We start from the raw sequence: 54,900 nt of genomic DNA on the forward strand, positions 1-54,900 counted from the left end.
TTACCGCCCGTGATCGGTGAATCGACCCGACCCCATCGCGAGAGGATTCAGGCGGTCGCTGGGGTATCAGCGGGGGGAAGCCGCCTCGAGCGCTGTCGGCCGGGGCGCTCTCGAGCGCTCGCCGAAAAGGTAGATTATTGACGGGCGGCCGCCGAGAATCCACTACACCATGAACTACGATACCGTCCGGGAAGTGGACCCGGAGATCGCCGACGCGCTCGAGGCCGAGGTCGAGCGCCAGGGCGACACGCTGGCGATGATCGCCAGCGAGAATCACGTGAGCGAGGCAGTGCTGGAGGCGCAGAGTTCGGTCCTGACGAACAAGTACGCCGAGGGCTATCCCGGCTCGCGCTACTACGGCGGCTGCGAGCACGCCGACACGGTCGAGCAGCTGGCCATCGACCGCGCGAAGGAGCTGTGGGGCGCCGAGTACGTCAACGTCCAGCCCCACTCGGGCTCGCAGGCCAACATGGCCGTCTACACCGCGATGCTGGAGCCCGGCGACAAGATCCTCTCGCTGGACCTGACCCACGGCGGTCACCTCAGCCACGGCCACCCGAAGAACTTCGCCGGGCAGGTCTACGAGGTCGAGAACTACGAGGTCGACGAAGAGACGGGGCGGATCGACTTCGACGAGGTCCGCGCCCACGCCGAGGAGTTCGACCCCGACATGATCGTCTCGGGCTTCTCCGCGTACCCGCGCGAGGTCCAGTGGGACGAGTTCCAGGCCATCGCCGACGACGTCGACGCCTACCACATGGCCGACATCGCCCACATCACGGGCCTCGTCGCCGCCGGGGTCCACGACTCGCCGGTCGGCGTCGCCGACTTCGTGACGGGCTCGACGCACAAAACGATCCGCGCCGGCCGCGGCGGCATCATCATGGCCGACGAGGAGTACGGCGACGCCATCGACTCGGCGATCATCCCCGGGACTCAGGGCGGCCCGCTCATGCACAACATCGCCGGCAAGGCGGTCGGCTTCCAGGAGGCCCTGCAGCCGCACTTCGAGGAGTACGCCGAGCAGACCGTCAAGAACGCCGAGGCGCTGGCCGACCACCTGCAGGAGCACGGCTTCTCGCTCGTTTCGGGAGGGACCGACAACCACCTCGTGCTCGTCGACCTGCGCGACTCCCATCCCGACGTGACGGGCAAGGAAGCCGAAGAAGCGCTCGAAGACGTGGGGATCGTCCTCAACGCCAACACCGTCCCCGGCGAGACGCGCTCGCCGTTCGTGGCCTCGGGCATCCGCGCCGGCACCCCCGCGCTGACGACCCGCGGGTTCGACGAGGACGCCTGCGAGACCGTCGGCCACTGCATCGCCGAGGTCATCGACAACCCCGACGACGAGGACGTCAAGGCCGAGGTGGCCGAGATCGTGCAGGGGCTCACCGAGGAGTACCCGCTCTACGACGACGACAGCGAAGGCCTCGTCTTCGAGTAAGCGCCGCGAGTTCCGGTTCCGCGCCGACTCCGGTTTCGGACCGGGTTCGTTCTCGCGCCGACTCCGTTTTCGGACGAATCGCGTTCGTGCCGACTCCGTGCCCGTCGTGACCGCTATCTGGACTTCTTCGACCGGACCGCCTCGCTCTCGGGGACGGTCTCGCCGTCGATCCGGATCTCGCCGGCGCCGTCGACGGTGACCGTGTGGTCGGGGATCTCGAACGTGAGTTTCCAGTCCTCTGTGTCCGCTTCGACCAGCTCGCGGATGGCGTCAGTTGCGACGTAGTCGTGAAGCGAGTAGTCGAGGTCGTGGGCTTCGATCCCCTCTACGGCGGCGATCGCTCCGACGAGATCCAGCGTGACGTCGTCGAACGCAGTCACGATTGCCTCGCGTGTTCTTCGAGTCGCTGACACTCCTGGACGAGCTGCGGCGGGATCTCGCCGGCGTACGACTGCAGCGCTTCGAATACCGTTGCGACTTCCTCGAAGGCGGGGCCGCGCTTGACGGCGAGCGGTTCGCGCTCCCACTCGACGAATCCGGGTTCGGCGAGCACCGGCAGGTGCGTGTGCACGAGGTCGACGGCCAGCTTCTCCGGATCGCGGAGCTGGTACGGCGGGTTCGCCGCTTCGGGCAGCGAGAGCTGGCGCTCGGGCGGCGCCTCCATGAGCGCGACGACGATCTGCCTGCGTGGTTCCGCCATAAGCGCGTGGAACACCCGGTTCCAGCGCTCGATCATGGCTGACGCCCGACGGTCTCTGTCAGTCGGCATATCGTGTGGCAGGGTCTCAGGTAGCATAGCGTTTCCGCGCCGCGAGGGTGCGGCCGTGAACCCGGATACCCGGCCCGGGACGCGTTTTTGACGGACAGATGGAATCTTCCGCGTTCCTGATTCCTCGCTGGCGACCGACGAACGGGCGTCCGAGGCCACGGGGATCGCCGTCCGTAGGGAGCGAGGCGCCACCACCGGAGGCCTGCCGTAGACGGGCCGTTTATGCCGGCTCGTTCCCGAGTGGCGGGTATGACCGACCTCGACGACGTCGACCGGGCGATTCTCAACGCCTACCAGGGCGGGTTCCCGGTCGTCGCGGACCCGTACGAACCGGCGGCCGCGGCCCTCCGGGACCACGGCGTGGACGTGACCGCCGACGAACTACACGAGCGACTCGCTGCACTCGACGAGGAGAGCGTGCTCACGCGGTTCGGCGCGCTGATCAACGCCGAGGCCATCGGCGGCACGGCGACGCTCGTCGCGATGCACGCGCCGGAGGAGCGCTTCGACGAGGTGGCCGAGCAGGTCAACGCCCACACCGAAGTCGCACACAACTACGAGCGCGAACACCCCCACCTCAACATGTGGTTCGTCGTCTCGGTGGCCGACGAGGACCGCGTCGAGGAGGTGCTCGGCGAGATCGAGGAGGAGACCGGTCAGGAGACATACAATCTCCCGAAACAGCGGGAGTTCCACGTCGGCGCGAAGTTCCCCGTCGAGGGACCGCTCGAAGACGTCGACGGCGGGATCGACCGCTCCGACCTGGGGCCGGACGTCGAGCCGGAGAAACGGGACGGCCTGACCGCGCGGGAACGCGATCTCGTCGTGGAGATACAGGGTGGTCTTCCCACCACACGGACCCCCTACCGCGACGTGGCCGACGCGCTCGACGAAGATATCGAGTGGGTTCTGGAGACGATCAAGCGCTTCGACGCGGAAGGGAAGGTCCGTCGCGTTGGCGTCATCCCGAACCACTACTCGCTGGGCTACTCGGAGAACGGGATGACCGTTTGGAACGTCCCCGACGAGGTCGTCGACGAGGTCGGCCCAGAGATCGCCGCGTTCGACTTCGTGACCCACTGCTACCGCCGGCCCCGCCACGAAGGCGTCTGGCCGTACAACTTCTTCGCGATGACCCACGGCCGCAGCGAGGAGGAGAGCGAGGCCCGCGTCGAGCAGGTCCGCGAGAAGATGGCCGAGTACTGGGACGTCACCGACGACGACTGGGACACGCTGTTCTCGACGGGCATCCTCAAGAAGACGGGCATCCGCATCGAGGAGCGCGCGGACGCGAACGTCAGTTCCTGACTCGGCTTATCTTCAGGCCATCCGCTCGCTGCCGTACTCGTGGGGACATATCCAGAAGAACGCTTACCTGGGGGTAAGACGATGCTCAAGGTATGATCCCCCTGCTCCACGACTTCGAGGGCGAGACGGTCCTCGTGTTCGGGGGCGGACGCGTCGGCGCCCGGAAGGCCCGACGCTTCGCCCGGGAGGCCCGCGTCGTCGTGGTGAGCCCCGAGTTCGCCGACGCCGAGTTCGGCGACGCTGAACTGGTCCGGGAGGCCCCCGGACCGGACGACGCCGCCGACTGGTTCGACCGGACCGACCCGGCGCTCGCGGTCGCGGCGACGAGCGACGCCGACCTGAACGAACGCGTCGAGGAAATCGCTCGCGAGCGGGGCGTCCTCGTGAACCGGGCCGACCAGCACGGCGAGTGGGACCCGGGCAGCGTCGTCGTGCCGGCGACGGTCCGCGACGATCCCGTGGTAGCCGCCGTCGCAACGGGCGGTGCGAGTCCCGCGTTGAGCCGCCACCTTCGCCAGCGGATCGAGTCGGAGATCACCGACGCGGGCGCGATGGCGGAGTTGACGGGTGAGATCCGCGAAGCCCTCCAGCGGGAGGGCGTGGATCCGGACGTCCGCCGGGACGCCGTGCGGGCGGTTGTCAGGTCGGACGCAGTTTGGAAGGCTTTAGATAGTGGGATACCCAACGCTCGACAAGTGGCAGCGGACGTAATCGCGGACGTGACGGGTGAGACAGCGTGACGGTCGGAACCGGCGTCATCTCCGGCGCGAGCGTCGACATCGGCCGCGCGACGGTCGACGAGCTCGAGACCGCGACCGTCGACGGCCAGCGGGAGGCCGTCGAGCGCCTGCTCTCGGTCCCGGGGGTCGAGGAGGCGTACGTCCTCCAGACCTGCAACCGGGTCGAGGCATACGTCGTCACGAGCGACGAACCGGAGGGGCGCGCCGCGCTCGACGCCTTCTTCGACCCCGTCCCGGACGACGTGATTACCGAATTCGAACACGAGGAGAGCCTGCGGCACCTGATGCGCGTCGCCGCCGGGCTCGAATCCATCGTCGTCGGCGAGGACCAGATCCTCGGCCAGGTCGGCGACGCCTACGAGGACGCCCTCGCCGCGGGCGGCATCGGGCGAATTCTCGAAGCCGGCGTGACGAAGGCCGTCCACGTCGGCGAGCGCGCCCGGACCGAGACGGCCATCAACGAGGGGTCGGTCTCGATCGCCAGCGCCGCGGTCAAACTGGTCGACGAGGAGGTCGGCGTCGACGGTGAGGACGCGCTCGTCGTCGGCGCCGGCGAGATGGGGCGGCTCGCCGCTCAGTCGCTCGCCTCCCACGTCGACCACATCTACCTCGCCAACCGGACGGTCGAACGCGCCGAGCACCTCGCCGACACCGTCGACGCGGAGGCGACCGTCGTCGGGATGGACGAGGTGACCGACGCCGTCGCGGAGGCGGCCGTCGTCGTCACGGCGACCGGCAGCCCGGACTACGTCTTCGAGAGGTCCACCGTCGCCGACGCCGGCGAGACGTTCGTCGTCGACATCGCCCAGCCCCGCGACGTGCCGCCCGCGGTGACCGAACTCCCGGACGTGACCGTCCGCGACCTCGACGCGCTGCAGACGGTCACCGACGAGAACCGCGCCCAGCGCGCGGAGGCGGCTACGATCGTCGATGAGATGATCGACGTCGAGTTCGACAACCTGCTCGCCCAGTACAAGCGAAAGCGGGCCGACCGCGTCATCTCCGCGATGTACGAGAGCGCCGAGCGCGTCAAGGCCCAGGAGGTCGAGCGCGCCGTCAGCGAGGGCGATTTCGACGACGACCAGCGCGAGGTCATCGAGGCGATGGCCGACGCCGTCGTCAACCAGCTGCTCGCCGCGCCGACCAAGAGCCTGCGCGACGCCGCCGAGGAAGACGACTGGTCGACCATCAACACCGCGCTCCAGCTGTTCGACCCCGAGTTCGGCGGCGAGAGCGAGGAGGAGGTCTCGGACGAGGAAATCCCCGAACACATCCGCGACCAGATGCCCGACGCCGTCTTCGACCAGCTGAGCGACGACTAGCAGCAGTCTGATTTGAAACTGAGTCTGTCTGCGAGTGACGGTTCACGACTTGAGTGATTGCAGACTCGAACGTGACCACGAACGGCGTGAAAGCCCCGACGCGTTCGGCTCGGGGGTCTCGCTGTGCTCCTCGGTCGTTACACTCCCTGCGGTGCTTACGTCGCCCGCCTTCGCCGAACGCGTCGCCCCTTTCATTCTCACCCGTTTCTGCTGGTCACCAGTCTGTGCGTGCGGGGGCTTTCACGCTGTTCGCTGTTCCAGTTCGAGTAGCGGCCGTCTCTGTCGCAAGGAGCGTACTCGCTCCAACACATCGGCCGAACTTTCATGCGGGTACCGCTCCACCGTCCGATCATGGCACACCTGCTTTCAGACGAGGAGATCGAGGAGCGACTACCCGGAGAGTGGGAGCGCGACGGCGACGAGATCGTCCGGACCTACGAGTTCGACGCGTACCTCGACGGCGTCGGCTTCGCGGCCGGCGCGGGCGGGGTCGCGCAGGATGCCTTCCACCACCCCGAGATGACCATCGGCTGGCGCGAGGTCGAGGTCCGGCTGACGACCCACGACGAGGGCGGTATCACGGACAAGGACATCGAACTCGCCGAGCGGTTCGACGACCTGCGGTAGATGGCGCCGGGTGCCGACGAGGGGCAGAGCGGCGACGGATCCGCCGCGGGCGACGCGAACGCGGCGTACGTGTTCCGAGTGACGGTTCGGCTCGACCCCGACGTCGAGGGGGTCTGGGCGACGCCGGACACCGTCGAGACGACGGTCTTCCGCCGGGCGGACCCACCGGGCCAGCCCGGGTGGCTGTACTTCCGGGACAACCTGTGGCGCGGGGAGTGCGGCGACGAGGCGTACATGCGCGAGGTCACCGAGGACGCGCTGGGCACGGCGGTCGCGAGCGTCTCCTTCAGCGAACTCCGGACGACGCAGGGGTATCTCGACGACCTCCGCGAGGCGATCGCCGAAAACCTGGACCTGTTCAACGCGTCGACCGTGGACGAAGTGCTGTCGAAATACCTCGGAAGCTCGATCCACGTGACCGACGAGGTGTAGGGCGGCGTTCGACGCTTTCGTCGGCAGTTCGACTCAGACCAGTCCGAACATCTGCGCGAGGAACCCGACGTAGGTTCCGATAGCGTTCAGCACCGCGATCACGCCGGGGAGCGCAATGCAGAGCAGGGCCTGCCGCTGAGTGAGGTCGCGACCGTACTCGGCGGCCAGCGTCCACAGGTAGACGACCCAGAGGCTGAACAGCGGCCGGACGAAGTCGACGCCCACCCGGGCCGGATGGTCCACGACGCTCGATCGAACCCACTGGCTGAGCGCGGCCTCGGACGCGAACGCGGGCGCGTCGAGGAAGATCGCGGTCATCGCGACCGCCGACGCGGCCGCCGGGATCAGCGTGGGCGCGAGCGCCCATCCGACGAACGCGAGTACGCGCCGGAAGGGACCCTCGCCGTCGAAGACCAGAGAGACGAGGTAGATCACCGCGGCGACCGCGAGCCAGATCGCGAAGTACGCAACGCCGTTGACCCACAGCACGAGGACGAACGACCCCGGCGCGCTGACCCGCTCACTCGCGGTGGCGTAGACGAGCGTGCCCAGATCGATCTCGGTCAGCAGGTGACCGAAGGTCCGGAGGAGCAGCACCGTCGGGGCGATCACGAGGAGGGCGTGCGCGGCGACGACGAGCGCGGGGCCGACGAGCGAGGGATCTCCCTGCCGCCGTTCGAAGAACGTCCGCGGGTCGGTGACCAGCGTCGACAGGCCCATGGTGTCCGCACGCTGGACCGTCCGTGTCATAAATTTGCCCGGTCCCGACCGTCGGATCGCGGCGAACGAGCGAGAGACGGCCGGATATCCTCTCGACGAACGGGCGACGGCGCGGTGGTGCTCGCCAGAAGGTACTTACAGCGCAGACTCCTACAGTATCGATCCAATGGCCGGCGACGCGTACGATTTCTGGCTGTTCGACCTCGACGGGACGGTCGTCGACGTCGACCCCGACTACCCCCGAAAAGTGATCGGCGAAGTGGGGGACAGACTCGGGTGCTCGTTCACCGACCGGGAGGCCGACCTGATCTGGTACGGCGTCGGTGGCGCGCGAGGCGGCGTCTTCTCGCAACGCGACGTCGACCCCGACGAGTTCTGGGAGACGTTCCACGAGGTCGAAGACCCCGTGGCCCGCGCCGAGTCGTCGTTCATCTACGAGGACGCCGCGGCGTTCATCAGCGAACTCGACCGACCGACGGGCGTCGTCACCCACTGCCAGTCGTACCTGACCGAGCCGCTGCTCGAACACCACGACATCGCCGACTGGTTCGACGCCGTCGTCTGCTGCGACGACGACATCGGCTGGAAGCCCGACCCGAAGCCGGTCGAACTGGCGATGAACCGCCTCGGCGTGGGGTACAACGGCCACGAGGGCGCCCTCGTCGGCGACGACCCCGACGATACCGGCGCCGCGTGGAACGCCGGCATCGACGCGATCCACGTCAACCGGGTCGACGCGGTCGACCGCGGCCAGTGCGTCCTCGGCGACGTCCGTATCGACGGCCTCGACGACCTCACGTCGCTGGACGCCTGACGGCTACGCCGCCTCGAACCCGTCGAGCGCCGAGACGACGTCCTCACCGTCGTCGAGAACCTCCCGCAGTCGCTGCACACTGGTCTTCTCCATCCGGTCGGGGTTCGCGAGCACGCGAACCGACTGCGTGCCCACGGGGACGAACCCGAGTCCGAGTTTCGACGCCGTCGATCGCAGCCCGAGACCGGCGTCGGCGTCGCCTGCTGCGACCGACCGTGCGGGACTCTCGAAGGCTCGCGCGGCCAAGTCGAACCCGGAGACGGCGTCGGTGACGTCGCGGCGGTCGACGCCGCGGTCGTCGGCCAGGTCGGCCAGCGACTCGGAGAGGCTGGTGCGGAGGCCGGACTCGGTCCCGCGGTTGACGAACGAGAGGTCGCGGTCGACGAGGTCGGCGAGCCCGTCGATCCCTTCGGGGTTTCCGTCGGGGACGACGAGTCCCCACTCGCGCGTCCAGCCGCCGAGTTCGACGGCGTCGGCGACATCCTCGCGCTCGGCGTCGAACGGACCGGCGACGACGGCTACGTCGGGCAGTCCGTCCCGGAGTTCCCGCAGACCGCCGCGCGACCCGCGAGCGAGGTATCGGGGTCGGTCGACCCGGTCGAGTAGGCGCGAGAGCGCCGGATCGTCCTCGCCCACGCCGAGCAGCGTCGGCGCTCGCACGTCCGGCGAGAACAGGTCGACGGTCACCGAGTCGCCGGCGGCGAGGACGTTGGTGTCGGCGGGGACGTCGACCACGCCGTCCGCCGCGGTCAGCGTCGTCGTCGCGCCGCTCCCCTTGTCGACGGGGTAGACGAGCGTCTGGCCATCCTCGTCCTCGACTAGCCCGACCGCGAGCAGGCGGCGTCGACCCTCCTCGGAGCGCTCGGAGACGGCCATCCGCCCGTCGACGCGGGCCGTCTGCGGGTCGGGGACTCCCGCGGCCGACCGGATCGCCGGCGCGACGAACGTCCGGAAGATGGTGAGCGCGGAAACCGGATAGCCGGGGAGGCCGACGTAGGCGGCGCCCGCGTCGCTCTCGTCGGAGTCGCTCTCCGAGCCACCGATCCGGCCGACCAGCATCGGCTTGCCGGGTTTGATCGCGACGCCGTGGAGCAGGAGTTCGCCACGCTCCTCGATGACCCGGTACACCACGTCGACGGCGCTGGCGCTCGTCGACCCGGAGGTGAGCACCAGGTCGCAGTCGGCGGCGGCCTCGACCAGCGTCTCCTCCATCGCGTCCATGTCGTCGCCGACGTGGGGGTAGACGACCGGCTCGCCGCCGGCCTCCTCGACCGCGGCGGCGACGGCGTAGCTGTTCACGTCGTAGATCTGGCCGGCGCGGCTGTCCAGGTCCCCGCCCGGTCGGACGAGTTCGTCGCCGGTCGAGACGATGGCGACGCGCGGTTTCGCGCGGACCGGCACCTCCTCGACGCCGAGCGCCGAGAGCAGGCCGATCTCCCGGGGCGTAAGTCGGGTTCCCGGACCGAGCGCTCGCTCGCCGGCGGCGATGTCCGCGCCCGCGAGCATGACGTTCTCACCCGGCGCGACGGCGGTCTCGATCCGGACGGCGCGGTCCGCGTCGCCGTCGATGCTCTCAGGTCCCGCTTCCTCGGTCCGCTCGACGATCACCACGGCGTCGGCGCCCTCGGGCATGACCGCGCCCGTCGAAATCTCGGCCGCCTCGCCGGGTTCGAGCGAGACCTCCGGTGCTTCGCCGGCGTGGACGCTCCCGACGACGGGGACCGTCACGGGCGAGTCGTCCGCGCCGTAGGTGTCCGGGGCGCGGACGGCGTAGCCGTCCATCGCGGCGCGGTCGAAGCCCGGGACGTCGAGGCCGGCGTCGACCCGCTCGGCGAGGACGCGCCCGCGGGCGTCGTCGAGGGGGACCGACTCGCGCCCGGCGGTCAGGTCGAGGGAATCGACGACCTCGTGTGCCCGTTCGGGGTCGGCGAGGTCGCGGAACTCCTTGCGGTCGCTCATATCGAGGCCTCCCAGCGCTCGACGGAAACCGTTTCGCCCGCGGGCAGTCCGCCGCGATCCGAGCCAGCGGCTACCCACCCGTCGGCACGGGCGATCGTTGATAGCGGTTCGCCAGTGATCGGGCGAGCCGTCCGCGCTCCGGCGACCGCCGCACCATCGTCCTCGAACGCGACGGGGACAATCGAGGTCCGCCCGGCCGCGCTCTCGATATCGGCGGCGAGTTCCGCCTCGAGGGTCGTCGGCGCAGGTGGTTCGCGCCCGGCGAGGCGGGCGACGGCGGGGGCGACCAGTTGCGTCGTCGCGACGAACGCGGCGACGGGGTCGCCGGGGATCGACAGGACCGGTCGCTCGTCCACGACGCTCAGCGCCGTCGTCCCGCCGGGGTCGAGGCCAACGCAGTCGACTTCGACCTCCCCGAGGTCGGCGATCACGTCGACGATCCGGTCCGATTCCCCGGCCCCCGTCCCGCCGATAGTGACGAGGAGATCCCTCGTCAGGTCCCGCTGGACGGCCGCCCGGAGCGCGTGTGGGTCGGGGTCGACAGGATCGCGATAGGTCACCTTGGCGCCGAAGCGCTCGGCGAACTCCGCGACCGTCGTGCCGGTCGTCTCGACCGTCTCTCCCGGTTCCGGGTCGCCGTCCACGACCCCTCCGCCGGTCGGAACGATCCCGGCCGTGGGCCGCTGGACGACTTCGACGCGGGTGCGGCCGGCCGCGGCGCAGAGCGCTGGGTCGGACGGACGAATCCGGTGCCCTGCCGGTCGGACTGTCTCGTCGGCGGCGATGTCCGAGCCAGCACCGCGGACGCCCGTACCCGGCTCGACCGATCGAACAACGGTGAATTCGCCGTCGGATCCGCCTTCGCTCTCCGACGACCCGCTCGGCGAGCCCGAAGCGAGCCCGCCGACGCCGACGACCGCGTCGGCACCATCCGGGAGTTCGTCGCCGGCTTCGACGGCGACCCCCGTCCCTGATTCGACGGGGCCGGAGCCGGCGTCGAGGTCCACTGGCTCGTCACCGTTCGCGCCGGCAGTGTCGGCGGCGCGGAGGGCGACTCCGTCGCGGGCGGCCTGGTCGTATCCGGGGACGGCGCGGCGGGCGGTGACGGGTTCGGCGAGCGTTCGGCCGACGGCAGTGCTCACGGGCAACCGCTCGGTCCGGTCGATCGGTGCGACGACTTGCCGGAGGCGGTCGAGCGCCTCCGGGAGCGGGGGCCGGTCGGCGGCGGCCCGGCGTGGGTCGGTCATACCGGCGCTTCCGCCGCCCGGCCAATAAGCGGTGCGTCGCAGTCGTTCGCCCCGCGGCGGGTTGCGGACACCGCGGCCTTTTTCGCCGTCGCATCCTAAGCCCCGCCCATGACATCGTTGCGCGACGCGCTCCGGGACTTGCCCGACGCCGTCTTCGCCGACGTGCTGGAGAGCGACGACGCGTACCTGCTCGTGCTCGACCTGCCGGGCGCGACCGACGCGACGGTCGACGCCGCGGTCGACGGCAGCCGCCTGCGCGTCGAGGCGCGCCGTGAGAAGGACGTACCCGCCGACTTCGACTACGTCGAGGAGGAGCGCTCGCTGTTCCTCGACGTCGAGCTTCCGCTGCCCCCGGGGGTCACCGGCGCGGGCGCCTCCGGGTCCATCGACCGGGGCGTCCTCGAACTCGAACTCCCCAAGGCCGAGGCCGCGCCGGAGACGCAGATCCCCATCGACGACTGAGTTCACGTGAACATACGCGCCTACTGGCGGTTCGTCGTCGTCGCGTGGCAGTTCCTGCCGCTGGGCCTCGCGTATCTCCGCGACCGCAACCGGTTCCTCCTCTTCGGCAGCAGCCGGTCGGTCTCGCCCGACGTTCAGCGCGAGCGTGCCCGCCGGCTCCTCGATACGCTCCTGACGCTCGGGCCGACGTTCATCAAGCTCGGCCAGCTGCTGTCGACCCGTCCGGACGTGCTCCCGCCGGCGTACATCGAGGAACTCGAGGAGCTACAGGACCGCGTGCCCCCGGCCGACTGGGAGCGCGCCCGCGTCGTCCTCGAAGAGGAACTGGGCTCCATCGACCACCGGTTTGCCGAGTTCGAGACCGAGGCCATCAGCGGCGCGAGCCTCGGGCAGGTCTACCGCGCGCGGACCGAGGACGGCGAAGTCGCGGTCAAAGTCCGACGACCGGGTGTCGAGGACCTAGTCGAGGCGGACCTGCACGTGGTCAAGTGGTCGCTGCCGCTCCTGCTGTACTTCGTCGACGAGTCGCGGTCGTTCTCGCTGGAGACGCTCGCCGACGAGTTCGACCGGACGATCCGCCAGGAGATGGACTACGAGCGCGAGGCGCGGATGCTCGAGGAGATCCGCTCGAACTTCACCGGCGATCGGCGCATCCGGATCCCCGCGGTCGACGAATCCCGCTCGACCGACCGCGTGCTGACGATGGAGTACGTCCCCGGGACGAAGATCACGGACATCGAGGACCTCGACGAGCGCGGCCTCGACCGGACGGAACTCGCCCGAACCCTCCAGGAGGCGTACCTCCAGATGATCATCGAGGACGGCGTCTTCCACGCCGATCCCCACCCAGGCAACCTCGCCGTGCAGGACGACGGGACGCTCGTGTTCTACGACTTCGGGATGAGCGGCTACGTCGACCCGTTCATCCAGGACCGGATCGTCGACTTCTACGTCGCGGTCGCCGACCAGGACATCCAGGGCATCCTCGACACGCTGATCGAGATGGGGACGCTCTCGCCGGAGGCCGACCGGCAGGTGATGGCGGACGTGCTCGAACTCGCCATCGCCGACGCCCGCGGTGAGGACATCGAGCAGTACCGCGTCCAGCAGATCGTCCAGCAGGTCGAGGACACCATCTACGACTTCCCGTTCCGCCTGCCCGCGAACCTCGCGCTCGTCCTCCGCGTCGCAACCGTCGTCGAGGGAGTCTGCGTCACGCTCGACCCCGACTTCGACTTCATCGAGGTCGCGACCGACTATCTCCGCCAGCAGGGCTTCCTCGCCGACACCGCCCGCGAGTACGTCGAGGACCGCGTCGACGAGGTTCAGGAGGCGACGAAGTCGGCAATCAGGACCCCGCCGAAGGTCGAGGAGGTGCTCGATCTAGCCATCCACGAGGACCTGCAGGTCGAGGTCGACTTCCGCGATTCGCAGAACCTCCTCGGGCAGGTGACCCGCCGGCTCATCTACGGGATGGTGCTCGCGAGCGCGGTCTTCTCCTCGGCCGTGCTGTTCGCGTTCGAGCAGCTGATCGCCGCGGCGACGACCGTCGTACTGGCCGTCGTCGTCGCCGTCCTGCTGTACTACTCGTTCCGCAAGCGGCGGGGGATCCGCGCCCAGCCGCAGTTCACGCGCCAGAGCATGCGCGAGCGCGACCAAGAGCGGTGAGCGTTCGCAAGCGGTTTATACCGTGACTCGACTACCTGCAACCGAACGACGCCGACCGCTCGCGGGTCCGGCCTCGGTTCTTCTCTCCGTCCGGGAGGATCTCTCGACGAGGGCGGCCGAGACGGTGACTCGCGGCCGGTTCCGTTTGGAACGACTGCCCCGAGCCGTCCCTCCGACGGGCGTCGTCGGACGGCCGCGACGGGCGGCGACCACACAGACGCTACTACATGAATGAGTACTGACGACAGCACGAACCCGATCGAGTCGATGCGGGAGACGATAGAGGCGGAGATACCCGACGAACTGGAGATTTCGCGGGTCACCTTCGAGGGCCCGGAACTGGTCATCTACACGGAGACGCCCCGGAAGTTCGCTGAGCGCGACGGGCTGGTGCCGCGGCTGGCCAGCTCCGTCCGCAAGCGGATCACCGTCCGGCCGGCGGCGGGCACACAGGTCCGCGAGCGCGACGCCGAGGCCGAGATCCGCAACCTGATCCCCGAGGAGGCCGGCATCCAGAACCTCCGGTTCTACCCGGGAACCGGCGAGGTCGTGATCGAGGCCGAGAAGCCGGGCATGGTCATCGGCAACCGGGGGAGCACCCTCCGGGAGATCCAGCGGGAGGTCGGCTGGACCGCGGAGGTCCTGCGGACGCCGCCCATGGAGTCCTCGACCGTCGACAACGTCCGCAACTATCTCATCCAGGAACGCGAGGAGCGCCGCGAGTTCCTCGAACGCGTCGGCGAGCGGATCCACCGCGAACAGCGCGAGGAGACCGACTGGGTCCGCGTGACGACGCTGGGCTGCTGCCGCGAGGTCGGCCGCGCGAGCTTCATCCTCTCGACGCCCGAGACCCGGATCCTGATCGACTGCGGCGACAAACCCGGCGCGGAGGGAGAAGTCCCCTACCTGCAGGTCCCCGAGGCGAACCCCATCCCCGACCTCGACGCGGTCGTGCTGACCCACGCCCACCTCGACCACTCCGCGCTACTCCCCCTCCTCTTCAAGTACGGCTTCGACGGCCCCATCTACACGACGCAGGCCACGCGGGACCTGATGGGCCTGCTCCAGCTGGACTACCTCGACGTCGCCGCCAAGGAGGGACGCTCGCCGCCCTACGAGTCCGAGATGGTTCGCAAGGAACTCAAACACACCATCCCGGTCGAGTACGGCAACGTGACCGACATCGCCCCGGACGTCAAGCTCACGATGCACAATGCCGGGCACATACTCGGGAGCGCCGTCTGTCACTTCCACGTCGGCAACGGCTTCCACAACGTCGTCTTCTCCGGAGACGTTCACTACGAGGACACGCGGCTGTTCAACGGCGCCTCGAACGACTTCCCGCGGGCGGAGACGCTCGTCATGGAGTCGACCTACGGGAAACGCGACGACTACCAGACCGACCAGGAAGACAGCGAGCGGAAACTCGTCGAACTCGTCAACGAGACCTACGAGCGGGGCGGCAAGGTCGTCATCCCGGCGTTCGCCGTCGGGCGCTCGCAGGAGTTGATGCTCGTGCTCGAAGAAGCGATGCGCGAGGGGCGGATCCCGACGATGCCGGTCTACCTCGACGGGATGATCCGCGAGGCGACGGCCATCCACACGGCCTACCCCGAGTTCCTCCGCGACGGGCTCCGCGAGCGGATCCTCCACGAGGACGAGAACCCGTTCCTCGCCGACCAGTTCCAGCAGGTCGACGGCGGCGACGAGATGCGCGAGGACATCGTCGACGAGGGTCCCTGCATCATCCTCTCGACGTCGGGGATGGTGACCGGCGGCCCCATCATGTCGTGGCTCAAACTCCTCGGCGGCGAGGAGGAGAACATGCTGCTGTTCGTCGGCTACCAGGCCCAGGGGACGCTCGGCCGCCGTATCCAGAGCGGCCGGCGGGAGATCCCCTTCAGCGACCGCGGGAGCCGCGGCGAGCAGATGACGCTCCGATTCGACGTCGAGTCCGTCAGCGGGTTCTCCGGCCACGCCGACCGGCAGGGCCTGGAGAACTTCGTCAAGACGATGAACCCCCGTCCCGAGGAAGTCCTCTGCGTCCACGGCGACGAGACGGCGACCGACCAGCTCTCCTCCGCCCTCTACCAGGAACTCAACGTCCGAACCCACGCGCCCCGCAATCTCGAGACGTTCCGCTTCGACTGATCGACGGCGCTTCGACGCTCGAAGTCCTCGTTTTCGATCTACACGAACTGCAGAAATGCGGTTCCCGGACGCCAGCCGGATCGTGACGAGTCAGGCGTGTTCGAGCCGGTAAGGCCAGTAATCGGCCTCGCGCAGCGCGGCCCCGACCGCCTTGTGGAAGTCCGGGAAGTCCTCGTACTCTTCCTGGTCGACGTACTCGAAGATCTCGGCGACGCTGACCACGGTCTCGTAGTCGATCCGGATCGGATCGTCGCCGAATTCGGAGACGAACTCCGACTGGGTCAGCGGGAAGTCCTCCGCTTCGTCGATCTTCTTCGCGAGCACCGCCTGTCCGTACTTGCGGCGCCCCTCGCTCCCCTCGTCGCCGTCGGGGTCGTGCGGCCAGTCCATACCCGTACCTGTGGACGAATCACGCAAAAGGATTACTCTCTCCCGCCGCGACCGCCGCGACCGCCGGTTCGAATCTGTTGTGATTATCTAATAACATAGGCATCAGGTACTTACCTGAAGATCACTGCGTGTTAACGTCGGCACGGCGCGGACTACGTCGCCTCCAACCCACCAATGATCGAACAGAGACCCTGGACCGACAGCGCTCGGACGTACGAGGTCGACGTCGAGTCGGTCGCGTCCGAGTCAGCGAGCGCTGCAGTCTACAGAGCCGTCGCGGCAGTCGCCGACCGCAAGCCGGAGAACCTCGAACCGCTCGGCAGAACCATCGACGTCGACGCCCTCGACGCGCTCCTCGACGGGCCCGGCGCCGAGACCGCGTGCCGAGTCACGTTCCGCTATCAGGGATACGCCGTCGAGGTCGTCGCAGACGAGACGATCCGCCTCACTCCGCTGTCCGACGAGGCCTGACGGCGTCGGCCGCTGACGAGGCTAGTGGCGGCCGCTGGCGGACCACCGGCCGCGCTCCGTCGGTTCGACCGCGCTCGCCGCCTCGCCGGAGGCTGCGGGCGCTCCACCCCACCCCTCAGCCGACCGGAAAACAGATACCGGAGGCGCGGCCTCGTGCGCTTCATGCCCGGTCCACGCATCGCCAGCGGCGACCGCGTCACGCTCCGATCGGTCGAACAGGAAGACGTACCGTTCCTCCAGCGGGCCAGCGCGAACCCCGAGATCCGCCACCCGCTCGGCAGCTATCTGCGGAACCAAGAGGCCATGGACGTCTCTGAGGAACAGGGAACCGACCGATTCCTCGTCTGTCTCGACAACGAGGACGCCGGCCCCGGCCAGCCCGACGAGGACGAGACGCGGCGCATCGGCGCCGTAAACGTCGAGGAGATGCATTATCGCCGTCCGGAACTGGGCTACTGGCTGATCCCCGAGGTCCACGGCCAGGGCTACGGGAAAGAGGCCGTCGGCCTGGTGATCGACTACGTGTTCCGCTCGTACGACAAGCCAGCCGTCGGCGCGGGCGCCTTCGACCACAACGACGCCTCGCGGGGCCTGCTGGAATCGCTCGGCTTCGTCGAGGAAGGGCGCCGCCGGAAGTTCATGTTCATCGACGGCGAGCACCGCGACATGGTCCAGTACGGCCTGCTTCGTGAGGAGTGGCTCGATCGGGAGTGAGTTCTCGTGAAGCAGCAGGACTCGCAGTGATCGCAACCGAGGGGATGGTTGGGCGTTGAAAGCCCTCGACCCGCTCGCTAGTTGTCGGATCGGCCGCGGGAGTCAGCAATCGATGAAAGCCCTCGACGCGCTCGCGGTCGCTGAGCGACATACCTTCGCGGCCGAGGGCCGCTTCGGGTAGGGGTCGCTCAGGCGACTGAACTGCACGCGAGCTCGCCTCGCCCTTTCAGTCCGCCAGGGACAGCAGAACCGTACAGCACCGCAGACGGCCACACGCCTCCCCAGCCGATTCGCTCAGTCGCTACGCTCCATCGCTCATCCCTCGCGCGACTATTTCGAGCGGCCCGCCAAGCGGCGGGCACGCTCGACAGCACGCGCCACAGCGGAGATCGACCGTCAGCAGAAAATCGATACCGGGCGAATCAGACCATGCCCTTGCCGAGGAGTTCGCGGGCGACGATGTTCTTCTGGATCTCGGTGGTCCCCTCGTAGATCTGGGTGATCTTGGCGTCGCGGTAGAACCGCTCGACGTCGAAGTCGTTGACGTAGCCGGCGCCGCCGTGGATCTGGACGGCCTCGTCGGCGACGTCGACGGCGACCCGCGAGGCGTACTCCTTGGCCATCGAGGCCAGCTGGGTGAGGTCGTCCTCGGCGTGGTCGACGCTCCAGGCGGACTTGTAGGTGAGCTGGCGGGCGGCTTCGGTCCGGGTGTGCATGTCCGCGAGCTTGTGCTGGATGGCCTGAAACTCGCTGATGGGACGGCCGAACTGCTCGCGCTCCTGTGCATAATCGAGGGCGCGTTCGGCGGCCCCGCGGGCGATACCGACTCCCTGTGCGGCCACCGCGGTCCGGGTCTCGTCGAAAAACTGCATCAACTGGAGGAAGCCCGCGCCGCGGGTGCCGACGAGGTTCTCCTCGGGGACACGCACGCCGTCGAACAGCAACTCGGCGGTGTCCGAGGCGCGGATCCCCAGTTTGCCGGTGATCTTCTCGGCCTCGAAGCCGTCGCGGTCCGACTCGACAAGGATCTGCGAGAAACCGTTGTACCGCCCTTCGGCGTCGGGGTCCGTCTCGCAGAGGACGACGAAGTAGTCGCCGACGGAGCCGTTGGTGATCCACATCTTGTTGCCGTCGATGACCCACTCGTCGCCCTCCTTGCGGGCGGTCGTCGAAACCGAGGAGACGTCCGACCCCACGTCCGGTTCGCTGATTGCCGAGCCCATGATCGCCTCGCCCTCGGCGACCGGCCGGAGGAACTCCTCTTTCTGCTCCTCGGTACCGAACTCGACCAGCGCGTCGGCCCCGAACGCCGCCGAGGAGATGGAAAGCCCGATCCCCGGATCGGCGGCGAACAGTTCCTCGACGATGATGATGTTCGTCAGGTAGTCGTAGCCGACGCCGCCGTATTCCAGCGGGACGTTCGATCCGACCAGTCCCAGTTCCGCGGCCTCCTCGACCAGATCGTGCGGGAACTTCTCCTCGGTGTCGTACTCCGTCGCGACCGGAACGATCTCGTTCTCGGCGAACCGCCGGACCTCGTCGCGAACCTGTTTCTGCTCGTCTGATAGGGCGAAGTCCATGTGTAAAATGTCATCGTCTACCACACATAACGTTTCGTAATCAACGATCAACGCACGAGTAGTTTACAGATGAGAGAAACCTTGAAACGGCAGCCGAGAGAGGGTACACACGCTATGAACTTCGAGGATATCGAACAGGTCGCAGTCCTGGGTGCCGGCAACATGGGCCACGGCATCGCAGAGGTCGCGGCGCTTGCGGGCTACGACGTGGCGATGCGCGATATAAAGGAAGAGTTCGTCGAGGACGGCTACGAGAACATCGAGTGGTCGCTCGGCAAGCTCGCCGAGAACGGCCAGATCACCGAGGAGGAGGCCGACGAAGTCCTCCACCGGATCGAACCGCTCGTCGACTTCGAGGCGGCCGTCGAGGACGCCGACGTGGTCATCGAGGCCGTCCCCGAGCGGATGGACATCAAGAAAGACGTGTACTCGGAACTGGAGGAGTACGCCCCCGGCGAAGCCATCTTCGCGACGAACACCTCCAGCCTCTCGGTCACCGAACTCTCCGAGGTGACCGAGCGACCCGAGCAGTTCTGCGGGATGCACTTCTTCAACCCGCCGGTCCGGATGGCGCTGGTCGAGGTCATCCGCGGCGAGCACACCGCCGACGAGACGCTCGACGCCATCGAGCAACTGGCGGAGGCCTTCGACAAGACGCCCGTCCGCGTCCGCAAGGACTCGCCGGGCTTCATCGTCAACCGCGTGCTCGTCCCGCAGATGAACGAGGCCTGCTGGCTCGTCCACGACGACGTCGCGACCGTTGCGGAGGTCGACTCCACGACGTCCTTCGACATGGGGCTCCCGATGGGCGCGTTCGAACTCGGCGACCAGGTCGGCCACGACGTGACCCTGCACGTCCTCGAGTACCTCAACGAGGTCCTCGGCGAGGCCTACGAACCCTGTCCGCTCCTCGAAGCGAAAGTCGAGTCCGAGGAACTCGGCAAGAAGACCGGGAAGGGGTTCTACGACTACGAGAACGGCGGCGTCGACATCCCCGCCGACGCCGGCCGTGAGGACGTGGAGGCGCGCCTGCTCGGCGTGATGGCCAACGAGGTCGGCAAGCTCGTCCAGAACGACGTCGCGCCCGTCTCCGACATCGACGAGGCGATGCTGCTCGGCGCGGGCTTCCCCGAAGGCCCCGGCAAGCGCGCCGACGCCTACGGCCTCGACGAGCTGGTCGAGGCCCTCGAAGACCTCCACGAGGAGACCGGCGCCGCTCGCTACGAGGTGTCCGACGGCCTCCGGAACGCGGCAGCGGAAGGCGGCTTCTACGGCGGCGACGAGGAGAGCGAGACCGTCTCCTTCGAACAGATCGAGGTCGGGGTGGACGAGCGGGTCGGACGCATCGAACTCGACCGCCCGGCGCGGATGAACACCATCACCACCCAGATGCTGGACGAGATCGACGCGGCGATCGACCAGTTCGACGAGGACGAAGCCGTCCGCGCCATCGTCGTCGAGGGCGCCGGCGACCGTGCGTTCTCCGCTGGATTCGACGCGGCGAGCGCAGCCCCGGGTAGCGGTCTCGAAGCCAGCGAGATGTCCCGGAAGGGCCAGCGCGTGTTCGGCCGCCTCGAAGAGGTCGGTATGCCGGTCGTCGCCGCCATCGACGGTTACTGCCTCGGCGGCGGCATGGAACTCGCCACAGCCGCTGACATGCGCATCGCCAGCGAGGGCGCCCAGTTCGGCCAGCCCGAGCACAACCTCGGCCTCCTGCCCGGCTGGGGCGGCACCCAGCGACTCAAGCACATCGTCGGCGAGGGCCGCGCCAAGGAGATCATCTTCACAGCGCGCAACGACTACGACCCCGAGACGATGGCCGACTACGGCTTCGTCAACGAGGTTCTCGCCCCCGACGAGTTCGACGACCGCAAGTGGGAACTCGCCCGCGACCTCGCCGCCGGCCCACCCATCGCCCAGAAGCTCACCAAGCGCGCGATGCTCGCCGGCCGCGACGACACCGACGCCGGTCTCGAACTCGAAGCCTCGGCGTTCGGCCACCTGTTCACGACCGACGACGTCTGGGAGGGGCTCGCGGCCTTCCAGCAGGACCGCGAACCCGAGTTCGAAGGGAAGTAACGGAGAACCGCGTTTCCGCCCTTTTCAGTCGTCTTCCGCCGCGTCGAGCGCCTGCTGAGCGACCCGTTCGCTCGCCTGCTCGACGAAGTCGTCGGGGAGTTCCTCGATCTCGCCGGCCTGTACCCGCCAGAGGTTGGCGTAGAGGCCGTCTTCGTCGAGGAGGTCTTCGTGGGAGCCGCGCTCGACGATCTTCCCCTGCTCGAGGACGAGGATCTTGTCCGCGTCGCGGACCGTCGAGAGGCGGTGAGCGATGATGAACGTCGTCCGGTCGGCGGCCAGCTCGTCGATGGAGCGCTGGATGAGCATCTCCGTCTCGGTGTCGACCGCCGAGGTCGCCTCGTCGAAGATCATGATCGCCGGCGACTGGAGGATGGTCCGCGCGACGGCGACGCGCTGGCGCTGGCCGCCCGAGAGCTTGACGCCGCGCTCGCCGATGTCGGTGTCGTAGCCCTCGGGGAGATTCTGGATGAACTCGTGGGCCTCGGCGCGCTTGCACGCCTCGACGACCTGCTCGCGGCCCGCGTCGAACTGCCCGTACTTGACGTTCTCCGCGATGGTGCCGTCGAACAGGAAGTTGTCCTGGCCGACGTAGCCCATCGACCCCCGCAGACTGGCCAGCGTCACGTCGCGCACGTCGTGGTCGTCGACGCGGACAGCCCCCTCGTTCACGTCGTAGAGGCGCAGCAGGAGCTTGACGATGGTGGTCTTCCCGGCGCCGGTCGGGCCGACGAGGCCGACGGTCTCGCCGGGTTCGACGTCGATGTCGATGTCTTCGAGGACGGTCTCGTCCCCGTCGTAGGCGAAGGTCACGTCGTCGTACTCGACGTGGCCCTCGACGTCTTCGAGGGCGACAGCGTCGGGCTTGTCCTGGATCCGGACGGGCAGGCTCATCAGGCCGAGGATGCGCTTGGTCGAGGCCTTGGCGTCCTCGTAGCGCTCGATGATGTTGCCCATCTGCGCGAGCGGGTTGACCAGCCGCTGGGTGAGCAGAAGGAAGGTGACGAGGGTCCCGGCGGTGAGCTCCCCGTAGTTGCGACCGAAGAGGGTGAAGTCGTTGGTTATCGGTCCCGGTGGCCCCTGGAGGAGCCAGATACCGCCGACGATGAACGTCGCGATGAAGGACAGCGACGTGAGCACGCGCAGGCCCGGTCGATAAACGAAGGAGAGCCGGAGCGCCAGCCAGTCGAGTTTGAAGTACCGATAGGAGTGGTCCTCGACGCGCTGGTCCTCGTACTCCTCGGTGTTCGAGGACTTGATCACCTGAATGCCGCCGAGGTTGTTCTCCAGCCGGCTGTTGAGGTCGCCGACGGACTCGCGGATGTCCGCGTAGCGCTCCTCGGCGAGGCGCATGTACCAGAGGGTGAACACGGCAGACAGCGGGATCACCAGCAGCGTCACCGCCGCGAGCTGGGGGTTGAGCCAGAGGAGGATGACGGCGGTCCCGCCCATCAGCACGATGAGCTGGATCAGCTCGCCCATCATCGAGTCGAGGAACTGCTCCAGCCGGTTGGTGTCGTTCGAGAGGATGGAGATGAGTTCGCCCGTCTGCACCTCGTTGAAGAAGTCCATGTCGAGGCGCTGCATCTGCTGATACGTGGCGGTCCGGGCCTCGTGTTTCACGCGGTGAGAGAAGAGGTTCAGCGACGACGCCCTGACGAAGATCAGGACCGCTTGCCCGACCATCGCGACCCCCATGGCGACGATGGCGAACCAGAACTGCTCCATCTCGGTCTTCGGGAGCCACGCGGTGGGGACGAACGGGAGCGTGAAGGGGGCGCTGTCGTGGAACAGCGCGTCGATGGCCACGCCGAGGAGGACGGGCGGGACCAAGGAGAGAAAGCGAGAACCGATGCTCGCCAGAACCCCCACGACGAACCACCGGCGGTTCCCCTCCCCGAACTGCATGAACAGCTGCCACAGCGGATGCTCGATATCCTCTCGATGCTGGCGTATGTACTCAGAATCTATCGCCTGATCTGTGCTCACGGGTTAGACTGTCACGCGTGTTAGCCACCGGGTCGCAAAAAGGGGGCGGTCGTCCACAGTCTTTCCGGTAGTTTCGCCGCTCCGTCCGGCGCTCGGCGCCGTCGCCGTCACCGAGTGGCTGTAGATCAGCACATCTCACCCAGATCCCGCCAGTCTTCGGTGTGGAGGCCGATTTCGAGTTCTCGGCCGCACCGTTCGCAGTAGAAGCTCCCGCTGCGTCGGTCGGGCGGGAACTCCGTCGACTCGTCGTGTTCGTCGCAGGACACACGGATCCCGCGTTCTGCGCCGTCCAGGAGTTCGACCGAGTAGCTTGTCATTCGAGCACACACCCTCCGGGACGGGCGAAGATAAATCCGCGGCCGGCAAGCCCGCGCTGTCGGTCGGCAGTCGGACGACCGCCGAGGCCGTCCGAGTCAGTCCCAGAAGCTCCGCGTCCGGGCGTACTCGCGCTCGCGGCGGAGGATGTCCCGGTAGAACTCGTCTTCGTCTTCGCGGAGCTTGTTGATGATCCGCGCCGCGTTGCGCGGGCCGACGCCGCGGGCGGCGAGCGCGACGATCGCCTGCTTGCCGTGGGTCTGGACGAGGCTCGCCGACGTGTAGGCGCGCTCGGTCATCTTCTCCTGCTCGTCGTCTTTCTCCGCCGCCTTCACCGCCGAGACGACCTCGTCGGCCCACGGATTCAGCGCGGCGATGCGGGTCGACCCGCACTCGGGACACTCCGGCTGGTCGCGGATCCGCTTGACCGGCTTCTTGCGCTCCCAGTCCTGGCAGTGCAGGCAAAAGAGTATCATCCGGTCGTTCTGGATGCGCTCGCGGACGGTCTGGATGACGCTCGCGTCGGCGTGGTCCGGCGAGAGCAGTTCCTGCCCGGCGCTGCGCCCGCCGAGGCCGATGGGCGTCCGCTCGCCGAGGAGTTCGACCGAGAGGTCGCCGGACTGGACCCGTTCGAGGATGTCTGCGGCCCCCGCCACGTCGAGTTCCTCGTGGAGCATCTCGCGGACCGCCTCGTCGTAGACCGGCGTCCCTTCCAGCGCGTCCATGAGCCGGTCGCGGCCGAAGCGGTTGCTGCTCCCGCGACCGCGCCAGCGCTTGAGCGCGCCGAACTTCGTCGCGACCTGCGCGACCTTGAACTTCAGCGAGTCGGCGTTCTTCAGGCTCAACTCGATGAGTTCCGGCAGGTGATCGGGGTCGGTCTCTTCGAGCACTTCCAGCACGTCGGTCGCCGACACGTTCCGCGGGACCTCCAGCTCGATCCGGTATGGGTCGATCTCCATCCCGACCGACGACCCGGTACGCTGGCCGAGCAGTGCCGACAGCAGGCGACCGAGCGTCTCGTTTATCTTGTGGCCGAACGCGGCGTTGACGACGAGTTCCCGGCCGCGGAACTCCACGAGGAGGTCGCGGTCGGTCGGGATCGCGTGTTCGTGATTCGCGACCTGTTCGAGACCGCCGGCGATCGTGTCGGCGTCGCCGTCGTAGCGGCTGGTGAACTCCCGGGCGACCGACTCGACCGGCGCGCCCGACTGGAGCTGTCGCCCGGCGATCCCGCGCATCTCGCCGACTTCCTGCGCGACGGCGTAGGGGACGGGGATCTCCTGGCCGGTCCACGACGGCACCTCGCCGCCGGGGTCCTCGACGGGCGAGACGGTGACGGTCTCCTCCTCCTCGTCGATCTCGGTGATGCGCCACATCTCGCCGCGCTGGATGAACACCTCGCCGGGGGTGGCGAAGTTCACGACGAACTGCTCGTCGAGCGTCCCCACGTCGCGGCCGCTGGCAACGTCCTGAACGCTGTAGGTCGCCTCGTCGGGGATCATCGAGAGGTTGTGGTAGAAGTACTGCCACGTCCCCCGACGCTTCTGGAGCTCGTCGGTGTCCTCTTCCAACCAGACGACCTTGTTGCCCGCGAGCTCCCGGACGACGGATTTGAACTCCCGCTCGGACAGGTCGCGGAACGGGTACGCTCGCGTCATGATATCGTAGGCCCGCATCGCCCGAATGTCCCCGAAGTCCATGACGAGCCCGGCGATCTGGTTGGCGACGGTGTCGAGGCTGCCGTCGTGGATCTGGGCCGACTCGACCTCGCCGGCGCGGGCCTTCCGCGCGATGGCGAGCGCTTCGAGCGTGTCGTCGGGGTGTGAGGTGACGATGGTGCCGCGCGAGACCAGATCACGGCGGTGGCCCGCCCGGCCGACGCGCTGGAGGAGTCGCGTCACCTGCCGCGGGCTGTTGTACTGGATCACGTGGTCGACGTGGCCCACGTCGATACCGAGTTCCATCGACGACGTACAGAGCAGCCCGTCGAGTTCGCCCGCCTTGAACTCGTCTTCGACCTCGATCCGCGATTCCTTGGCCAGCGAGCCGTGGTGGACGCCGATATTCGCGTCGAGTTCCTTGAACCGCGAGCCCAGCGCCTCCGCGAGTTGCCGAGTGTTGACGAAGACGAGGGTGGAGTCGTACTCCTCCACCAGATCCCGGATGTACCGGACGTGACTCGCGAAGTCGGGATCGGTCATCAGTTCGCCGCCGAGCCGTTCGTCCTCGTCGGTGACCTGCGGCGAGCGGACGCGCACGTCGAGGCGGCTCCCCACGTCGATCTCGACGATCTCACACCCTCTGTCGCCGGTCAGGAACTGGCCGACCTCGTCGGGGTCCCCGACCGTCGCCGAGAGGCCGATCCGCTGGAAGTCGTCGGCGAGTTCGAGCAAACGCTCCAGCCCGACGGTCATCTGTGCGCCGCGCTTCGACACCGCCAGTTCGTGGACCTCGTCGACGACGACGTGGTCGACGTCGGCCAGCGCGGTCCGTAGCTTCGATCCCGTGAGCATCGCTTGCAGCGTCTCGGGCGTCGTGACGAGCACGTCCGGCGGGTCGTTGGCCTGCTTCTGGCGCTGGTAGTCGGTCGTGTCGCCGTGGCGGACCTGCACGTCCAGGTCCAGCCGGTCGCCCCACCACTCCAGCCGCTCGCGCATGTCGCGGTTGAGCGCTCGCAGCGGCGTGATGTAGAGCGCACCGATGCCGAAGTCGTCGGTCCCTTCGAGCGCGTCGAAGACCGGGAGCATCGCCGTCTCGGTCTTGCCGGTCCCCGTCGGCGCGACGACGAGGACGTTCTCGCCGTCGACCAGCGGCGGGATCGCCTTGCGCTGTGGCTCCGTGGGCGTCGTGAACCCCCGTTCGGAGAGCGCCGCGCGAACCTCCGAGCCCAGCGCGGCGAACGCCCCCGGGTCGCCGTCGTCGGCGCCACCGCTCGACCCGCCGACGGCCTCGGCGTCACCCGCTGCTCCGGCGTCTGTCATCGCCCGCGCTAGGGATTTGAACCGATTAAGCCCGCCGGTTTCCAATGTAGTTCCGCGCCCGGTTCGACAGGATTCCGGCGCGCGCTGTCGAGCGTGCCCGCCGCTTGGCGGGCCGCTCGAAATAGTCGTGCGAGGGATGAGCGACCGCAGGGAGCGAATCGGCTGGGGAGGCCTGTGGGCCGTTGCGGTGCTGTGCGGGTCGGTGCTGTTCCTGGTGGACTGAAAGGGCGAGGCGTGCTCGCGTTTATGCAGTCGTCTGCGCGGGCACTATCCGCGCGGTTCGAGAGAGCTTCGCTCTCTCGTCACTGAGCGAATCGGAAATTCGCGAGGTCTGCGAGAGCTGTGCTCTCGCCCGATCCCGAAAATCTCTGATTTTCGGAGACAGCGACCGCGAGCGCGCCGAGGGCTTTCAACTCACAGCAGTTCCTGCGGGAACACCCACTGCTAGCGATCCCGCCGATTGTTTTCAACGCTCACTGTCGAGTGCAGCAACCGCTTCAGCTAGCGAGCTGGTCGCGAGCAGTTCAATACCACTGAAACAGAAACCCACTGCTAGAACGGCTCCGGGAGAGTGTCGCACGATTTAAGCCACTGGGAAATCGAGGAAGAGACATGCACAACGGGCGCTCGCGCTCGTCCGGTCGCACGGCTCCCGACCAGCCGAACAGTGTTCGGCGTCGCTGTTGTTGAGCGCCCGCTCTTTTCGTTCGTATCGCTCGTTCGACTCACATCGCTCACACCCACACATCATGTTCGACAGACTCCGCGAGGACGTTCGCACAGCCCGTGACACCGACCCGGCCGCAAAGAGCACCGCCGAGGTGTTTCTCTACGCCGGACTGCACGCCGTCTGGGCCTACCGGCTGGCCCACTGGCTCTGGACGCGCGAACTTCACTTCACGGCGCGACTCGTCTCCCAGGTCGCCCGCTTTTTCACCGGCGTGGAGATCCACCCGGGCGCCGAACTGGGCCGGCGGGTCTTCGTCGACCACGGGATGGGCGTCGTGATCGGCGAGACGGCGGAGGTCGGCGACGACGTGGCGATGTATCACGGGGTGACGCTGGGCGGCGACGACCCGCAACCGGTCAAGCGCCACCCGACCGTCGGCGACGGCGTGACGCTCGGCGCGCAGTCGACGCTCGTGGGCGACATCATCATCGGCGACGGCGCGACGGTCGGCGCGGGGGCCGTCGTCGTCGAGGACGTGCCGCCGGGCGCGACCGTCGTCGGGAACCCGGCAAAAATCGTCGACGAGGACGGCGAAGGTGGCGAAACGGCCGACACCGAATCGACGGGCGAGGAGACGCGAGGCGGCCAGTCCGAGGACGCACCGGCGGACGCCATCGAAACTGACCGGGACGGCGAGGAAGAGACGGCGACGCCCGCCGATCCGCCGGCGTGCTGCGGGACGGCCGGTCGAGCCGACTGACGGGCTGATCTCCTGCCGAGACCGTGTCGTCACTCGACAAGTGTGAGCGACGGCTGGTACGGTCCGAAACGGCCTTCCGCGCCCGTCTCCGATCCTTCCGGCGATGACAGCGGATCCCATCGAGGCGCTCGCCGAGGACGTGATCATCGGCCCGCTCGTCACCGAACACGGGCGGCTCGAGCTCGAACCGGCAGAGGACCTCTACGAGCGGCTGGTGATCTCCTTGCTCCGCCAGCAGGTGTCGATGGCGTCTGCGGCGGCGATCCAGGAGCGGCTGTTCGAGGCCGTCGAGGTCACGCCGGAGGGCATGCTCGGCGCCGACCCCGAGGTTCTGCTCGACGCGGGGCTCTCGGAGGCGAAGGCCGACTACGTCAAGACGGCTGCACAGGCGTTCGTCGACAACGGCTGGGATCGGAAGGCGTTCGCCGAGATGAGCGACGACGAAGTCAGGGAGGAGCTCACGGCGATCCACGGGATCGGACCGTGGACGGCGAACATGTTCCTCATGTTCGGGCTCGCGCGGGAGGACGTCTTCCCGGTCGGCGACCTGGGGATTCGCAAGGGGATGGAACTGCTGTTCGACGAGGAGCTGACTCGCGGCGAGATGGTCGACGCCGCCGAGCGCTGGCGGCCATACCGCTCGTACGCCTCGCTGTATCTCTGGAACCACTACGAGGACGGCGAGACCGAGGTCGGCCGGTCCTGAAAGCAGGCTAGATAGGTTTGTCTGAGCGACGCGGAGAGTCGCCGACAGCGCTTCGAACCGGCTGTTCAGAACACTGCCAGCATTAAAGCCTGCGAAAGTTTTAAATACCTTTCGCCCTAACTACGGGTTAGGTGGAGCGGTTCCCGGATTTTTCGGTTATCCCGCCGGTAGCCCCCGCCCTCCCGTCCTGCGTCCGCGCAGGTGATACTATCATGACAGACACACGCATCTCAACCGGTGAGACGGAAACTCGCGTATCGACCCCGGAGACGCGAACCGAGGCGGAGTCCGAGCAGTCCGCGGAGGCGTCGACCGAGCAGCAGGTCTGTCCGGAGTGCGGCGGCTCGCTCGTCACCGACGACACCCGCGGTGAGACGGTCTGCGAGGACTGCGGCCTCGTGGTCGAAGAAGACGAGATCGACCCCGGGCCGGAGTGGCGAGCGTTCAACCCGTCGGAGAAAGACGAGAAGTCCCGCGTCGGCGCGCCGACGACCAATATGATGCACGACAAGGGGCTCTCGACGAACATCGGCTGGCAGGACGAGGACGCCTACGGGAACTCGCTGAACTCGAATCAGCGCCAGAAGATGCAGCGCCTGCGCACCTGGAACGAGCGCTTCCGCACCCGTGACTCGAAAGAGCGCAACCTCAAGCAGGCCCTCGGCGAGATCGAGCGAATGGGAAGCGCGCTCGGTCTGCCCGAGAACGTCCGCGAGACCGCCTCGGTCATCTACCGCCGCGCGCTCGACGAGGACCTGCTCCCGGGTCGCTCCATCGAGGGCGTCGCGTCGAGTGCGGTCTACGGCGCCGCTCGACAGGCCGGCACGCCGCGCAGCATCGACGAGGTGGTCGCGGTCAGCCGGATCGACGAGATGGAGTTCAAGCGGACCTACCGCTACGTCGTCCGCGAACTCGGTCTGGAGATCGAACCGGCCGACCCCGAGAGCTACGTCGGCCGCTTCGCCTCGGATCTCGACATCTCCGAGGAGGCCGAGCGCCGCGCCCGCGAACTGCTCGACACCGCGAAGGACGCGCAGGTCCACGTCGGCAAGAGCCCGGTCGGCCTCGCCGCCGCCGCGGTCTACGCAGCGCCGCTGCTGTGCAACGAGAAGGTCACGCAGGCCGAGGTCAGCGAGGTCGCCGACATCTCCGAGGTGACCATCCGCAATCGCTACCAGGAACTGCTCGAAGCCGCCGACCAGCCCGCGATGGCCTGACGGAGCGACGCGATGACCCTCGCCTCCGGGCCCCAGTTCCAAGGGGCCGCCCCGACTATTTTGTGACGTGACTGACGATAGCGACGACGAACTCGCCGAGCGCGTCGAGCGACTGCACGCCGAACTGGAAGCGACCGAAGAGCGGCCCGTCCAGCGCGCCGCGAGCCGCTGGATCGGCGAGGCGCAAGCGGTCGCCGGAGACGCGAGCGAGCTCGCCTCGACCGGTGGACCGAGCGATACTGTCCGCGACCGAGTCGGCCACGTCCGCGACCTGCTCGGAGAAGTCGAGACGACCGGCGACGAGGTGGCCGACGAACGGGTCGCTGCGGCTGTCGCGCTCGCCAAGGAGATCGTCGACGAGGGCGAGCCCGACGGGGACTGATCGGCCCTCCGACGGGCTGTCCCGACCGATATCCGGGCTGTGACCGAGGAGCAGTTTACCGCTCACCCTCGACGCCGATCTCGCGGCGGAACTGTGCGAAGAAGTCGTCCATGAACTCACGCCGGGAGGCGCCGAGCCGGCGTCCGGGCTCGGTGTACAGCGCGTCCAGTCGCTCTTCGGCCCACTCGCGGAGGAGTTCGACGTCGGGGCGGTCCGGCTCGTCGCCGTCGTAGGCAGAGGCGTCGTCGATCACGGCGTAGGCGTCACCGCTTCGTCCCGAACGTTCCCCCACGATACAGGCCAGCCGCACGACCCCGCGAGCACCAGCGGCGTCCAGCTTGTCCGCGTCGAAGAGCAACTTCGCCTCGGGCGTCTCGGGCTCCGGCGAGGAGGCCCGGATGCTGTGCGTCCTGATACACCGCTCGACGGCGTCGACCGTCTCGGCCGCCACCCCTTCGGCCACGAGCCGCTCCGCCGCGGTCGTGGCGCCCCAGCGGTCGTGATCGTCGATCTCGCCCGTTCGTTCGAGCGGGCGGCCGATGTCGTGCAGCCACGCCGCCGCGGCGAGGACGTCGCGGTCGACCGACTGCTCCAGCTCGTCGGCCAACCGGAGCGACAGGTCCCGGACGCGTCTGGCGTGGAAGCTGTCGTGGGCGGGGAGGGCGTCGTCGTAGTACGGCGCGGATATCCGTCTGGCGAGGGGACCGAGTTCGTTCGCCATGTGGCCGACAAGCGGTCAGATCGGTGAAAAGATAGCGATCGCGGGGCGGCGAGAGGGCCCGCGTTCGCTCTCGTTACTCCTCGGCTTCGACTTCGGCGTCAGACTCCCGATCCGCCTGCCGGCTCACGTCGACCTGATAGTCGCCGAGGATGTCCCGGCCGAGGATGACGGGGTAGTTCATGTGGCTGCGGTCCTCGACGCTCGCGGTGACGGTGTGGCGGGTACCGCCGACGCCGACGACGACGTCCACGAGCGGCCGGCTCTTGGAGTTCTTCGAGGAGCCCGAGCGGACCTTCGTGATGGACTTGATGGGGCCGGCGCCGATGTTAGCCGCCAACTGCGTGTCGATGCTCGTCCGCGCGGCGCCCGTGTCGGACTTGGCGACGACGGACTCGGACCCGCTCGTCCCGATGATCTGGACCTCTTCGGTGTAGCCGATGGTGACCTCCTCTTTCGGGCGGCTGGCGACCGGCGCCGGCTTGCACGCCGGCACCGAGTCGTCCAGCACGTTCGCCAGTTCATCGACCCGCTCGTCGTCGACGCTTCCCCCGGCGCGCTCGATGGCGAGTCGCGCGATGTACGGCGCCGGGCTCTTCCCGGTGGCCTCGAACAGGCCCTTGAACCCCGCCGTCGGGTTGACCTCGAGGACGTACCAGCCGTCGGCGCCCTCCATGAGGTCGACGCCGGCGTAGTCGAGGCCGACGGCGTCGATGGCCTGTTCGGCCGTCTCGATGACCTCGGCGGGCACGTCGCCCGCGGCGTCCTCGACGGAGCCACCGAGCGCGACGTTGGTCCGCCACTCGTTCTCGGGGGCGTAGCGGAACATCGACCCGATTACCTCGCCGTCGACGACGTAGACGCGCAGATCGCGGGTCGGCCCCTCACCGCGGTCGAGCAGCTTCTGGAGGAACGCGTAGCGGTCGCCGACGCGGGCGTTCACCTGGTCACCGGCCCCGACCTTCCAGGTGCCGCCGCCGTTCGTTCCGATGGCGGTCTTGAAGACGGCCTCCTCGCCGAAGGACTCGCGCTCGGCGTTCAGCCGGTCCGTCGATAGTGCGAGGAGCGCGTCGGGGACCTGCACGTCCGCGTCGGTCAGCGCCACTGCGGAGGCGACTTTGTGCATCGACGTGAGCGTCTTCGCGGGCTCGTTGAGGACCGGGACGAGCTGTTCGAGCGTGTTCGCGAGCCCGAGTTCCTCGCAGGGTTCCCCCGACTTCGAAAGCAGCAGGCGGTTCGCGATGACGTCGACGTCGGGTTCGAGGGTCACCTCGTCGTCCTCGATGCGGACCGTCGTGTTCTCCCGGCGGAGCCACTCGGGGTCGTGGCCCAGCGCCTCGACCGCGTTGAGAATCGCTTTCGTCTCCTTGCTGTTGTGGAGACTCAACACCCCGACCGAAACCGAGTCAGAAGTCGACATACCCGATACAACTCGTGGACCGCCGATAGACCTAACGGTCGCCCTCTCGGGTTCTTCGCCGTGATCTGACGGCGAACGGAGGTGACAGGATGGTCGTGTCCGGTTATCGACCGGTCGACTCGGGCCGCCACACGTTTCACTCCCCGGCCGTAGTGGCAGACATGGACGAGGCCGAGCCGTTCACCTACGACGGCGGTCGGGTCGACCCGGGTGGACGAGCCAACGTGCGCTACTCCGTCAGCGAGACGTACCTCGGCGATCCGGTGCGGATCCCCGTCACCATCGTCGTCGGCGAGCAGCCGGGACCGACGGCGTTTCTCAGCGCCGCCGCCCACGGCGACGAACTCAACGGCGTCGAGGTGGTCCGCGAGGTCGCCCACGAGTGGGACCTCTCGGACCTCCGCGGGACGCTCATCTGTCTACCCGTACTGAACGTTCCGGGATTCATCGCACAGGAGCGGTACCTCCCCGTGTACGACCGCGACCTCAACCGGTCGTTCCCGGGCAAGGAGGGCTCGACCAGCGCCAAGCGGATGGCCCGGCGCATCTTCGACAACTTCATCGAACCCTGCGACTTCGGCATCGACCTCCACACCTCCACCCGCGGGCGGACGAACATGCTCCACGTGCGAGCCGACACGGAGGATCCATCCGTCGAGCGCGTCGCGAAGGCGTTCGCGGCGAACGTCATCATCGACGGAACCGGCGCCGAGGGGACGCTCCGTCGGGAAGCCAGCGAGCGCGGCACGTCGACGATCACAGTCGAGATGGGCGAGGCCCACCGCTTCCAGCGGGAGTTCATCGACCGCGCGCTGGTCGGGGTCGAGAGCGTCCTCGCGGAGTTCGAACTCCTGCCGACCGAGCAGGTTCGCTGGCCCGGCTGGCGCACCGTCGTCGAGGGGTCGAGCGAGAAGACGTGGCTCCGCGCCGACGCCGGGGGTCTCGTCGACATGCACGCCGCCCGCGGCGCCGTCGTCCGCGAGGGCGAGACGATCTGTACCATCGCGAATCCCTTCAAGACCGAGCGGATGACCGTCGAGGCGCCCTTTACCGGGCTCCTCGTCGGCATCCTCGAGAATCCGGTGGTCTACCCGGGCAACCCGCTGTGTCACCTCCTCAAACTCGACGGGAAGACCCTCGCCGCTATCGAACGCAACGGCGGGACCGGAGTAGCACGGGACCCGACGCCCGAATCCGTCGCCGAAGAGTGAGCCCGATTCGCCGCCCGTGGAGGAGGCCGACGGCAGTCGGTTCCCCGCGGGCGAGCGGGGACGGTCGGCGCGCCGACGGACGTGTGACATTCCGATTTCACGTCGGTCGTGATAGCTCCCGAAAAATACGGAAATACCGACTGAAACCGGCCGGTCGTGGACGCCTGTGAACGTGTTCGGCGGCCGAAACGGGCCGGTGTAGAAACTACTATACCCCCCGCCGCCTTTGCGCCCGGTGTATGAGCGAGACGTACGACCGCGGAGCGGTCGAGGACTTCGGCCGGTGGCGGGAGTTCCAGCCGGGCATGTGGGCCTGGATCTTCCACAAGTTCACCGGCTGGGTGCTCATCGGCTACCTCTTTACGCACATTGCCGTGTTGAGCACGGCGACCGCTAACGACCCGACCGTGTACACGAACACGCTCCAGGGACTCGAGGAACTGCTCGTCGTCCGCGTGATGGAGGTCGGCCTGCTGTCGGTGGCCGTGTTCCACATCCTCAACGGCGTGCGGCTGCTGTTCGTCGACCTCGGGTTCGGGCTGGAGAACCAGGACAAGAGCTTCTACGCGTCGCTCGTCGTGACGGCCGCCATCGTCGTCGCGAGCGTGCCGACGTTCCTCTCGGGGGTGTAATTCATGGCACAACACTACTCCTCGTTCGAGCGCGGCGGCACGAAGTGGCTTCTCCAGCGGCTGACCGCGGTCTTCCTGATCGGCGTCCTCGCGTTCCACTTCTTCCTGCTGCACTTCGTCAACCACGCCGCGGAGATCACCTTCGCCGGCACCCAGGCGCGGATGAGTCAGGTCGGCTACTTCGCGACGATGTGGCTGTTCCTCGTCACCGCGACCTTCCACGGCGTCAACGGCGTCTACAACGCCCTGATCAACCAGGGACTGACCGGCACCCGCAAGAAGGCAGTCGGGGCCGTTTTGGCGCTGGCGAGTTTAGCACTGATCGTTCAGGGAACCCGCGTGGCGCTCGCGATGACTAACCTACTATGAGCACGCAAATCGAGCAAGACCAGACGGAGGAAGAGACCGAGGCCGAGGCGGCCGAGACCGAACAGCCCCATCAGGAGTGCCGGCTCTCGGAGAAACGGGCGCGCGCCGAGGCCCGAGAGCGCGAGGAACAGGCTCTCGAGGAAGTCCGGGACGCTGACAACACCGTCCAGATCAAGGTGTTCCGCTACGACCCCGAAGTCGAGGGCAAGGAGGAGCCCCGCTTCGACGACTTCTCCGTCCCCTTCTTCAAGGGGATGACCGTCCTCGACGCGCTCATCTACGCCCGGGACCACTACGACTCCTCGCTCACGTTCCGCCACTCCTGCCGACAGGCGGTCTGCGGTTCGGACGCGCTGTTCATCAACGGCCAGCAGCGCCTGGGCTGTCAGACCCAGATGGCCGACCTGGAGGACCCGGTGCGCGTCGAGCCGCTCCCCCACCAAGACGTGGTCAAGGACCTCGTCGTGGACATGGAGCACTTCTACGACCAGATGGAGGCCGTCGAGCCGTACTTCCAGCCCGACGAGTTGCCCGACGGCGAACTCGAAGAGCAGCGCCAGACGCCGGAGAACCGCGAGAAAGTCAAGATGTCCACGCGGTGTATCTGGTGTGGCGCCTGTATGTCCTCGTGTAACATCGCCGCGGGCGACAACCAGTACCTCGGCCCGGCGGCCATCAACAAGGCCTACCGGTTCGCGATGGACGAGCGGGAAGGCGAGATCCAGAAGGAGGACCGACTGGAGATCATCGAGCAGGAACACGGCGTCTGGCGCTGCCAGACCCAGTTCTCCTGTACCGAGGTCTGCCCGAAAGACATCCCGCTCACCGAGCACATCCAGGAACTGAAACGCGAAGCAGTCAAGTCCAACCTCAAATTCTGGTAACCATGCACGAACACGACGTACTCGTCGTCGGCGCCGGCGGCGCCGGCCTGCGAGCAGCGATCGCGGCTCACGAGGAAGGGGCGGACGTGGCGATGGTCACGAAGCTCCACCCCGTCCGCTCGCACACGGGCGCGGCGGAGGGCGGCATCAACGCCGCGCTCCACCCCGAGGACTCCTGGGAGCTGCACGCTTACGACACGATGAAGGGGTCGGACTACCTCGGGGACGCCCCCGCGGTCGAGACCTTCGCACAGGACGCGCCCGAGGAGGTCATCCAGCTCGAACACTGGGGCATGCCCTTCTCGCGCGAGGAAGACGGCACCGTCTCCCAGCGGCCGTTCGGCGGCCTCAGCCACCCCCGGACCACTTACGCGGGTGCCGAGACCGGCCACCACCTGCTGCACACGATGTACGAGCAGGTCGTCAAGCGGGGCATCACCGTCTACGAGGAACAGCAGGTCCTCGATCTGGCGGTCACCGACCACGACGACGTCGAGGACCGCGAGTGTCACGGCGTCGTCGCCTACGACATCGCCAGTGGCGAGATCGAGGGCTACCGCGCCACCAACGGCGTCATCCTCGCCACCGGCGGCCCCGGTCAGGTCTTCGACCACACCACCAACGCGGTCGCCAACACCGGCGACGGGTACGCGATGGCCTACCGCGCCGGCGTCCCGCTGGAGGACATGGAGTTCGTCCAGTTCCACCCCACCACGCTCCCCTCGACGGGCGTCCTCATCTCCGAGGGTGTCCGCGGCGAGGGCGGTATCCTCTACAACGACGACGAGGAGCGGTTCATGTTCGAGTACGGCTACGCGAACAACGAGGGCGAACTCGCCTCCCGCGACGTGGTCTCCCGCGCCGAACTCACGGAGGTCAACGCGGGCCGCGGCATCGAGGACGAGTACGTCCACCTCGACATGCGCCACCTCGGCGAGGAGCGCATCATCGACCGCCTCGAGAACATCCTCCACCTCGCGGAGGACTTCGAGGGCGTCGACGGCCTCGACGAGCCGATGCCCGTCAAGCCCGGCCAGCACTACCAGATGGGCGGCGTCGAGGTCAACGAGAACGGCCACACCTGCATCGACGGCCTCTACGCCGCGGGCGAGACGGCCTGCGTCTCCCTGCACGGCGGGAACCGCCTCGGCGGCAACGCCTTGCCCGAACTCCTCGTGTTCGGCGCCCGCGCCGGCAAGCACGCTGCCGGCGGCGACATGAAAGAAGCCGAGATCTCGACCGGCCCGAGCGCCGAGAGCGAGGCCGGCGAGATTCCCGAAGGCGTCGACGTCGGCGCCGTCGGATCGACCGACGAGCACGTCGCGGCGGACGGCGCAGCAGTCGACGCCCAGTCGGTCGTCGAAGCGGAGGTCGAGCGCCAGCGCGAGCGCATCGAGCGGCTCCTCGAAGAGGACGGCATCAACCACGCCCACGTCCGCGACGACATCCAGGAGACGATGACGGCCAACGTCAACGTCTTCCGCCGCGAGGAGAACCTCAAGGACGCCCTCGAGGACATCCGCGAGGCCCGCGAGCGCTACCAGCACGTCGCCGCGTCGGACCCCTCGCGCACCTACAACACCGACCTGATGCACACGATGGAGACCCGCAACATCATCGACGTCGCCGAAGCCATCACGGTCGGGGCCCTCGCCCGCGAGGAGTTCCGCGGCGCCCACTGGCGCGAGCAGTACCAGTTCCGCGACGACGAGAACTGGCTCAAACACACCATGCTCGCCTGGAACGACGGCAACCCGCGCCTCTACTACAAGCCCGTGCTCCTCGAAGGCGAGAAAGAGTACGAGCCGAAGGAACGGTCCTACTAAACCATCTAGTTACCATCTTTTTCGCTCGGGGTTTCCTCGCGGCCGAAGGCCGCTGCGGGAACCCCCGAGCCAAAAACATGGGTGAAAAAGGCCGCTCGCGCTTCGCACGAGCGGCGAACCGGCGCCTGCGGCGCCGGATGCTGGAAGTCCGCATCCGCTTACGAACTCGATAGGCTATCCCCGACGCAGTCGCTCTATAGTACCACGATCACCCACAGAAAGCGGTCAGTGCCGCTCGCTGTAACCTCACGTCAGCGGTCCCACCTCCTTTGTTCGGCTATTCTTCGTCGGATCCGTCGTCGCTCTCGTCGACGATCCAGTCCTCGCGGACGCGCTTGGTCCCGGAGTCCGTCTCGATGATGAGGACGTTGTAGTCTTCCGTCCCGGTCTTGACGCCGGTGACCGTGCCGGTGCTGGTGCCGTAGACCGAGGAGTCGGGGCCGGCGACGTGGAAGGTGACCTCCTCGCCGCGCTCGACCGGCACGTCGCCGAAGCCAATTGGCGAGCGGGGCACCGAGCGCCCGCCGCCGCGATACAGCGGCTCCGTGCGGGTCCCGTTCCCGTCCGAGGACGCTTCCGCGGTCGCCTCTTCGTCGCTCTCGCCGACTCGGCGGCCGAACCCACAGCGTTTGGTCTCTTCGACGACGACCTGTTGGACCGTCAGCGTCGGGTGGGTCCGCTTCCACTCCTCGAGTACGGTCTCGAGTCGGGAAGCCGTCAGGTCGTCGCGGGCCTTGACGTCGATCTCGAAAGTCCTGATCGAGCGCTCACCCGTTCGGGACTCGCAAACGACTTTGGCCTCGAAGACGCTCTCCGATCTGTTCTTTGCCTGTCTCTCGTACTCAAATTCGGATCCGTCGACAGTTATCGTAGGCATGTCGATAGCTCAGCTGTTGTAACGTTGGTGAGAAGTCAGTGATATATCTTATTGAACTCGTCTGGTACGACGGGTATTCAGATCGATGAGACTCGATTTCCAAGTGATAACTCCGGGAACCGGGATCAGTCACTACGCCACTACACGTAGGCTGAGCGTCGTGAAATCGACCGAAAGAGGCTTAGCGGCGTGGTATGACACTGGTGATCAATGCCCGAAACCGTCGCAGTCGTCGGAACCGGCCCGGACCCCGAGAACCCCACCGTCGAGGGGTTCGCGATGGGGTACCGCCACGCCGAGTCGTTCGAGAGCCAGCCCGACTGCGAAGTCGTCGCCTGCGCCGACATCGTCCCCGAGAACGGGGAGGCGTTCGCCCGGACCTTCGATCTGCCCGACGAGCGCGTCTTCGAGGACTACGAGGCGATGATCGAAGCGGTCGAACCCGATATCGTCACCGTCGCGGTGCCGCCGCAGATCCACGAGGACGTCGTCGTCGACTGCGCGCGCAGCGGCGTGGTTTCGGCGATCCACGCCGAGAAGCCGATGGCTCACAACTGGGGGTCGGCCCAGCGGATGGCACAGGCCTGCTGGCGGCGGGACGTGCAGCTGACCTTCAACCGCCAGCGCCGCTTCGGGAAGCCCTTCAGCGAGGCGAAGCGGCTCGTCGACGACGGCGAGATCGGCGACCTGCAGCGCGTCGAGACGACGTGGAGCGACCTCTACGACACGGGCGCGCACACCATCGACCTGACCGGCATGTTCGCCGGCGATCCCCATCCGGAGTGGGTCATCGCCCAGATCGACTACCGCGAGGAGGACGTCCGCTTCGGCATGCACCAGGAGAACCAGGCGTGGGCGCTCTGGGAGTACGAGACCGGCGTGCAGGGCGTCATCTCCGGAGGACCGGGGAGCGACTTCGCCGACGCCGCGCACGTCCTCCGCGGCACCGACGGCGAGATCCGCATCGACAGCGAGACCGGAAACATGCTGGAGATCCGTCGCGCCGGGGACGCCGAGTGGGAAGCGATCGACGTGGACGGCGAGACGCTTCACGGGACGCCCACCGACGGCGACCGCTACGGCAGCGAGTACATCGACCGCGCGGCCGCCGAGGTGCTCGCCGCACTGCGCGAGGACCGCGAATCCGAACTCGGCGCCCGGAACGGGCTCAAGACCGCCGAGATCATCTTCGGCGCCTACGAGTCCGCCCGCAAGCGCGGCCGCGTGGACTTCCCGCTCGACGCCGAGGACAACGCCTTCGAGGCGCTCGTCGCGGCCGGCGAACTGGCCTGCCGGCCCGGAGAGGACGACGAGAGCGGCGACTGAGGAGGGCCACGGACTTTTGAGGATTCCGGCCACACCCCTCGCACATGGAGTTCACGGAGTTCGGCGACGGCGACGAGCGCGTCCTCTTCATTCTCGGGTGGGGAAACCGACCCCATCACGAGAACGTCCGCTGGCTGGTCGACGAGTTGGTCGAAGCGGGGTACACGGTCGACGTCGGGACGATCCCCGACCACGGCGACGACTTCGCGGCCCAGTACGTCCGGCCGACCCAGCGCCGCCACGACGCGACCGATCCGGACAGGGTCCTCTCGCACAGTACCGGGGGACTCGTCGCCGCCCACCTCGACTCGGAGGCGCCGCGGGTCTACCTGAGCCCCTGGTGGGGGATGGCCGGGGAGTCGGGCCCCCTCCAGCGGCTGCTCGTCTCGTTACCCATCGAGCGGCCCGTGATTCCCGTCTCGATGGATTCCGACGCGCTCGGCGACCTCGCGACGGAGGCACAACTCGCCGACGGCCCGGACCGCATCGCGCCGGCGTTCCTGCGGACGGTCGCCGAGGCGCAAGAGCGGCTGCCGCCTTTCCGCGAGGACAGCGTCGTGTTCTGCTCGCTCTCCGACTCCGTCGTCGGTGTCGACGCCATCGGCGAACGCGCTACGGCCGAACGGACCGTCCTCTACGACGGCGGGCACGAATTCTTCACCTCCAGTTCGCGGGACCGGACCGTCGAATGGGTCCTCGCTGCGCTCGCGGACGGCCCGGATGCGCTGGCGGGGCCCGTACGAGCCGAGCAGTCACGGCCCGAGTGACGGGGGTCGCTCAGAACAATACGTAGAGCATGAGGTAGACGACGACGCCGAGCGCGAAGGAGATCAGCCACAGCGCGGCCGCGACGCGGCCGACACGCTGGTGGGGAGTCTCCCGGAGTTGTTGGACCGTGTGGGTCACCGCGAGCAGCAGGACGTAGATGACCAGCGGGACGCAGACGATGGCGAGGAGGACGTGGATTCCCAGCACGGCGGGGTAAACCACGTTCTCGACGAGCGGCGGCCCGGAGAACTTGGTCGGCCCCTCCAGCGCGACGCGGTAGAGGTACGCCGTCAGGAAGGCGGCGAAGAGGGTCGTCGTCGCGAGCATCGCCGCCCGGTGTCTGGCGACGTTCCCGCGGCGGATCGCCCGCCAGCCGACGAGGATGGTTCCGATCGCCGTCGCGCTGACGACGGCGTTGACGTGCGGGATGGCGTGCAGGACGGCGTCCGGCGCACGCGGGAGGAGCGCCGGTGGGATCGCCTGCAGCGCCGCGGCGAACACCAGCGCGAGCGCGGCGATCGAGAGGAGACCGGAGACAGCGGGGACGTGCTCCCTGACGTTCATCGTCCGGAACTCGGGACTCGACCGTCAATGGCGTTGCGCTTCGGAGCTAACAGCGTATCCCGATCGGCGGTGCCGCTCGTCAGTGACGGCGCGCGAAAAAATACCGCGGTGGTCGTGGCCGCGTCAGTGGAAGGTACGGCCGACTTCCTGCTCTTCGACCTCGGCTTCGCCGGGGCCGAAGCGCTCCTCGATCTCCTCGTAGCGCTCCTTGGTCTCCTCGTCGACGCTGGGGGTGACCTCGGTAAGCGCGTGCTCGAAGTGCTCCATCGTGACCTTCACGTTGCCGACGGAGTCGTCGATGTCCTCGGGGTCGACGCTCGCGATGAACTCGCGGGTCGCGGCCATCGAGGCCTCGCGGGCGACCGCCTCGATGTCGGCGCCGACGTAGCCCTCGGTGCGCTCGGCCAGTTCGTCCAGGTCCACGTCGTCCGCGAGCGGCTTGTCCCGCGTATGGACGTCGAGGATCTTCCGGCGGGCCTCCTCGTCGGGAACGGGCACGTGGACGTGTCTGTCGAGTCGACCCGGCCGCAGCAGCGCGGAGTCGATGAGGTCCGGCCGGTTGGTGGTCGCGATGACGACCACGTCCTCCAGCTCTTCGAGGCCGTCGAGCTCCGTCAGCAGCTGGGAGACGACGCGCTCGCCGACGCCGGAGTCGGTCGTGTTGCCGCCGCGTTCGCCGGCGATGGAGTCGATCTCGTCGAAGAACACCACGGTGGGTGCGTTCGCACGAGCCTTCTCGAACACCTCGCGGACGCCCTTCTCGGACTCGCCGACGAACTTGTTCAGCAGTTCGGGGCCCTTGATCGAGATGAAGTTCGACTGGGCCTCGTTGGCGATGGCCTTCGCGAGCAGGGTCTTCCCCGTGCCCGGCGGGCCGTACATGAGGACGCCCTTCGCGGCCTCCATGTCCATCTGCTCGAACACCTCGGGGTAGTCCAGCGGCCACTGGATGGTCTCACGGAGCCGCTCTTTCGTGTCCTCCAGCCCGCCGACCTGGTCCCAGGTCACGTCGGGCACTTCGACGAACACCTCGCGCAGCGCCGAGGGCTCGATGCCCTTCAGCGCCTGCTTGAAGTCGTTCTCCGTGACTTCCAGGTGTTCGAGCACTTCGGCGTCGATCTCGTCGGATTCGAGGTCGAGTTCGGGGCGGATGCGCCGCAGCGCGTTCATCGCCGACTCCTTGGCCAGCGATTCGAGGTCCGCGCCGACGAAGCCGTGCGTGTTCTCGGCGTACTGCTCGAGGTCGATGCCGTCGACCAGAGGCATCCCGCGGGTGTGGACCTGCAGGATCTCCTTGCGACCGTTCTTGTCCGGGACGCCGATCTCGATCTCGCGGTCGAAGCGACCGCCGCGGCGCAGGGCAGGGTCGACGGCGTCGACGCGGTTGGTCGCGCCGATGACGATGACCTGGCCGCGCGATTCGAGGCCGTCCATCAGCGACAGGAGCTGGGCCACGACGCGGCGTTCCACGTCGCCTTGCGTCTCGCCGCGCTTGGGCGCGATGGAGTCGATCTCGTCGATGAAGACGATGGCGGGCGAGTTATCCTCGGCCTCGTCGAAGATCTCGCGGAGCTGCTCTTCGGACTCCCCGTAGTACTTCGACATGATCTCCGGCCCGGAGATGTCGGTGAAGTACGCGTCGATCTCGTTGGCGACGGCTTTCGCCATTAGCGTCTTGCCGGTGCCGGGCGGGCCGTGGAGCAGGACGCCCTTCGGCGGTTCGATGCCGAGCGTCTCGAACAGCTCGGGGTGGCGCATCGGCAACTCGATCATCTCGCGGACCTGTTCGAGCTCGTCGTCCAGACCCCCGATGTCCTCGTAGGTGATGTCCGGCGCGCCGCCCGCCTCGGCGGGGGCGGCCCCGCCCTGGATCTGTTCTGCGGGCTTCTCGGCCACGTCGACTTCCGTCGAGTCCGTCACGACGACAGTCCCGGACGGTTCGGTGCCGGCGATCTTCAGCGGGATCTTCTGGCCGCTCATCGACGAGAGCGGCCCGAGTCCGAAGCTGACGGGTACGGTCTGGCCCTCGGTGACGGCCTGACCGCTGAGGTTGTTGCGGATCATCGGGCCGACGTTGCCGCGAACCCGGAGGTTCTGCGGCAGCGCGACGCTGACCCGGGTGGCCGGGTTCACGTCGGCCTTCTCGACGTCGACGGCGTCGTCGATGCCGACGTCGGCCTCCTGGCGGAGGCGGCCGTCGATGCGGATGACGCCGCGACCCTCGTCTTCGGGGTAGCCGGGCCAGACTCGAGCGACCGCGCGTGAGTCCGTCCCCTCGATGACGATGTAGTCACCGTTCTCGAGACCGAGTTCGGACATCGCCGCGCGGTCGATGGCGGCGAGTCCGCGACCCGCGTCCTTCTGTTTCAGGGGCTTGACAGTGAGTCTCATGCGTTCACCTCGATGGTGAGAACGCCGTTGCGGATAAACGCTTGCGCGTCTCCAGCAAGGTCCAGATCGTACTGCTGGTCGTCGACGACGACGATGACCGCGTCGTCGAGTACGTCCACGGACGCGTCCCGACCCGGACCGAGGTCCGCCGCCAGGACAGTCTCGTCACCGTAGTCGTACCGACGGAGGCCGACGTCGTCAGCCAGCTGCTGTTTTCCAGTCATACTAACTCATAGTTAGCGCGATAAGTATTTAAAGATTTCTCTAATTCACCCCACCCCGTCCCGTTTCGATCGGGTAACGATGGAATTGCGGTTCACACTGACAGCGGTCTGGGATATAAGTCTCCGGACCGCCCGCGCTCGTGACCGCCGGGCCAGAGACTATGGGTGGGCCTCCCGAGGCCTCTGTATGGAGAACGTTCGTCACGACGGCCGCGAGACGGCCTACAGGGTCGCCGGCGGCGACAGGGAGTCCGACGGGCCCCAGTCCGCCTCCGTCCTCTACGTCCACGGCAGCGGTGCCACGCACCGCCTGTGGGCCGCCCAGTACGGACCGGACGGTCCAGGCAGTCCGGCGGCCGCAGTAGACCTGAGCGGCCACGGTGATTCGGAGGACGTCGACGCCGCTCCCGGTCCCGACACGCTCGCGGCGTACGCGCGAGACGTGATCGCCGTCGCCCGGGAGACCGACGCGGACGTACTCGTCGGCAACTCCCTCGGCGGCGCCGTCGTTCTGCACGTCGCGCTGGAGACCGACTTCGACCCGCGGGCGCTAGTGCTCGCTGGAACGGGCGCGAAGCTCTCCGTTCACGAGGATCTGCGCGAGTGGCTTGCAGACGACTTCGAGCGCGCGGTCGAGTTCTTGCACGGCGAGGACCGCCTGTTCCACGACGCCGACGAGCGGACGCTCGACCGCTCGACGTCGCAGCTTCGCGCCACTGGCCAGCAGGTCACCCGCAGGGACTTCCTGACCTGTCACACCTTCGATGTACGTGACCGTCTCGACGAAATCAGCGCGCCCGCGCTCGCCATCGTCGGCGAACACGACTCGCTCACGCCACCGGCCTCTCACGAATATCTCGCCGCGAATCTCCCCGACGGCGAGTACGCCGAAATCACCGACGCCGCTCACCTCGCGATGGCCGAGCGGCCCGCGGAGTTCAACCGAGTCGTGGGGGAATTCCTCGAATCACTCGACGCGTGAGGGCAGTCGGTCGACACCGGAGCGGCTGCCACGGTCTTCGCCAAACTCCGCGACCAATGCAGAGCGAAAACATGGGACTCAAGGGAATGTCCGCGAAAGGATTTCTCGTGCCAGCGCGCGTCGAGCGGACCGACCCGGACGGCATCGACTACGGTCGGGTGATGCAACTCACCTTCGTGGTCACGATCATCGCCGGAGCCCCGCTCGTCGCCCTCCTCTCGCTCGCCGTCTCGCTGCCGACGTGGATCGACCGCGTTCTCTTCGCCGTACGCGTCGGCGCCGTCGTCTGGATCGTCACCGCGCTCGCGATGTACGCCTACGAGCGCCGCCGCGTGCAGTAACAGTCGCGACGCCTTCGCCGCCGCTCAGACCCTGTCCTCGACCCACTGGAAGTCGACGCCGGCCGCCCGCGCTGCTTCCCTGTCCGACGCCGAGTCGCCGACGAAAAGCGTTCGCTCGGGAGACGCACCGAGCGACTCGATCGCGTGCAGGAGCGGCTCCGGGTCGGGCTTGACGAGTTCGTGCGAGTCGCGGCCGACGACGGCGTCGACGTGACCGTCCAGCCCGTGCAGTTCGAGGGCGATCCGGCAGGCCGCCTCGCAGTTGAGCGAACAGACGCCGACGGGGACCGAGTGCGGGAGCGCGTCGGCCAGTGCCAGTCGGCGGGCGCTGCGTGCGCCCTCGCGTTCGAACTCGGCGATGGCCTCGTCGACGCGGTCGAGGAGTCCGTGCTCGGCCGCCAGCTCCCGCATCTCCCAGATGTCTGCGCCCGCGGGGTCGTGTCCCCGCGCGCTCAAGATCGCGGCACAGCGGTCGGCAACCGCCCCCCAGTCGACGTCGAGGCGGACGAGCGTCCCGTCGAGGTCGTAGACGATGGCGTCGTACTCCGTCACGACAGTCGGTAGGCAACGAACCCGCAAATGCGCTTCGGCCCGACCGGGTCGGCCTTCCACGACTGTCCGATCTTTCGCCCCCGCTTACTCGCCGAGCAAGTCTCTGGCGATGATGTTCTTCTGTATCTGGCTGGTCCCCTCGTAGATGGTGGTCACCTTCGCGTCGCGGTACATCCGCTCGACGGGGAAGTCGCTGGTGTAGCCGTAGCCGCCGTGGATCTGGACGGCCTCGCCCGCCACGTCGACCGCCGCCTCGCTGGCGAAGTACTTCGCCACGCTCGCGGCCGTCCGGGCGTCCTCGCCCCGGTCCTGGGCCGCGGCAGCCTGCCGCGTCAGTGCCCGCGCCGCGCGCACGCTCGTCTCCATGTCCGCGAGCTTGTGCCGGATCGACTGGATGTCGGCGATGGGCCCGTCGAACTGCTCGCGCTCCTGTGCGTACGCGACGGCCTCGTCGAGCGCCGCCTGCGCCAGGCCGACCGACTGGGCGGCGATGCCGATCCGCCCGCCCGTCAGGATCGAGAAGGCCGCCGCGAGCCCGCGACCGGGTTCGGTGAGCCGATACCGTGCCGGGACCTCGACGCCGTCGAAGACCAGACTCGTCGTGTCGCTGGCCCGCAGGCCGAGCTTGTCCTCTTTCTCCCCGACCTCGAGCCCCTCGGCGTCGGTGGGGACGAGGAACTGCGTCACCGACCCGGGGTCGTCGGCGTCGGTCTTGGCGAAGACGACGGCGACGCCGGCGCGCTCGCCGTTCGTGATCCACTGCTTCTCGCCGTCGATGACGTACGCCTCCCCGTCGTCGGTCTCGCTGGCCGTCGTCGACATCTCCGCGGGGTTCGACCCGGCCTCGGGTTCCGAGAGCGCGAACGCGCCGACCGGGCGGCCGTCGACCATGTCGGGGAGCCACTCCTCGCGAACGGACACCTCGCCGAACTCGGCGATGCACGAGGTGGCGAGACAGTGGACCGACAGCGCCGTCGCGACCGCCAGCGACCCGTGGGCGAGTTCCTCGTTCACCACGGCGTAGGTCAGCCGGCCGGCGTCGAAGCCGCCGTACGCCTCGGGGACGGTCAGTCCCGTCATGTCGAGGTCGGCGAGGCCGTCCCACACCTCCTCGGGGAACGACTCCTCGCGGTCCGCCTCGGCGGCGACCGGTCGGACCTCCTCCGCGGCGAACTCCCGCACCGCGTCGCGGATCGCCTCCTGCGTGGCCGAAAGCTCCATGCCACTCCCTTCGAGCACCGCCGGCAAAAATTGCCCGGCGAGTTCGCCAGCGGGTGAGCCACTGCGCGAAAGTCGCCGCAGAGGGCGAAGTATCTGCTCTGAACTCGAGCGGTAAGTACCGAAAGGAGGAGAGAAAGTGACGGATCGAGGGCGATACGCCCGGCGAGCTACGGAGTGACCTGTGGGAGCGGGCGCTCAGGCAGATTCCGCGAGTTCGACGTCCAGTTCGGCTTCGAGGGCGCCGATGAGCGAGCCGCCGACGTTGGCCTGGGTCGCACGCCCCTGTTCGACGGCGAGGACGTCCGACTCGTCGGCCCCGACGGCTTCGGCGAGTTCTGCGGTCTGGAGGCCGGCTTCCTGGCGGGCTTCCACGAGGACGTCCCCGTAGTCGCTGACGAGGTAGGGGAGCTGGTCGTCGTCGTAGTCGGCGCCGTCCTCCCAGTGCTCGGCGTCCGGAGCGTTGGCGTCTTGCATGCGCGCCGTGTTCTGGGCGGCGCGGCGCTTTCGGTCACCGTCGTCTCGGGAGCCGGACCCGGAGTCGGAGCCACCGCCGGAGGTTTCGTCGTGCTGGGCGCACTCGGAGCAGACGCTGAGCGTCGCGCCGGCGACGCTCGCCGTCTGGAGGTCGACGTTCTCCGCGCCACAGAGTTCGCAACTATCGCTGGCGCTGGAGCCGGCGCCACCGGTCGAATACTTAGCCATGCTGGGGGGTAGTGGACAGGTGGTATTTGAATCGTCCGCTTTCTCTCGTCGCTGTGACCTGACAGACGATCGGGATCATCGGACGCAAACGAAAGGGCTTTTATCGGGGCCATAACAACCAATAATCGCAGGCAGACAGAGACCCGGTGCGTGGGTAGCCAAGCCAGGCCAACGGCGCAGCGTTGAGGGCGCTGTCCCGTAGGGGTCCGCCGGTTCAAATCCGGTCCCACGCACTACCAGTCCGCTCGCGCGGACGACAGTGCAGGTGCACTCCCTTGGGACTGCACCCACGCAAACTTCCTACCGAAGCAATCCGACGAGTGACGGCTCCGTCCGACGATGCCGAGACGCCGTCACTCGGTACGATGCTACCGACGGCGAGCTCACGGTGATACGGAAGGACACTACTCGATGCGAGAACAGCGCAGCCGATAGCGACTGCTACAGGTATCTCAGTCGGTCGCGACCGGGCCGCGGTCGATCCCGTCGTCGATGTCCGGGGCATCGCCGCTGACGACGCGCTCGAGCGTGTCCGTCTCGATCCCGAGAGCGGCTCGTTTCGCGGCGAGTCGCTCCTCGATACGGGCGAACCCGTCGCTCTCGGCGAGCTCCCCCTGGTCCGCGCGGGCTTCGAGCGTCGCCTTCTTCGACGCGAGCGCGAGGAACTGCCGGAGGGTGTCGTCGGAGTCGGCGCGCCGCATCATCTCGTCGACCGCCGCGACTAACTCCTCACGGTCGACGGGTTTGACCAGATAGCCGTCGAACGGCAGGTCGACGATGTCGACGTCCGGCGCGACTGCCGTTACCACGACGATCCGACAGTCGAGCGCGCGGTCGGCGATGCGGGTCATCACTTCCTCGCCGGAGATCCCGGGCATGCGCCGGTCGAGCACGACTACCTCCGTCGCGGGCCCGAGTACGTCCAGCGCTGCTGAGCCGCTGGTGACCGCGCGGACTTCGTAGTCATCGGCGAGGAACTGCGCGTACGTCTCGGCGATGGGGCCGTTGTCGTCGACGACGAGCACCGTCGGTCCCGACTCGGTCACGGGCACGCCCTCCCGGAGACGTGACCGCGCTGTCGGTCAGTCGCAATTCCGCTCACTCTCCGATCTTCCGCGAGAGCAGTCAAATACGTTCGGCCCCGATTCACAGTTCTGATACCACGTGTCCGATGGTGAGGCCGGACCGAGACCTACTTTATCTGCACTGGAGGGTGAAATACAACCCCGATGAATAGTTCATTATCATAATTGATTTTCACTGCGCTGGTTTTATTACCCCCTCGCGGCTATACACAGGTGCGGCACCAGTTCGGTGCCACATCACCCACCCACCCACCCCACACCCACCCACCTTTTGGGGAGACACTACCCGACCAGCGACGGGACCGCGTCCGGAACTCGCGCCGAAAGAAGTGAGTATCGACCGCCTGTAGACGGTTCCATGGCCTCGGCTTCGACTATCGCGCTCGCCCTGCTAACTGGCTTTCTTACCGGGGCGATTTTTCGGTTCCTGAACGTCCCGATCCCCGCACCTCCGAACGCGGCCGGCGTCCTCGGGATCGTCGGCATCTACGTCGGATACGTCACTATCGATCACTTCGACCTCGGGATCGACCTCGCGAGTCTCTTCTGACGGTCCGGAGAAACGTGAGAACCCGTCCCGCGACGGGACGGTGCGTCAGTCGTCGGCCGAGGAGTGGCCGACGGCCGGCCGTTCGACCTCGCGGTCGGTCTGTTCGCCCTCGATGTCGTAGGGGTACTCGCCGGTCACGCAGCCGAGACAGAGGTCGGACCCGCTCTTGTCGAGCGCCTCGGCGATGGCCTCGATGGAGAGGTACGACAGCGAGTCGGCCTGGATCTCCTCGCGGATCTCCTCGATCGACCGGTCGGCCGCGATGAGTTCCTCGCGGCTCGCCATGTCGATGCCCATGTAACAGGGGGCGATGATCGGCGGCGCACCGATGCGGACGTGGACCTCCTCGGCGCCCGCCTCGTAGAGCAACTCGACGAGCTGGGTCGAGGTGGTCCCGCGGACGATAGAGTCGTCGATGACCGTGACGGTCTTGCCCTCTACCGTGCTCTTGATCGGGTTGAGCTTCAGCCGGACCGCGCGCTCGCGCTCGTCCTGGGTCGGCATGATGAACGTCCGCCCGACGTAGCGGTTCTTCATCAGCCCCTCCGCGAACTCGACGCCCTGGGGGGCCGCGTCCGCGTAGCCGGTGGCGAACGCGCGCCCGGAGTCCGGGACGGGCATCACGACGTCCGTCTCGATGCCCGACTCCTCCCACAGCGCACGGCCCAGATCGCGGCGGACCTCGTAGACGAGTTCGTCGTCGATGATCGAGTCCGGCCGCGCGAAGTAGACGTGCTCGAAGAAACAATGGGCGGTGTTCTCGGTCTCGACGAGCTGGTAGGTGTCGAAGCCGGTCCCGTCGTCGTGGAGGACCACGAGTTCGCCCGGTCGCACGTCGCGGACGAGTTCGCCGTCGAGCGTGTCGATGGCCGCGCTCTCGGAGGCGAGGACGTAGCCGTCCTCCAGTTCGCCGATACAGAGCGGCCGGTTCCCCTGCGGGTCCCGGACGCCCAGCACCGTCTCGTCGTGGGTGATCGTCAGCGAGTACGACCCGTGGATGCGGCTCATCGTCCGCTTGACCGCGCGAACCAGATCTTCCTCCAGCAGGTTGCGCGCCAGGTCGTGGGCGATCACCTCGGTGTCGCCGTCGGAGGTGAACGCGTGGCCCAGGCCGGCGAGTTCCTCGCGGATCTCCTCGGTGTTGACGAGGTTGCCGTTGTGGGCCAGCCCGAGCGACCCGCTCTTGAACGAGACGGAGAAGGGCTGGGCACAGCAGTTGTTGACGCTCCCCGAGGTCGGGTACCGGACGTGGCCGATCCCGTTGGAGCCGTTGAGCGAGTCCAGATCGTCCTCGTCGAAGGCGTCGCCGACGAGGCCCATCTCGACGTGTTCGTACTGCTGGAAGCCGTCGTGGGTGACGATGCCGGCCGATTCCTGGCCGCGGTGCTGGAGGGCGTAAAGCGAGTAGTAGAGGGGGCGGGCGACGTCACGGTCGGTAGTAGAGATGCCGACGACGCCGCACTTCTCGTGCATTTCGTTACTCGCCGGCTTTGTCCTGCCAGGCGTAGTCCCGTCGTTTGGCCGACTCGCCGAACCCGCAGGACGCGCAAACCTTGTTTTTCACGTGGTACGATTTCTCGCCGCACCGACGACACTTGACGTGTGTCGTGGTGTTCTTCTTCCCCTGGCTCGGGGTTCCTGCACCAGTCATGGGTTAATCGAGACGACGTTATCGCCGCGTATAATCGTTGTGTCTTCGTCGTCCTCGATGACCAGGTTCATGTGCTGGTCGTAGCCCGAGAGGTCGCCGACGTACTCCTCGCCGCCCTTCAGACGAACCGTGACCTCCTCGCCGAGCGACGCCTCGAGTACGTCCAGCGGTCGTCCACTCATACCCGAACTGCCTTTCGTCGCGTGCTTAAACGTACCGCTTGCCCAATCGGCCCCCCACGCCCTCCGTTCGCCCCCCTACCGCCCAATCTCGGCCTTTCGCGCCGACCAGGCCGGTCGGGGACCTCCAACACTGGAAACTCCCGGAATCAGACGCCATATCGCTGATAGCCCGTATCGAGCGCCGCTACAGCCCCACGTCGAACGGCGCGAACGTCTCCGCACGCGCCCCGACCGCTCCCAGCAGGTCCGCCGTCGCGTCGAGGTCGTCGGCCTCGATTACCTCGACGGGCGTGTGCATGTAGCGGTTCGGCAGGCCGAGGCTCAGCGTCGGCGTCCCGCCGCGGGCGACGTAGAAGGCGTCCGCGTCCGTCCCCGTCCGGGATCCGGTCGCCTGCAACTGAACGTCAAGGTCCTCCTCGTCGGCCACGTCGCGCACGGCCGCGACGAGAGCGGGGTGGTTCGCGCTCCCGCGGGCCACCGCCGGCCCTTCCCCCAGCTCGACGCCGGTGGACTTCTCCCCGGGGACGCCCGGCGAATCAGTCGCGTGAGTCACGTCGCAGGCGATCACCGCGTCCGGATCGAGGTCGAACCCGACCATCCGAGCGCCCTGCAGCCCGACCTCCTCCTGGACCGTGCTGACGGCGTAGACGGTCGCGTCCGCACCGGCCTCGATAGCCCGGCGCAGCCCCTCGGCGGCCGCCCAGATCCCGACCCGATTGTCCATCCCGCGGGCAGTCAACCGCCCGTCTTCGAGTTCGCGGACGCGCTGCTGGAACGTCACCGGATCGCCCACCTCGACCAGATCCGCGGCGTCATCGCCGTCGGCGGCGCCGATGTCGACGTGCTGTTCCGCGATCTCGGGCGCGTCGTCCTTGTCGCCGTCTCGCAGGTGGATCGCCATCTGTCCGACGACGCCGTTGATCGGCCCCTCGTCGGCGTGGACAGTCACGTGCTGGCCCTGCACGACGGTCTTGTCCGATCCGCCGACTCGGCCGATCCGCAGGAAGCCGTCGTCGGTGACCTCGCGGACGATGAAGCCGATCTCGTCGCCGTGGCCGGCGAAGGCGATCGACACGTCGCAGTCGTCGCTGCCCTCGTGGACGGCGACGGCGTTGCCGTACTCGTCGGTCCGGATCTCGTCGGCGAACGCCTCGACGTAGTCGACCCAGACCCGCTGGCCGGGAACCTCGTAGCCCGACGGGCTGGCGGTCGAGAGCAGATCGTCCAGAAACGCGCGGTGTTCGTCGTCCATGCGGCCACCTTCGACTGAACCACCTTGAACGTGGCTACCGCGGCCGTTGCTTCGGGATCCGCGACCGAACGGCGTCGCCGCTTACCACGAGGTGATCTCGACGTCCCGGAGCGGGCGGTCGAGCGGGATCGAGACCTGCCCGCCGGTGTAATGAGAGAGGTAGAAGCCGACGATGATCTCCAGCGAGCGGGTCGCGACCCTGCCGGACGAGCGGTTCTCCGCCTCCCCGTCGAGGATGTTCTGGATGTGGCGGGCCGCGTTGGGGAACGCGCGCTCGTAGTCGTCGTCCCACGTCCAGGCGCCCTCGATGCCGTACTCGGCGAGGTCGACCTCGACGTGGTCGCCGTCTTCGAGCCGCCAGTAGCGCCACTCGCCGTCGTCGTTGTTGAGGTAGAGCTTCCCCTCGCTCCCGACGAACTGCATCGTCATCGAGGAGTCCTCCCGCGGAACCGTGCAGTCGACGGTCGCGAACGACCCGTCGTCCATCACGACGAATCCGCCGCCGCCGGCGTCGTCGACCGTCTCGCCCGCTTCGAGGCTGTCGACGGCCTCGTTCTCCCCGGTGATGTGCCCGGCCACGCGCTCGGCGCGCGCGTCGAGCAGTTGCACCAGCGTGTCGAGCAGGTGCGTCGAGTTGCGCAGCAGTTCCATCCGGAACTGCATCGACACCGAGTGGACCTCCCCGAGGAGGTCCTCCTCGCGGACGAGTTCGGCGAGCCGGCACTGTTTCTCGGTGAACCGGAACGAGTGGTTGACGACGAGTTCGGTTTCGGTCTCGTCGCAGACCTCCACCATCTCGTTGGCGTCGCTCACCGAGGAGGCGATCGGCTTCTCGCACCAGATCGCGGACGGGTCGGCCGCCGAGCGGGCGGCGTCCAGAACGGGGCCGTGGTGGAGGTACGACGGGGTACAGACGGAGACGACGTCGAGATCCTCCGCCTCCAGCATGGCCTCGTGGCCGACGTAGCGCCCCTCGTCGGGGATGTCCCACGCGTCGCCGAACCGGTCGAGTTTCTCCTCGTCGACGTCGGCGACGGCCACCAGTTCGATGTCCTCGGCGGCCTCGTAGCCGCCGGCGTGGCTGGCGGTGAACTTCTTCTCCCCGATGTCCTCCTCGTCGTGCATCCCCAGGATACCCAGCCCGGCGATCCCACCGGCGCCGATTATCCCTGCGCGATAGTTCGACATGTCTCCGGCATGACGGGGAGGGGTCTTGGCCGTTTCGTGGTCGACCTGTCAACGCTCAGGACGGCAGAAGTCGATGACTGGGCGCGTCACCCACCGACGCGCTACTCGTAGACGTGGACGCTGCCGGTGGAGTTCTCCTCGATGAACTCCCAGTCGTAGTCGACGCCGAGGCCGGGGCCGTCCGGGACGGGGACGGTTCCCTCGTCGTCGATCGTCTCGAGCTGGTCCTCGTAGTCGCCGGCGTAGACCGGCGGCGTCGTGTTGGGCGCCTCGGGGTGGACCAGCGCCATCTCGTAGTAGTTGCTGTTGCGGACGGCGGCGATGCAGTGGCGCTGGGCGGGGCCGGGCGCGTGGAACTCGACGTCGAGGCCGTGGCCCTCGGCGACGCGGGCGCGCTTGATGGCGCCGGTGATGCCGCCGTCGTACTCGGGGTCGGCGCGGACGAAGTCCGTCGCCTCGGCGTCGATGAAGTCCGTGAACGGCTCCAGGCCGCGGACGTGCTCGGTCTGGAGGATCGGCGTGTCGAGGTTCTGGCGGAGCTTCCGGTGGGCGTGCTGGGAGATGCCGCCGTCGCGGTAGGGGTCCTCGTACCAGTAGAAGCCCTGTTCGTCGAGCGCGCGGCCGAGCTTGCGCGCGTCGGCGAGCGTCTCCAGTTCGCAGGCCGGGTCGTGCATCAGGTCCATCTCGTCGCCGACGCGCTCGCCGACGGCGTGAACCGCAGCGACCTCTCGGTCGAGGTCGCGGGAGCCATCGCTGCCGCCCCAGCCGTGGATCTTGAACGCGTCGTAGCCCATGTCCCGGCACTCCTCGGCGAAGTCGGCGAAGTCTTCAGGAGTTTCCAGCCCGCCGTTCTCGTCGCCGTGGTACGTCGAGGCGTACGCGGGGATGCGCTCGCGGTAGGTGCCGAGCAGCTCGTGGATCGGCGCGTCGTAGTACTTGCCGGCGAAGTCCCACAGCGCGATGTCGATGGGGCCGATGCCCATCCGGTCGTACTTCCGCAGCGCGCGTTTGACCTCCGACCAGTGTTTCTCCCGCTCCAGCGGGTTCTTGCCGATGAGGTAGTTCGCGAACGTGTTGTACTGGGCCGCGCCCGGGGAGTTGCCGCCGACGTACTCGCCGGTGATCCCCTCGTCGGTGTGGACCGTGATGGCGAACAGCTTGCGCTCGACGGAGCTCCCGGGTTCGTAGACGAGGTTGAACCCGTGCTGGTCGGTCCCCATGTCGGGGATCTCGTAGCTGAACTCCGTACTCTCGATTTTCGTAATCTCCGGTGCCATGTACCGGGGGTCGACTGGCGCCCCCAAGAATGGAGGGGTTATCCGCGCCCGCGGGGCTTGGCAGTCGCCCGCGGCCGGCCGGTGCCGGCGAAATCCCTTTCCGGGCCGTCCGCGAACGGTCTATATGGTCGAGATCACCTTTCTGGAAGTTCACCTCGACGGCGCGGAGTTCACGGCGAACGCGCCCGGCAGCGGCGGGTTCTCCGACGAAGACGGAGCGACCGACGAGACCGGACTCGGTAGCGGCGAATCGGACACTGGCGGCGGATCGAGTCCGCTGCCCTCGCTGCTCGCGTTCGTCGGGCTCGTCGTCGCCGTAGTCGTCGTCCGCCGTCTCCTCGGCGGGTCGGGCGAACCGGCGCTCGAATAGCCCGGAACGCGGGCGCAGTTCCGCGGCGAACCGCCGGCGGGGAGAAGGCATTTCCCGCCGCGCGCCTTCCTTCGAGTATGGGACTGTACCAGAGCGTCCGGGCGGTCACGACCGCCTCGGGCGAGGGGCCCGTCGACTGGGATTCGGTCGCCGACGCCGCCAAGGCCTCGACCGATCCGGGGTCGCTGGCCCTCACCGGAGCCGAGGAGGCGGGCTACGCGGCCGACGTGCGCGAGGCCCGCGACCGCGTCCGTTCGGTGGCCGCCGTGGAGTTCGACCTCCCCGAGATGGTCGAGATCCAGAACCGCCACCACTGGATCGACGCGAACGTCGCTACCTTCGAGCGGGTCATGCGCCCGCTGGAGGAGCAGGTCACGATGTTCCCCGGCGCCAGTCGCGTCGTCAACACCGGAACGATGAGCG

54 protein-coding genes, 1 tRNA gene and 1 pseudogene (1 of these 56 running past the window's edge) are annotated in these 54,900 nt (G+C 67.8%); 30 read left to right on the plus strand and 26 right to left on the minus strand.

Going from position 1 to position 54,900, the window contains the following annotated elements; genetic code table 11:
* The first annotated feature begins 169 nt into the window (after positions 1-169).
* The gene (gene glyA / locus AB2U09_RS03765) at positions 170-1,444 is read left to right on the plus strand and encodes a serine hydroxymethyltransferase (protein WP_459191352.1); all 1,275 of its coding nucleotides are present in this window, start codon (positions 170-172) and stop codon (positions 1,442-1,444) included.
* Between the two features lie 113 nt (positions 1,445-1,557).
* On the opposite strand, the gene AB2U09_RS03770 is transcribed toward glyA, so the two are convergent.
* Positions 1,558-1,824 carry a HalOD1 output domain-containing protein gene (locus tag AB2U09_RS03770; RefSeq protein WP_459191353.1) on the minus strand — a complete coding sequence of 89 codons (267 nt, stop codon included), beginning with the start codon at positions 1,822-1,824 and terminating at the stop codon, positions 1,558-1,560.
* On the minus strand, positions 1,821-2,213 hold the full coding sequence (locus AB2U09_RS03775) for a hypothetical protein (protein ID WP_459191354.1): 393 nt from the start codon (positions 2,211-2,213) through the stop codon (positions 1,821-1,823). Before AB2U09_RS03775 ends, AB2U09_RS03770 begins: the two co-directional genes overlap by 4 nt.
* Before the next feature lie 249 nt (positions 2,214-2,462).
* On the opposite strand from AB2U09_RS03775, the gene ahbB reads away from it, so the two are divergent.
* From ahbB to lwrS, 5 genes are all read left to right on the plus strand, one after another.
* Positions 2,463-3,521: a siroheme decarboxylase subunit beta gene (gene ahbB / locus AB2U09_RS03780; RefSeq protein WP_459191355.1), complete on the plus strand. Its 1,059-nt coding sequence runs from the start codon at positions 2,463-2,465 to the stop codon at positions 3,519-3,521.
* 92 nt (positions 3,522-3,613) lie between these two features.
* Complete coding sequence (locus tag AB2U09_RS03785) at positions 3,614-4,261, plus strand: precorrin-2 dehydrogenase/sirohydrochlorin ferrochelatase family protein (RefSeq protein ID WP_459191356.1); 648 nt, start codon at positions 3,614-3,616, stop codon at positions 4,259-4,261.
* Positions 4,258-5,583, plus strand: a complete 1,326-nt coding sequence (hemA, locus tag AB2U09_RS03790) for a glutamyl-tRNA reductase (protein ID WP_459191357.1) — start codon at positions 4,258-4,260, stop codon at positions 5,581-5,583. The genes AB2U09_RS03785 and hemA overlap by 4 nt, the downstream gene beginning before the upstream one ends.
* A 351-nt stretch (positions 5,584-5,934) precedes the next feature.
* Entirely contained in the window at positions 5,935-6,210 is a 276-nt protein-coding gene (locus tag AB2U09_RS03795) for a 4a-hydroxytetrahydrobiopterin dehydratase (protein WP_459191358.1), read from the plus strand.
* Positions 6,211-6,642 (plus strand): LWR-salt protein, encoded by a 432-nt coding sequence (gene lwrS / locus AB2U09_RS03800; RefSeq protein WP_459191359.1) that lies wholly within the window; start codon positions 6,211-6,213, stop codon positions 6,640-6,642.
* A 33-nt stretch (positions 6,643-6,675) separates the two neighbouring features.
* On the opposite strand, the gene AB2U09_RS03805 is transcribed toward lwrS, so the two are convergent.
* On the minus strand, positions 6,676-7,392 hold the full coding sequence (locus tag AB2U09_RS03805) for a YIP1 family protein (RefSeq protein WP_459191360.1): 717 nt from the start codon (positions 7,390-7,392) through the stop codon (positions 6,676-6,678).
* Positions 7,393-7,528: 136 nt separating this feature from the next.
* Between AB2U09_RS03805 and AB2U09_RS03810 the strand changes: the two genes are divergently transcribed.
* Complete coding sequence (locus AB2U09_RS03810; protein ID WP_459191361.1) at positions 7,529-8,176, plus strand: HAD family hydrolase; 648 nt, start codon at positions 7,529-7,531, stop codon at positions 8,174-8,176.
* Positions 8,177-8,179: 3 nt separating this feature from the next.
* On the opposite strand, the gene AB2U09_RS03815 is transcribed toward AB2U09_RS03810, so the two are convergent.
* Together AB2U09_RS03815 and AB2U09_RS03820 are read right to left on the minus strand one after the other, a co-directional pair.
* Complete coding sequence (locus AB2U09_RS03815) at positions 8,180-10,135, minus strand: molybdopterin biosynthesis protein (protein ID WP_459191362.1); 1,956 nt, start codon at positions 10,133-10,135, stop codon at positions 8,180-8,182.
* A complete protein-coding gene (locus AB2U09_RS03820; protein ID WP_459191363.1) occupies positions 10,132-11,382 on the minus strand; it encodes a molybdopterin molybdotransferase MoeA in 1,251 nt (416 codons plus the stop codon). The genes AB2U09_RS03815 and AB2U09_RS03820 overlap by 4 nt, the downstream gene beginning before the upstream one ends.
* Before the next feature lie 108 nt (positions 11,383-11,490).
* Between AB2U09_RS03820 and AB2U09_RS03825 the strand changes: the two genes are divergently transcribed.
* From AB2U09_RS03825 to AB2U09_RS03835, 3 genes are all read left to right on the plus strand, one after another.
* Entirely contained in the window at positions 11,491-11,844 is a 354-nt protein-coding gene (locus AB2U09_RS03825) for an Hsp20/alpha crystallin family protein (RefSeq protein ID WP_459191364.1), read from the plus strand.
* Positions 11,845-11,850: 6 nt separating this feature from the next.
* Positions 11,851-13,512, plus strand: a complete 1,662-nt coding sequence (locus tag AB2U09_RS03830) for an ABC1 kinase family protein (RefSeq protein ID WP_459191365.1) — start codon at positions 11,851-11,853, stop codon at positions 13,510-13,512.
* A gap of 231 nt (positions 13,513-13,743) precedes the next feature.
* Positions 13,744-15,663: a beta-CASP ribonuclease aCPSF1 gene (locus tag AB2U09_RS03835; RefSeq protein WP_459191366.1), complete on the plus strand. Its 1,920-nt coding sequence runs from the start codon at positions 13,744-13,746 to the stop codon at positions 15,661-15,663.
* A 90-nt stretch (positions 15,664-15,753) separates the two neighbouring features.
* Here the strand turns inward: AB2U09_RS03835 and AB2U09_RS03840 are convergent, their stop codons facing one another.
* Positions 15,754-16,053: a DUF5785 family protein gene (locus tag AB2U09_RS03840; protein WP_459191367.1), complete on the minus strand. Its 300-nt coding sequence runs from the start codon at positions 16,051-16,053 to the stop codon at positions 15,754-15,756.
* A 174-nt stretch (positions 16,054-16,227) separates the two neighbouring features.
* On the opposite strand from AB2U09_RS03840, the gene AB2U09_RS03845 reads away from it, so the two are divergent.
* Entirely contained in the window at positions 16,228-16,524 is a 297-nt protein-coding gene (locus AB2U09_RS03845) for a HalOD1 output domain-containing protein (RefSeq protein ID WP_459191368.1), read from the plus strand.
* A gap of 162 nt (positions 16,525-16,686) precedes the next feature.
* Complete coding sequence (locus AB2U09_RS03850) at positions 16,687-17,238, plus strand: GNAT family N-acetyltransferase (protein ID WP_459191369.1); 552 nt, start codon at positions 16,687-16,689, stop codon at positions 17,236-17,238.
* Positions 17,239-17,660: 422 nt separating this feature from the next.
* On the opposite strand, the gene AB2U09_RS03855 is transcribed toward AB2U09_RS03850, so the two are convergent.
* Entirely contained in the window at positions 17,661-18,818 is a 1,158-nt protein-coding gene (locus tag AB2U09_RS03855) for an acyl-CoA dehydrogenase family protein (RefSeq protein ID WP_459191370.1), read from the minus strand.
* A gap of 114 nt (positions 18,819-18,932) precedes the next feature.
* On the opposite strand from AB2U09_RS03855, the gene AB2U09_RS03860 reads away from it, so the two are divergent.
* The gene (locus tag AB2U09_RS03860) at positions 18,933-20,897 is read left to right on the plus strand and encodes a 3-hydroxyacyl-CoA dehydrogenase/enoyl-CoA hydratase family protein (RefSeq protein ID WP_459191371.1); all 1,965 of its coding nucleotides are present in this window, start codon (positions 18,933-18,935) and stop codon (positions 20,895-20,897) included.
* Between the two features lie 24 nt (positions 20,898-20,921).
* Here AB2U09_RS03860 and AB2U09_RS03865 read toward each other — a convergent pair whose 3' ends face one another.
* The 3 genes from AB2U09_RS03865 to AB2U09_RS03875 all read right to left on the minus strand — a co-directional run bounded on the left by AB2U09_RS03865 (position 20,922) and on the right by AB2U09_RS03875 (position 26,179).
* Positions 20,922-22,883: an ABC transporter ATP-binding protein gene (locus tag AB2U09_RS03865; RefSeq protein WP_459191372.1), complete on the minus strand. Its 1,962-nt coding sequence runs from the start codon at positions 22,881-22,883 to the stop codon at positions 20,922-20,924.
* A gap of 125 nt (positions 22,884-23,008) precedes the next feature.
* Entirely contained in the window at positions 23,009-23,200 is a 192-nt protein-coding gene (locus AB2U09_RS03870) for a hypothetical protein (RefSeq protein WP_459191373.1), read from the minus strand.
* 96 nt (positions 23,201-23,296) lie between these two features.
* Positions 23,297-26,179: a DEAD/DEAH box helicase gene (locus tag AB2U09_RS03875; protein ID WP_459191374.1), complete on the minus strand. Its 2,883-nt coding sequence runs from the start codon at positions 26,177-26,179 to the stop codon at positions 23,297-23,299.
* A 749-nt stretch (positions 26,180-26,928) separates the two neighbouring features.
* Between AB2U09_RS03875 and cysE the strand changes: the two are divergent.
* The 4 genes and pseudogenes from cysE to AB2U09_RS03895 all read left to right on the plus strand — a co-directional run.
* Positions 26,929-27,462: pseudogene (cysE, locus tag AB2U09_RS03880) on the plus strand (serine O-acetyltransferase); the annotation flags it as partial.
* A gap of 250 nt (positions 27,463-27,712) precedes the next feature.
* Entirely contained in the window at positions 27,713-28,315 is a 603-nt protein-coding gene (locus tag AB2U09_RS03885; RefSeq protein ID WP_459191375.1) for a DNA-3-methyladenine glycosylase family protein, read from the plus strand.
* A 212-nt stretch (positions 28,316-28,527) separates the two neighbouring features.
* Positions 28,528-29,532, plus strand: coding sequence for a transcription initiation factor IIB (locus AB2U09_RS03890; RefSeq protein WP_459191376.1), 1,005 nt, complete (start codon positions 28,528-28,530; stop codon positions 29,530-29,532).
* 67 nt (positions 29,533-29,599) lie between these two features.
* Complete coding sequence (locus tag AB2U09_RS03895) at positions 29,600-29,914, plus strand: DUF8152 family protein (protein WP_459191377.1); 315 nt, start codon at positions 29,600-29,602, stop codon at positions 29,912-29,914.
* Between the two features lie 55 nt (positions 29,915-29,969).
* Here the strand turns inward: AB2U09_RS03895 and AB2U09_RS03900 are convergent, their stop codons facing one another.
* A complete protein-coding gene (locus AB2U09_RS03900; RefSeq protein ID WP_459191378.1) occupies positions 29,970-30,635 on the minus strand; it encodes an HD domain-containing protein in 666 nt (221 codons plus the stop codon).
* 73 nt (positions 30,636-30,708) lie between these two features.
* Positions 30,709-32,052, minus strand: a complete 1,344-nt coding sequence (locus AB2U09_RS03905; RefSeq protein ID WP_459191379.1) for a putative ATP-dependent zinc protease — start codon at positions 32,050-32,052, stop codon at positions 30,709-30,711.
* Positions 32,053-32,213: 161 nt separating this feature from the next.
* Here AB2U09_RS03905 and AB2U09_RS03910 point away from each other — a divergent pair, with 161 nt between their 5' ends.
* The 5 genes from AB2U09_RS03910 to AB2U09_RS03930 all read left to right on the plus strand — a co-directional run bounded on the left by AB2U09_RS03910 (position 32,214) and on the right by AB2U09_RS03930 (position 36,974).
* Positions 32,214-33,263, plus strand: coding sequence for a succinylglutamate desuccinylase/aspartoacylase family protein (locus tag AB2U09_RS03910; protein WP_459191380.1), 1,050 nt, complete (start codon positions 32,214-32,216; stop codon positions 33,261-33,263).
* 239 nt (positions 33,264-33,502) lie between these two features.
* The gene (gene sdhC, locus AB2U09_RS03915; protein ID WP_459191381.1) at positions 33,503-33,895 is read left to right on the plus strand and encodes a succinate dehydrogenase, cytochrome b556 subunit; all 393 of its coding nucleotides are present in this window, start codon (positions 33,503-33,505) and stop codon (positions 33,893-33,895) included.
* 3 nt (positions 33,896-33,898) lie between these two features.
* On the plus strand, positions 33,899-34,264 hold the full coding sequence (locus AB2U09_RS03920; protein ID WP_459191382.1) for a succinate dehydrogenase hydrophobic membrane anchor subunit: 366 nt from the start codon (positions 33,899-33,901) through the stop codon (positions 34,262-34,264).
* Positions 34,261-35,148 carry a succinate dehydrogenase/fumarate reductase iron-sulfur subunit gene (locus AB2U09_RS03925; protein WP_459191383.1) on the plus strand — a complete coding sequence of 296 codons (888 nt, stop codon included), beginning with the start codon at positions 34,261-34,263 and terminating at the stop codon, positions 35,146-35,148. The genes AB2U09_RS03920 and AB2U09_RS03925 overlap by 4 nt, the downstream gene beginning before the upstream one ends.
* A gap of 2 nt (positions 35,149-35,150) precedes the next feature.
* Positions 35,151-36,974: an FAD-binding protein gene (locus tag AB2U09_RS03930; protein WP_459191384.1), complete on the plus strand. Its 1,824-nt coding sequence runs from the start codon at positions 35,151-35,153 to the stop codon at positions 36,972-36,974.
* Between the two features lie 277 nt (positions 36,975-37,251).
* Here AB2U09_RS03930 and AB2U09_RS03935 read toward each other — a convergent pair whose 3' ends face one another.
* Positions 37,252-37,851, minus strand: coding sequence for a hypothetical protein (locus tag AB2U09_RS03935; protein WP_459191385.1), 600 nt, complete (start codon positions 37,849-37,851; stop codon positions 37,252-37,254).
* Positions 37,852-38,061: 210 nt separating this feature from the next.
* On the opposite strand from AB2U09_RS03935, the gene AB2U09_RS03940 reads away from it, so the two are divergent.
* Together AB2U09_RS03940 and AB2U09_RS03945 are read left to right on the plus strand one after the other, a co-directional pair.
* Positions 38,062-39,177 (plus strand): Gfo/Idh/MocA family protein, encoded by a 1,116-nt coding sequence (locus tag AB2U09_RS03940; protein ID WP_459191386.1) that lies wholly within the window; start codon positions 38,062-38,064, stop codon positions 39,175-39,177.
* A gap of 44 nt (positions 39,178-39,221) precedes the next feature.
* Positions 39,222-39,944 (plus strand): alpha/beta hydrolase, encoded by a 723-nt coding sequence (locus tag AB2U09_RS03945; RefSeq protein WP_459191387.1) that lies wholly within the window; start codon positions 39,222-39,224, stop codon positions 39,942-39,944.
* Positions 39,945-39,954: 10 nt separating this feature from the next.
* Here the strand turns inward: AB2U09_RS03945 and AB2U09_RS03950 are convergent, their stop codons facing one another.
* The 3 genes from AB2U09_RS03950 to AB2U09_RS03960 form a co-directional block, all read right to left on the minus strand.
* Entirely contained in the window at positions 39,955-40,509 is a 555-nt protein-coding gene (locus AB2U09_RS03950) for a DUF420 domain-containing protein (RefSeq protein ID WP_459191388.1), read from the minus strand.
* A gap of 123 nt (positions 40,510-40,632) precedes the next feature.
* Positions 40,633-42,900 carry a CDC48 family AAA ATPase gene (locus AB2U09_RS03955; protein WP_459191389.1) on the minus strand — a complete coding sequence of 756 codons (2,268 nt, stop codon included), beginning with the start codon at positions 42,898-42,900 and terminating at the stop codon, positions 40,633-40,635.
* The gene (locus AB2U09_RS03960; RefSeq protein WP_459191390.1) at positions 42,897-43,124 is read right to left on the minus strand and encodes a DUF7127 family protein; all 228 of its coding nucleotides are present in this window, start codon (positions 43,122-43,124) and stop codon (positions 42,897-42,899) included. Before AB2U09_RS03960 ends, AB2U09_RS03955 begins: the two co-directional genes overlap by 4 nt.
* Positions 43,125-43,311: 187 nt before the next feature.
* On the opposite strand from AB2U09_RS03960, the gene AB2U09_RS03965 reads away from it, so the two are divergent.
* Together AB2U09_RS03965 and AB2U09_RS03970 are read left to right on the plus strand one after the other, a co-directional pair.
* Positions 43,312-44,106, plus strand: a complete 795-nt coding sequence (locus AB2U09_RS03965; protein ID WP_459191391.1) for an alpha/beta fold hydrolase — start codon at positions 43,312-43,314, stop codon at positions 44,104-44,106.
* 71 nt (positions 44,107-44,177) lie between these two features.
* On the plus strand, positions 44,178-44,447 hold the full coding sequence (locus tag AB2U09_RS03970; RefSeq protein ID WP_459191392.1) for a DUF5822 domain-containing protein: 270 nt from the start codon (positions 44,178-44,180) through the stop codon (positions 44,445-44,447).
* A 24-nt stretch (positions 44,448-44,471) separates the two neighbouring features.
* On the opposite strand, the gene AB2U09_RS03975 is transcribed toward AB2U09_RS03970, so the two are convergent.
* The 3 genes from AB2U09_RS03975 to AB2U09_RS03985 all read right to left on the minus strand — a co-directional run bounded on the left by AB2U09_RS03975 (position 44,472) and on the right by AB2U09_RS03985 (position 46,922).
* Positions 44,472-44,999: an HAD family hydrolase gene (locus tag AB2U09_RS03975; RefSeq protein ID WP_459191393.1), complete on the minus strand. Its 528-nt coding sequence runs from the start codon at positions 44,997-44,999 to the stop codon at positions 44,472-44,474.
* Positions 45,000-45,083: 84 nt separating this feature from the next.
* On the minus strand, positions 45,084-46,220 hold the full coding sequence (locus AB2U09_RS03980) for an acyl-CoA dehydrogenase family protein (protein ID WP_459191394.1): 1,137 nt from the start codon (positions 46,218-46,220) through the stop codon (positions 45,084-45,086).
* A gap of 195 nt (positions 46,221-46,415) precedes the next feature.
* Entirely contained in the window at positions 46,416-46,922 is a 507-nt protein-coding gene (locus tag AB2U09_RS03985; RefSeq protein ID WP_459191395.1) for a transcriptional regulator, read from the minus strand.
* 148 nt (positions 46,923-47,070) lie between these two features.
* On the opposite strand from AB2U09_RS03985, the gene AB2U09_RS03990 reads away from it, so the two are divergent.
* A tRNA-Leu gene (locus tag AB2U09_RS03990) sits at positions 47,071-47,155 on the plus strand.
* Positions 47,156-47,374: 219 nt separating this feature from the next.
* On the opposite strand, the gene AB2U09_RS03995 is transcribed toward AB2U09_RS03990, so the two are convergent.
* Positions 47,375-47,968 (minus strand): response regulator, encoded by a 594-nt coding sequence (locus AB2U09_RS03995; protein ID WP_459191396.1) that lies wholly within the window; start codon positions 47,966-47,968, stop codon positions 47,375-47,377.
* 397 nt (positions 47,969-48,365) lie between these two features.
* Here AB2U09_RS03995 and AB2U09_RS04000 point away from each other — a divergent pair, with 397 nt between their 5' ends.
* Positions 48,366-48,557 carry a XapX domain-containing protein gene (locus AB2U09_RS04000; protein WP_459191397.1) on the plus strand — a complete coding sequence of 64 codons (192 nt, stop codon included), beginning with the start codon at positions 48,366-48,368 and terminating at the stop codon, positions 48,555-48,557.
* A gap of 45 nt (positions 48,558-48,602) precedes the next feature.
* On the opposite strand, the gene purF is transcribed toward AB2U09_RS04000, so the two are convergent.
* The 6 genes from purF to AB2U09_RS04030 all read right to left on the minus strand — a co-directional run bounded on the left by purF (position 48,603) and on the right by AB2U09_RS04030 (position 54,107).
* Positions 48,603-50,030 (minus strand): amidophosphoribosyltransferase, encoded by a 1,428-nt coding sequence (purF, locus tag AB2U09_RS04005; RefSeq protein WP_459191398.1) that lies wholly within the window; start codon positions 50,028-50,030, stop codon positions 48,603-48,605.
* 4 nt (positions 50,031-50,034) lie between these two features.
* Positions 50,035-50,208, minus strand: a complete 174-nt coding sequence (locus AB2U09_RS04010) for a 50S ribosomal protein L37e (RefSeq protein ID WP_135363063.1) — start codon at positions 50,206-50,208, stop codon at positions 50,035-50,037.
* Positions 50,205-50,390, minus strand: coding sequence for an LSM domain-containing protein (locus AB2U09_RS04015; protein WP_274323039.1), 186 nt, complete (start codon positions 50,388-50,390; stop codon positions 50,205-50,207). Before AB2U09_RS04015 ends, AB2U09_RS04010 begins: the two co-directional genes overlap by 4 nt.
* Before the next feature lie 184 nt (positions 50,391-50,574).
* Entirely contained in the window at positions 50,575-51,642 is a 1,068-nt protein-coding gene (locus AB2U09_RS04020; RefSeq protein ID WP_459191399.1) for a M20/M25/M40 family metallo-hydrolase, read from the minus strand.
* Positions 51,643-51,723: 81 nt separating this feature from the next.
* Positions 51,724-52,830: a Gfo/Idh/MocA family protein gene (locus AB2U09_RS04025; protein ID WP_459191400.1), complete on the minus strand. Its 1,107-nt coding sequence runs from the start codon at positions 52,828-52,830 to the stop codon at positions 51,724-51,726.
* 101 nt (positions 52,831-52,931) lie between these two features.
* Positions 52,932-54,107, minus strand: a complete 1,176-nt coding sequence (locus tag AB2U09_RS04030; RefSeq protein WP_459191401.1) for a mandelate racemase family protein — start codon at positions 54,105-54,107, stop codon at positions 52,932-52,934.
* 124 nt (positions 54,108-54,231) lie between these two features.
* On the opposite strand from AB2U09_RS04030, the gene AB2U09_RS04035 reads away from it, so the two are divergent.
* Positions 54,232-54,477, plus strand: a complete 246-nt coding sequence (locus tag AB2U09_RS04035; protein WP_459191402.1) for a hypothetical protein — start codon at positions 54,232-54,234, stop codon at positions 54,475-54,477.
* 77 nt (positions 54,478-54,554) lie between these two features.
* Positions 54,555-54,900 carry the 5' portion of an Rv3626c family coenzyme F420 biosynthesis-associated protein gene (locus AB2U09_RS04040; protein ID WP_459191403.1) on the plus strand. Its footprint extends 605 nt past the window's final position, so only the first 346 of its 951 coding nucleotides appear in the window; the start codon lies at positions 54,555-54,557; its stop codon lies beyond the right edge, outside the window.

This window comes from Halosimplex yunnanense (genome assembly GCF_054504345.1).

Bases quoted from the DNA above. Each gene is read 5' to 3' on its own strand.
- AB2U09_RS03835 (WP_459191366.1), top strand. From the start codon at position 13,744: ATGAGTACTGACGACAGCACGAACCCGATCGAGTCGATGCGGGAGACG.
- AB2U09_RS03820 (WP_459191363.1), bottom strand. From the start codon at position 11,382: ATGACCGACCCACGCCGGGCCGCCGCCGACCGGCCCCCGCTCCCGGAG.
- AB2U09_RS03785 (WP_459191356.1), top strand. From the start codon at position 3,614: ATGATCCCCCTGCTCCACGACTTCGAGGGCGAGACGGTCCTCGTGTTC.
- lwrS (WP_459191359.1), top strand. From the start codon at position 6,211: ATGGCGCCGGGTGCCGACGAGGGGCAGAGCGGCGACGGATCCGCCGCG.
- AB2U09_RS03985 (WP_459191395.1), bottom strand. From the start codon at position 46,922: ATGGCTAAGTATTCGACCGGTGGCGCCGGCTCCAGCGCCAGCGATAGT.
- AB2U09_RS03815 (WP_459191362.1), bottom strand. From the start codon at position 10,135: ATGAGCGACCGCAAGGAGTTCCGCGACCTCGCCGACCCCGAACGGGCA.
- AB2U09_RS03965 (WP_459191391.1), top strand. From the start codon at position 43,312: ATGGAGAACGTTCGTCACGACGGCCGCGAGACGGCCTACAGGGTCGCC.
- sdhC (WP_459191381.1), top strand. From the start codon at position 33,503: ATGAGCGAGACGTACGACCGCGGAGCGGTCGAGGACTTCGGCCGGTGG.
- AB2U09_RS04015 (WP_274323039.1), bottom strand. From the start codon at position 50,390: ATGAGTGGACGACCGCTGGACGTACTCGAGGCGTCGCTCGGCGAGGAG.
- AB2U09_RS03925 (WP_459191383.1), top strand. From the start codon at position 34,261: ATGAGCACGCAAATCGAGCAAGACCAGACGGAGGAAGAGACCGAGGCC.
- AB2U09_RS03825 (WP_459191364.1), top strand. From the start codon at position 11,491: ATGACATCGTTGCGCGACGCGCTCCGGGACTTGCCCGACGCCGTCTTC.
- purF (WP_459191398.1), bottom strand. From the start codon at position 50,030: ATGCACGAGAAGTGCGGCGTCGTCGGCATCTCTACTACCGACCGTGAC.
- glyA (WP_459191352.1), top strand. From the start codon at position 170: ATGAACTACGATACCGTCCGGGAAGTGGACCCGGAGATCGCCGACGCG.
- AB2U09_RS03930 (WP_459191384.1), top strand. From the start codon at position 35,151: ATGCACGAACACGACGTACTCGTCGTCGGCGCCGGCGGCGCCGGCCTG.
- AB2U09_RS03955 (WP_459191389.1), bottom strand. From the start codon at position 42,900: ATGAGACTCACTGTCAAGCCCCTGAAACAGAAGGACGCGGGTCGCGGA.
- AB2U09_RS03805 (WP_459191360.1), bottom strand. From the start codon at position 7,392: ATGACACGGACGGTCCAGCGTGCGGACACCATGGGCCTGTCGACGCTG.
- AB2U09_RS03970 (WP_459191392.1), top strand. From the start codon at position 44,178: ATGGGACTCAAGGGAATGTCCGCGAAAGGATTTCTCGTGCCAGCGCGC.
- AB2U09_RS04020 (WP_459191399.1), bottom strand. From the start codon at position 51,642: ATGGACGACGAACACCGCGCGTTTCTGGACGATCTGCTCTCGACCGCC.
- AB2U09_RS03920 (WP_459191382.1), top strand. From the start codon at position 33,899: ATGGCACAACACTACTCCTCGTTCGAGCGCGGCGGCACGAAGTGGCTT.
- AB2U09_RS03980 (WP_459191394.1), bottom strand. From the start codon at position 46,220: ATGGAGCTTTCGGCCACGCAGGAGGCGATCCGCGACGCGGTGCGGGAG.
- AB2U09_RS03960 (WP_459191390.1), bottom strand. From the start codon at position 43,124: ATGACTGGAAAACAGCAGCTGGCTGACGACGTCGGCCTCCGTCGGTAC.
- AB2U09_RS03840 (WP_459191367.1), bottom strand. From the start codon at position 16,053: ATGGACTGGCCGCACGACCCCGACGGCGACGAGGGGAGCGAGGGGCGC.
- AB2U09_RS03795 (WP_459191358.1), top strand. From the start codon at position 5,935: ATGGCACACCTGCTTTCAGACGAGGAGATCGAGGAGCGACTACCCGGA.
- AB2U09_RS03875 (WP_459191374.1), bottom strand. From the start codon at position 26,179: ATGACAGACGCCGGAGCAGCGGGTGACGCCGAGGCCGTCGGCGGGTCG.
- AB2U09_RS04030 (WP_459191401.1), bottom strand. From the start codon at position 54,107: ATGGCACCGGAGATTACGAAAATCGAGAGTACGGAGTTCAGCTACGAG.
- AB2U09_RS04025 (WP_459191400.1), bottom strand. From the start codon at position 52,830: ATGTCGAACTATCGCGCAGGGATAATCGGCGCCGGTGGGATCGCCGGG.
- AB2U09_RS04010 (WP_135363063.1), bottom strand. From the start codon at position 50,208: ATGACTGGTGCAGGAACCCCGAGCCAGGGGAAGAAGAACACCACGACA.
- AB2U09_RS04035 (WP_459191402.1), top strand. From the start codon at position 54,232: ATGGTCGAGATCACCTTTCTGGAAGTTCACCTCGACGGCGCGGAGTTC.
- ahbB (WP_459191355.1), top strand. From the start codon at position 2,463: ATGACCGACCTCGACGACGTCGACCGGGCGATTCTCAACGCCTACCAG.
- AB2U09_RS03885 (WP_459191375.1), top strand. From the start codon at position 27,713: ATGACAGCGGATCCCATCGAGGCGCTCGCCGAGGACGTGATCATCGGC.
- AB2U09_RS03950 (WP_459191388.1), bottom strand. From the start codon at position 40,509: ATGAACGTCAGGGAGCACGTCCCCGCTGTCTCCGGTCTCCTCTCGATC.
- AB2U09_RS03775 (WP_459191354.1), bottom strand. From the start codon at position 2,213: ATGCCGACTGACAGAGACCGTCGGGCGTCAGCCATGATCGAGCGCTGG.
- AB2U09_RS03855 (WP_459191370.1), bottom strand. From the start codon at position 18,818: ATGGACTTCGCCCTATCAGACGAGCAGAAACAGGTTCGCGACGAGGTC.
- AB2U09_RS03810 (WP_459191361.1), top strand. From the start codon at position 7,529: ATGGCCGGCGACGCGTACGATTTCTGGCTGTTCGACCTCGACGGGACG.
- AB2U09_RS03860 (WP_459191371.1), top strand. From the start codon at position 18,933: ATGAACTTCGAGGATATCGAACAGGTCGCAGTCCTGGGTGCCGGCAAC.
- AB2U09_RS03845 (WP_459191368.1), top strand. From the start codon at position 16,228: ATGATCGAACAGAGACCCTGGACCGACAGCGCTCGGACGTACGAGGTC.
- AB2U09_RS03945 (WP_459191387.1), top strand. From the start codon at position 39,222: ATGGAGTTCACGGAGTTCGGCGACGGCGACGAGCGCGTCCTCTTCATT.
- AB2U09_RS04000 (WP_459191397.1), top strand. From the start codon at position 48,366: ATGGCCTCGGCTTCGACTATCGCGCTCGCCCTGCTAACTGGCTTTCTT.
- AB2U09_RS03870 (WP_459191373.1), bottom strand. From the start codon at position 23,200: ATGACAAGCTACTCGGTCGAACTCCTGGACGGCGCAGAACGCGGGATC.
- AB2U09_RS03900 (WP_459191378.1), bottom strand. From the start codon at position 30,635: ATGGCGAACGAACTCGGTCCCCTCGCCAGACGGATATCCGCGCCGTAC.
- AB2U09_RS03850 (WP_459191369.1), top strand. From the start codon at position 16,687: ATGCCCGGTCCACGCATCGCCAGCGGCGACCGCGTCACGCTCCGATCG.
- AB2U09_RS03940 (WP_459191386.1), top strand. From the start codon at position 38,062: ATGCCCGAAACCGTCGCAGTCGTCGGAACCGGCCCGGACCCCGAGAAC.
- AB2U09_RS03890 (WP_459191376.1), top strand. From the start codon at position 28,528: ATGACAGACACACGCATCTCAACCGGTGAGACGGAAACTCGCGTATCG.
- AB2U09_RS03905 (WP_459191379.1), bottom strand. From the start codon at position 32,052: ATGTCGACTTCTGACTCGGTTTCGGTCGGGGTGTTGAGTCTCCACAAC.
- AB2U09_RS03910 (WP_459191380.1), top strand. From the start codon at position 32,214: ATGGACGAGGCCGAGCCGTTCACCTACGACGGCGGTCGGGTCGACCCG.
- AB2U09_RS03935 (WP_459191385.1), bottom strand. From the start codon at position 37,851: ATGCCTACGATAACTGTCGACGGATCCGAATTTGAGTACGAGAGACAG.